Raw genomic sequence first — 47480 nt, forward strand, 5'->3', positions numbered from 1 at the left:
TCGACGGCGAGTTCCTGGTGGAGTCCTCCGCCGAATTGCTGCGCAAGGCGATGACGCCCAAGGTGCTGGGCGCGTGGTACCTGCACCAGCTCACGCGGGACATGCCGCTCGACTTCTTCGTGCTCTTCTCGTCCGTCGCCGGAACGCTGGGCGAGACGGGTACGGCGGCCTACTCCGCGGCGAACCACTTCCTGGACACGCTGGCCCATGTCCGCCGCAGCCAGGGCCTGCCCGGCATCAGCATCGGGTGGGGCCTGCTGGCGGACGTCGGCATCGGCGTGAAGGACGCGCGCATCGGAGCCCTGGTGCAGTCCGTGGGGCACCGCCCCATGCCGGTGAAGGAGTTGCTCGGGGTACTTGGCGAGGCGCTGCGGACGAAGCCCGCGCACCTGTTCGTCACCGACATCGACTGGGCGCGCTGGGCGGTGAGCCACCCGCTGATGAAGACGGTGCCGCGCCTGTCCCATGTCATCTCCCAGGACCTGGTGAACGGCAACGGCGACGGCGGCCAGAGCCTCAAGGACTCCCTGCGCGACGTGGAGGGCCCCGAGCGCGAGAAGCTGGTGCGCACGCGGTTCACGGACCAGCTCGCGGTGGTGCTCCGCACGAGCGCGGACCGCATCGACGCGAACACGCCGCTGGGTGACCTGGGCATGGACTCGCTGATGGCGTCCGAGCTGTCCATCCGGCTGGAGAAGGACACCGGAATGATGATTCCGATGATGATGCTGATGCGCCGCTCGACCATCCAGGACGTCGTGCAGCGCCTGCTGGAGATGCTCGCGCTCCCTTCGGCGGACCCGGCGGCGCAGGGCGCGTCCTCGGGTATCAAGCCCACGCAGCACTCCTTCGTCAGCGAGGACGGGCTGACGGTGTACGGACACCTGAGCCTGCCGCCCGGGCCGGGCCCGCACCCGGCGGTGGTCGTCCACACCCAGGACCCCGGCGGCGCGCTCAACGCCGAGGGCCACTACGTCCGGCTGGCCGAGCACGGCCCGCTGCTCGCCCGGGGCTACGCTGTCTTCACCGTGGACCAGCGCGGCGCGCCGGGGCACGGCGAGGAGTTCGCACGGATGACCGACCTGGGCGGCGCAGAGGTCCCCGACCTCACGGCCGCGGCCCGCTATTTGGGAACGCTGCCTTCCATCGACGCGAGCCGCCTCGCCGTCATGGGGACGAGCCGTGGCGCCTACTCGGCGCTGCTCGCCGTCTGCCAGGCGCCGGAGTTGTGGAAGGCCGCGCTGCTGTCCATGGGCTTCTACGAGCCGCTGTCGTTCATCCAGGCGGAGCGGCGCGCGCGCCCGGACACCTCGCCGCTGCTCCAGCACGGCCAGGCGTGGGACGCCATCGAGCTGCACTTCGCGGAGCGCGTGCGCCAGCCGTTGCAGCTGCTCGGCGGCGTGCGGGCGCCCCTGATGGTCATCCATGGGGATGCCGACCCGCTCCACCCGGTGGAGCATGCGCTCCAGCTCCAGCGGGTGGCGCGGGAGCAGGGCGTGCAGGCGGCGCTCGAGGTCATCCCCGGCATGGACCACGACGTCGAGCAGCGGCACGCGGTGTGGCCGAAGCTCTGGGCGCGGATGGCCGACTTCCTGGATGGCCACCTGGGCGTGACGCCCTCTGTGCCCGTCCCGGGGCGCGTGGCTCCGGAGCTCCAGGCGCGGGTGGGCTGAGGGATACCGGCGCGTGCGTAGGCTCCTGAACTCGCGAGGTGCGTTCCTGCTCGTCGCGGCCCTGCTCTGGCTGGGCCTCGACGCGGGCCGTTCCTGGAATGGCCACCGCGCCTACCGGGCGCCCGCGAGCATGTGGCACCACGCGAGTTCGGCGGACGTCGCCTGGCCCCCGGGCGTGGACGTGCCGTCCGACGCCCCGCTCGGGCGACGCGTCTTCGTGCAGCGCTGCGCTGTCTGTCATGGGCAGGATGGGCGCGGCGCGGGCCCGGCGGCTCCGTCCATGCGCCCACGGCCGCGCGATTTGACGACGGGTGAGCTGAAGGTCCGCTCCACTCCGGCCGGGACTCCGCCGTCCGATGAGGACCTGACCCGCACCATCCGCCACGGTCTTCGCAACAGCGCGATGCCGTACTTCTCGGACCTGCTGTCCGAGGAGGAGTTGCGCGCGGTAGTGGGCTACGTGAACGGGCTGTCGGGCTCGGACGCCGCGCCGCCGTCCGCGAAGGTCGACGTGCCCCTGGCGCCTGCCTTCACGCTGGAGACGGTGGCGCAGGGGCGGGCGGCGTACGCGCGGCTGCAGTGTGGCGTCTGTCACGGTGCGGAGGGCGGGCTGCGGCGGCGGTTCGAGGGCGTGGATGGTCAGGAGGTGATTGCCCCGGACCTGCGGCAGCCCTGGACGTTCCGGGGCGGCAGCGAGCCGGAGCAGGTGTGGCTGCGCCTCACCACGGGGATGCTCCCGGGCCCCATGCCTTCGTATGCGGATGCGTCCTCGCCGGAGGAGCGCTGGGCGCTGGTGGGCTACCTGCGCTCCATTGCCCTGCCTGCGCCATGGGAAGCGGGCGGGAAGCTCGCGGGGCTCGGACGCGAGCCGGACCTGCGGCTGCGGGGCGACTACCTGAGCCGTGCGCAGATCTGCCAGCTCTGCCACACCACGGCGAGCCCGGCCGGCGTCTACAACGCGGACGCGCTGCGGCTCGCGGGCGGCGTGCGGGTGGACGCGTATCCGCACAGCACCCAGGTGACGCGCAACCTCACCGAGGCTCGGAAGCGCTCCGAAGACGAGCTGATGGCCATCATCCGCGATGGCCGGATGCCGGACCGGCAGGTCAGCGTCTGGGCCATGACGTGGTCGCTGTTCCACGCGATGACGGACGATGACGCCCGGGCGCTCGCGCGGTACCTGCGCTCGCTGTCGCCCATCCCCCGGGAGATTCCGGACGTCGTCCACTACGGCGTTGTGGAGACGCTGCTCCGGAAGGTGCTCCTCGGGTTGCCGGAGGTGTTCCCCACGCGGCTGGTCTACAGCGATGGGGACTCTTCGGGCCTGGAGTCCGCCGCGCCGGTGGAGCGGGCGCTGTCGGTGGCGCAGTGGGTGGTGGGTGTATTGGCGCTGCTGCGCTTCCTGCTTCCGTTGCGCGGCGAGCGCCGGGATGCGCGGGCCTGGGCCCTGACGCTGGGGCTCGCGGGCGGGGCGGTGGGGCTCGTCTATGGGGGCTGGGTCGTCTACCAACTGCCGGCACTCGAAGGCGTTCCTCCCGAGCAGGTCGAGGCGGCCACGGTGGGCGGGCTGCCTCCGGTGGACCCCGGACGCGTCCGCACGCCGGAAGAGAAGGTGCTCGCCGAGCGGGGCCGCTACCTCTTCAACGTCGCCTCGTGCGTCATGTGCCACGGCCCGAGAGGGGACGGCGGTGCGATGATGTCGTGGCGGCCCTTCGGGACGCTCTACGCGCGGAACCTCACGAGCCACCCGGACCTCGGGCTGGCGAAGTGGACGGACGCGGAGATTGCCCGCGCCATCCGCAGTGGCATCTCCCGCGACGGCCGCGCGCTCCACTGGCAGGGCATGCCGTGGGACATGTTCTCCAACTTCGAGGAGGAGGATGTCCGGGCGCTCGTCACGTATCTGCGGATGCTGCCTCCGGTGGGCCTGAAGGTGAATGCTCCGGTGCCGCCCGCGCCCACCGATTGCGGCACCTACTCCCTGTTCCTGCTGCCCGTGAATCAGCCTCCCGGCTGTCACGACTGAGGCGGGAGGCGGGCACGGCCCGCACGGAAGGGATGAGCCCGGGCCACCTCCCCGGCCGCAGGTAGCAGCGGAAGGAACGTTCACTCCGCCAGCCGGCTGCCCCCCCGGCCGCAGGTAGCAGCGGAAGGAACGTTCATTCCGCCATCCGGCCGCCCCCAGCCGTGGGTAGCGGTGGAAGGAACGTTCATTCCGCCATCCGGTCACCCCCCGGCCGTGGGTAGTAGCGGAAGGAACGTTCCTTCCACTATCCAGTCGTCCTGGTGGGCGGACCGGGTGCACGGGCTTGTCGCGTCTTGGTGAGGCCGGGCGCGCTCGTCCTCGCCGGGGCTCCTCCGGTCGTGAGCGGAATCCGCCGGCTGCCTGCCTGGTGCCCAGGCGTCCCCTCCAATCGGAAGCCGGCAAGGTCCCACCCGGGCGGATTGACGCGGCCGCGCCATGGTGTAAATAGGATTCAGATGCTGAATCGAGATTCAAAAAGTAGAAAGCCGGCTCAGAATCTCCGCTCCCGGCTGAAGGAGGCCACCGCCGACGCCATCCTGGTGGCCGCGGCGGAGGTGTTCGCGGAGCAGGGGCTGGTGGCCGCGCGCATGGAGACCATCGCCGAGCGCGCGGGCGTGTCCGTGGGCACGCTCTACAACCACTTCGACGACCGGGCGGCGCTGCTGGACGCGCTGATGAAGCGCCGCCGCGAGGCGCTGCTGGAGCGGCTGGACGAGGCTCTCGCCGACTCGGATGGGCGCCCCTTCCGCGAGCAGCTCGCCACCTTCCTGGCCGCGCTGGCGGACCACGTGGCCGAGCACGGCGGCTTCCTGCGCGTCCTCATGCAGTCGGAGGAGCTGATGGACCGCAAGGCGCGCCAGGGCCAGTCTCGGGCGGAGCTGCACCGGCGGCTGGAGACGCTCATCGGCCGCGGCGTGCGCGCCGGCCAGGTGCGCCCCGAAGGCCAGTCGCTCTATCCCGCACTGCTGATGGGCATGCTGAGCGCCGTCTTCCATCGGGAACTCGGGGCCAGCCAGGGCGGTGAGGGAATGGAGAAGAACCTGGAGGAGCTGTCGCGCGTCTTCCTGAAGGGCGTGGAGGTCTGACGCCATGGCATCCACCATCGCCCTCAATCCACCACCGGCCGTCCCGGTCCCGCGCAAGGTGACGAACAAGTGGCTCGTCACGCTGTCGGTGACGTTCGGCACGCTGATGGGCGCCATCGACTCGTCCATCGTCAACGTGGCCATGCCGCAGCTGCGCGGCGCGGTGGGCGCCACGGTGCAGGAAATCACCTGGACGACGACGGGCTTCGTCATCGCCACGGTGATGGTGATGCCGCTGACGGGCTTCCTCGGACGCCTCTTCGGTCAGAAGCGCGTGTACCTGGGGTGCCTGCTGCTGTTCGTGGTGGGCTCGTTCCTGTGCGGCCTGGCGTGGAACCTGCCCTCGCTGGTCCTCTTCCGCTTCGTCCAGGGCCTGGGCGCTGGAGCGCTCCAGCCCACCGAGCAGGCCATCCTCCGGCAGACCTTCCCGCCCGAGGAGCAGGGCACGGCGATGGCGCTGTTCGCCATGGCCGTCATGGTGGGCCCGGCCATCGGCCCCACGCTGGGCGGCCTCATCGTCGACAACCTCCACTGGTCCTGGATCTTCTTCATCAACCTCCCGGTGGGCATCCTTGGCTTCTTCATGGTGGCGCGCTTCGTCCAGGAGGACGAGGAGCTGCGGACCTTCGCGCGGGCGGAGGCCGAGCGTCAGCGCAAGCACATGGACTGGGCCGGCATCATCCTGCTGTGCGTGGGGCTGGCCTCGCTCCAGTACCTCCTGGAGGAAGGGCAGAGCCATGACTGGTTCGAGTCCGGCGTCATCACCGCGTGCACCCTGGTGTCCTTCACCTGCCTGGCCGCCTTCGTCATCCGCGAGCTGACCGCGGAGGTGCCCGCCGTCAACCTGCGGCTGTTCAAGGACCCCGTGTTCGCCTCCGGCACGGTGTTCAACGCGCTGGTGTTCTCCATCCTCATGGCGAGCATGTTCCTGCTGCCGCTGTTCATGCAGGAGCTGCTGGGCTTCACCGCCACCCAGTCTGGCCTGGCGCTGATGCCGCGCACGCTGGTGATGATGGTGATGATGCCCATCGTCGGGCGCCTCTACCGGCGCATTCCGCCGCGGATGCTCATCCTGACGGGCGTGGTGCTCACCGGCCTGGGCGCGTTCCAGATGAGCCACTTCTCGCTGCAGACGGGGACGGGCAACATCATCGGCGCGATTGCCCTCCAGGGCGTGGGCTTCAGCCTGCTGTTCGTCCCGCTCTCCACCGTGGCGCTGTCGAAGGTGCCGCGCGAGCGGATGGCGGATGCCACCGGCCTCAACTCGCTGCTGCGGCAGGTGGGCGGCTCCATCGGCCTGGCCATCTTCGCGACGCTGCTGTCCCGCTTCACCGTGCACGCCACGGCTGCCGTCTCCGCGCACGTCACGCTGGACCGGCTGGAGGTGGCGACTCGGATGGCGGCCATGCAGAAGGGCCTGTCCGGCATGGGCATGGACGCGGTGAGCGCCCAGGCGCTGGGGCTCCGCATGATGGCCGGCACCGTCGCGCGGCAGGCGGCGGTGCTCGCCTTCGACAAGCTCTTCGTGCTGGCGGCGCTGCTCTTCGTGGTGGTGCTGCCCCTGGTTTTCCTGCTCAAGGCCCCCAAGGGTGGCCCGGCTTCCGGTGAGAAGCCGCACATCGACGTGGAGATATAGAAGATGTCGACTCCTTCCTCGGCTCCCCAGCTCGTCACTCCCGAGAGTCCGGCCAAGGCCCCTCAGGCCCCGCGCCGGAGCGGCAAGCGCGCCTACCTCATCCTCGCCGGCGTCGTGGCGGCGGTGCTGCTGCTCATCGGCGGGTTCAAGGTCCTCACCGTCGGCCAGGAGGCCACCGACGACGCGCAGGTGGAGGCGGATGTGGTGCCGCTGTCCGTGCGCGTCTCCGGCCCCGTGCTGCGCGTGGCGGTGGCGGACAACACGGTGGTGCACAAGGGCGACGTGCTCGTGGAGTTGGACGCGCGCGAGTACGCCGCCCAGGTGAAGCAGGCGGAGGCGGAGCTGGAGTCCGCGCGCGCCCAGGCGGACGCGGCGGACGCGCAGGTGGCGGTGACGACGGCGGGCGCCAAGGGCGGCTTCTCCACGGCGCGCGCCCAGATGTCCACCAGCGCCGCGGCGGCGGGCGGCGCCGAGGCCCAGGTGGCCGCGGCCCGGGCGGCCCTCAGTCGCGCGGAGGCCCAGGCGCGCAAGGCCGAGCTGGATTTGCAGCGCGCGAAGACGCTGCGCGAGCAGAACGTGGTGGCGCAGCAGTCGCTGGACGACGCCCAGGCGGGCTCCGACACCGCGAAGGCCGCGGTGGAAGGTGCGCGCGCGCAGCTCACCGCCGCCGAGGAGAGCCGCCGCATGGCCCAGGGCAAGGTGGCCGAGGCCCAGGGACAGCTCGACCAGAGCGCGCCCATCGACTCGAAGATTGCCGCGGCCCAGGCCAGCGCGGCGCTCGCTCACGCCCGGGTGAAGGCGACCGAGGCGACACTGGAGCAGGCGAAGCTGCGGCTGGACTACACCCGCGTCCTCGCGCCCTCGGACGGGCAGGTGTCGCGGCTGTCCGTCCATGAAGGCCAGTTCCTCGGCGCCGGGCAGCTGGTGGCGGAGCTGGTGCCCACGCAGACGTACGTGGTGGCCAACTTCAAGGAGACCCAGGTGGGCGACATGAAGCCGGGCCAGGTGGTGGAGGTGGAGGTGGACGCGTACTCCGGCAAGACGCTGGAAGGCCGCGTGGAGAGCCTGTCGGGTGGCACCGGCGCGCGCTTCTCGCTGCTGCCGCCGGACAACGCCTCGGGCAACTTCGTGAAGGTGGTGCAGCGCGTGCCCGTGCGCATCGCCTGGAGCCACCCGCCGGAAGGACTCACCCTGCGCGCGGGCCTGTCCGCCCACGTGACGGTGCACACGCGCAACTGAGTGGCGCGTTCCGCCGGTGTTGCAGAAGTGCAGGGCCCGGTCGGTTGGGCGCCGGAGCGCGATGCTCCGGCGCGGTGACGCGCGCTAGCGTCCGTCGGCATGCACACCCGACTGCTCGTCTTCGTCCTCGCCGCCGTGTGTCTCGTGGCCCCTCGTGCCCAGGCCCGGCCCTACCGCGCCATCATCACTCGCACCGCGGAGACCACCCAGAGCGGCAACCTGGAGCTGGGCCTGCGGTACCAGGGCTTCTTCGCGCTCGACTTCGAAGAGTCGCAGCCCTACCAGCAAATCTCGCCGAGCTTGCGCTTCGGCATCCTCGACAACCTGGAGGTCAACCTCTACCTGGAGCTGCTTGCGCTGGGCCTCCCGGGAGAGGACGAGTTCGAGCTCGCCTTCGGTGACATCCCCGTGGGGTTGCAGTGGTCCTTCCTGAAGACGCCGAAGGTGGCGCTGGGTGTCTACGGGCGCGTCACGCTGCCCACGGGCCCCAGTGAGGAGGACGGCATCATCCCCAGCCTGTCGGACGGCACGTGGGACTGGGAGGGCACCCTCATCGGCGAGTTCCGGGCGACGAAGGACCTGCGCTTCATGCTCAACGGCGGCTACTTCCACCAGGGCACGCGCGACAGGGGCACGCTGCCGGACTTCGACGTCCCGGACGCGGTGCAGGTGTCGCTGGCCGGCACGTACAACCTCGACAAGTTCACCATGCTGGGGCTGGAGGTGGTCAGCCGCATCTATTTCGAGGATGTGATTACGCCGGTGTGGCGCGACAACGCCACGCAGGTGGAAATCATCCCCGTGCTGCGTCACGAGGCCTTCCCCGGCCTGGTGCTGGAGGCCGTCGCGGGCGTGGCGGTGACGCCGGAGCTGAGCGAAATCTACCAGTTCCGCGTCCTGCTCGGCGGCACCTACGAGTTCGACCTCGCCTCGGGGCCGAAGCTGCCCACGAAGGAGGAGGACCTCCGCCGGCCCAAGGTGCCCTCGCGCCGACGCCGCTGAGCGGGGCCGGTCGTCCGAGAGCCATTGCTCGCCTGCCTGGACTCCTCCGAAGGGGCAGGCCCTGGAGTGCCCGGGAGTGGACCTACAGGAAACCCACGTCTTCGCTGTTGTCCCCCATGCCGTAGTGTTCATACAGGGTGGGGCGTCATGGGAAGGCCGGCCAATGAGTCAAAAACAACCAGAACGCGCACAGACCGATGGCAGCCTTCGCAGCGAGCGCGCCAGGACGGACTCGGAGCTGGACAAGAAGCGGGCCTCGATAGCCGAGGATTCGGACGAGGTCCTCGCTCGCGCTCATGCCCGCGCGGATGGCGTGCTCAAGGCTGCCCGCGCGAAGGCCGACACGGCGGGTGTTGGCTCGACTGCTGCGCTCAGGGGCGAGCGAAAAGAGGAGGACCGCGCCCTGGCCGAGGAGCGCACCTCCCAGGCTGCTCAACTGACCCGCGAGCGCGAGGAGCGGCGGAGAGCGCTCGCGGAGCTCCTCCGCTTCGAGCGTGACGAGACGGACAAGGACCTGCTGATAGAGCGCACGGGGGCCGACGCCGCATTGGTCACCCGCGATGACTTTCTCGGGATGGTCAGTCATGACCTCCGCTCGATGCTGGGAGGCATCGCCGTGAGTACCGCCCTCATGGTGAAGGAAGCGACGAACGACGCCGCTGGCAAGAAGGTCGTGCAGCGTGCCGAGGGCATCCAGCGATTCACGGCCCGCATGAACCGCCTCCTCGGCGATTTGCTGGACGTCGTCAGCATCGAGGCGGGTCAGCTCCAGGTGAGTCCCGTGCCCGACGACCTCACCCGGGTGATGCGCGAGTCGGTCGAGGCCTTCCAGCACGTGGCCTCCGCTCAAGGCATCTCGCTCTCGGTGGTCGACTCCCCCGGACCGCTCCTCGCGACTTTCGACCCCGAGCGCGTCCTCCAGGTCCTCGCGAACCTCCTGAGCAATGCCTTGAAGTTCACCCGCGAAGGCGGCCGGGTCGAGCTTCGCGCCGTGTCAGAGGGCGCGCTGTGCAGGGTCTCCGTCACCGATACCGGCTCGGGAATCCCGGACGACCAGCTGGAATCGATTTTCGAGCGGTTCCGCCAGGTGAGCCGGTTTGACCGCCGCGGGCACGGGCTCGGGTTGCACATCTCCAAATGCCTCGTCGAGGCACATGGCGGGCGCATCTGGGCGGAGAGCCGCCTCGGGAGTGGCAGCACATTCCATTTCACGCTGCCGCGCGCCGGGGAGTGATGTCACGGGGCGGCGGACCCGCGGTGTCAGGCGGTACCCCGCATTTCAGGGCTGTCCAGGATTTCGTTAGGGTGCTCTCCCTTTCGAAGTCCTGGAGGTCCCATGCACTTGCGTCGGTTCTCGTTCCTCGTCGTCCCCTCCGTTGCCGCGTGGCTCGGCTGTGCTGGCGGTGAGCCCGGCACGTCGCCGGAGTCTGATGAAGGCCTTCCCCAGGTGGTGGTGGTGGACCCCGGGCAGGCGGGAGATGGGACGTGGATGGGCGTGGAGCTCGCCGCGGGTTGTGACACGGATGGCGGCACGCCCAGCAACACGGTGCTGGTGACGAGCTCCACGCGCTACCACACGGCGGCGGGCGTGGCGACGCGGCCCAATGACATGTCGGCGAGCCCTCCCGAGGTGCTCGTCCCCAACGGGTTGACGTTCACCCGTATCACCGGCACGGCGGTGGACGGCGGCTACCAGTTCACTGGCGTGCCCTCCGGCGCGTACTACCTGAAGACGGGCACCAGCTACATCGTCACGGACGAGCGGCAGGTGGAGCTGGGTACCAACCGGTTGGGACGGGCGGACACCGTCTTCACCTCGCAGTACGTGACGCCGCTGCAGCTGAACCTGTCGGGGCTGGCGCCGTGGACGCCCTACAGGAGCTCCTTCTTGCCGGGCTCCAGCGTGGCGGTGGCATCCGGCCAGGTGGAGGTGTTCGGCGAGATGGAATTTCCAGGAGGGGTTGCCGCGGGCCAGACGAGCCTCGTGACCAACCAGGCCTCGCTGCCCAATTTCATGGGCAACTTTCCCGTCTTCAGCGCGAGCGCTGGAGACAAGCTGTACGTGAGCCAGCTCGGACAGCAGGACGCGGGCACGCTGCCGGACGGGGGCGCTCTGGCCTACGAAACGGTGGTGCGCGGCCTGGAGACGAGCGCCTTCAACTTCACGCCGAACGGCACCGCCGCCCTGCCCATCAGCGGGGTGATGCAGCCGGTGAGCATGACCGAGCTCCCCATCGAGTGGCGCCTGCCCGAGTACACCATCCGGGCCTCGGAGGTGCATCCGGCGGCCACGCTCGGCACGTCCACGTTCAGCATCGTTCCCGCCGCGCATGGCCTGACGAACGGGTGGATTGGCTATTCGGGCGAGCTGCTCAACCTCCTGCTGCCGCAGGGCGCCTCGTTCAACCTCACGCGCCGGCTGACGTATGGCAACCCGTTCCCGTCCACCTGGGGCGTGGTGGGGACCACGAGTTACTCGTTCCGGGTGGTGGGCACCGTCGCCGGCAGCCCCACCCAGTACACCGTCAGCGGTAGCATCGCCACGTCTGACCGGCTGGAGAACCTCGTGGCCGGTCCGCTGCTGCCGCGCGTGACGTCGCCCCGGTCGCTGAGCATCGACGGGATTGCGGCGAGCGTGCAACGCGAGGTGGGCACCGTCAGCCCCGTCATCTCCTGGCTGCCGCCGTCCATGGGCTCACCCTCGGCGTACCGGATGACCCTCTACCGGTTCCCGCCAGGGCAGACCAACGCGACCACGCATGCGCGCTTCTACCTGCCCGGCTCGGCCACGCAGGTGCGGCTGCCGGCCGGGACGCTGGCTCCGGCCTCCATCTACTACCTGCGCGTGACGGCGGTGGACGCGCCCAACTACGACGTCGAGCACGAGCCGTTCGTCTCCGCTGAGCGGCTGCCCTACGCCTCCGCGGACGCCCTCAGCTCCCTGTTCACGACGCCGTGAGAGGGGCTCGCGAGGCTCACCATGTACCCACGTCGGTGGACAGCGGCACGGAGGAGGGGAGCCCGGTGAGGCCCACCACCCAGGACTGGGGGAACGCGGACGCGGCGGCGTTGTACTGCGTGGCCAGCCCGTCATAGCGGCGCTTCTCCACCGCCACCCGGTTGTCCGCTCCGGAGAGCTGCGCGTCGCGCTCCGGGCCGGGGGTGGCGGTGGTGTACCGCTGCTCCACCTCCACGCGGCGCTCCAGCACGTTGCGCACCTGCGCGCGCTGGCGCGTCACTTCCTGGAGCGTGGTGTTCAGGCCGTTGCGCACGGACAGCCCGCTCAGCCCGGCCACGCCCGCGAGGCTCGCGGCGACGATGGCGCCCAGCCTCAGGCGTCGGCCCAGCCGTTCCCTCCGGGCCTTCGCCAAGGCCTCTTCCTCTCGCCGGGCCTGTTCCTGCTCCTGACGGCGTTGCGCCAGGGCCGCCATCGCCCGGTCGATGTACTGGCCGGGGATGTCCAGTTCCTCGCCGATGCGCTTGAGGTCGTCGGCGGTGAGCGTCTCCGGCGCGGCGTCCTTCTGCATCATCCGCGTTGCGGTGTGGATGAGGTCGTCCACGTCGTCGTAGGCGACCTGTCCCTGGGGCGGGCGGTTTCTGGGGGACTCGCTCATTGCGGCGACGATACGCCGGATGCGCGCGGGGCCGGAAACAGGGCGCTGCCCCTTCAGGGGAGCTTCATCCGCCGCTTCTGGTTCTCGACGGGACCGGGTCTCAGTAGAGCGGGACGTGGCCTCCGCGTGCCCTGCATCGGCCCGCGCCAGCTCGACTGCCCGGCTCGGTAACCGTGTTACCCTTCCCGCAGGAGGTGCCCGGGCACCTCCCGAGGGGAGACTCCTGGTCCGGAGGTCCGGGACAGGCTGTCACCTGGGGGGCAGGCAAGGGAACTCGTATGCTGGGGCAGGGGGCTCGCGCCGCTCGCCTCAGGTGTGTTGGAACGGGCTCCCAGAAAAACGCCGAGAGACGAGTGACCGCATGACGGACGACGTTGAGGTTTCGGACTCTCCAGATATCGCTGTCGTCGGAATGGCCGCCCGGCTGCCCGGCGCGCGGGACGTCGACACGTACTGGCGCCGCGTGCGCGACGGGGTGGCGTCCGTCACGTGGTTCACGGACGCCCAGCTGCTGGCCGCGGGGGTGGAGCCTGCGCTCCTGAAGGACCCGAACTACGTGAAGGCCGGCATGGTCTTCGAGGGGCTGGAGGACTTCGACGCGGGCTTCTTCGGCTTCAACCCGCGCGAGGCGTCCATCATGGACCCGCAGCACCGGCACTTCCTGGAGGTGTGCTGGGAAGCGCTGGAGCACTGTGGGCACCCGCCCGAGTCCTTCAAGGGCCCCATCGGCGTGTTCGGCGGCTCCGGCATGAACGCGTACATGCCGTACAACCTCTTCACCAACCCGCAGTTGATGGAGCAGGTGGGCCTGTTTCTCGTGCGGCACACGGGCAACGACAAGGACTTCCTCACCACCCGCGTCTCGTACTGCCTCGACTTGCGAGGCCCCAGCGTCAACGTGCAGACGGCGTGCTCCACCTCGCTGGTCGCCATCCACTCGGCGGTGCAGAGCCTGCTGTCGCGCGAGTGCGACCTGGCGCTCGCGGGGGGCGTCACGCTGGAGCTGCCGCACCACCGGGGTTACCTGTACCAGGAGGGGGAAATCCTCTCGCCGGACGGGCACTGCCGCGCGTTCGACCACCGCTCGCAGGGGACGCTCTTCGGCAGCGGCGTGGGCGTGGTGGCGCTGCGCCGGCTGGAGGACGCGCTGGCGGATGGGGACACCCTCTACGCGGTGGTGAAGGGCAGCGCGGTGAACAACGACGGCGCGCGCAAGGTGGGCTACCTCGCGCCGTCCGTGGATGGGCAGGCGGATGCCGTCGTGGAGGCGCTCAACGTCTCCGGCGTCAGCGCGGACAGCATCGACTACATCGAGTGCCACGGCACCGGCACGCCGGTGGGCGACCCGATTGAAATCACCGCGCTCACCCAGGCCTTCCGCACGCAGACGCAGAAGTGCGGGTTCTGCCGCATCGGCTCGGTGAAGACGAACATCGGCCACCTGGACACCGCGGCCGGCGTGGCGAGCTTCATCAAGGTCGTCCAGATGATGCGCCACCGGCAGCTCGCGCCGAGCCTCCACTTCGAGAAGCCCAATCCGCAAATCGACTTCGCGCGCACGCCGTTCGCGGTGAATGCCACGCTGCGCGAGTGGGCGGCGAAGGGCGGGCGGCCCCGGCGCGCCGCGGTGAACTCGCTGGGCGTGGGCGGCACCAACGCGCACGTCATCCTGGAGGAGGCTCCGGCGCAGTCGCTGACGTCCGCCGCGCGGCCCTTCGAGACGCTCTGGCTCTCCGCCCGCACGCCCGCCGCGCTCGAGCGCGCCTGCCGCAGGCTCGCGCAGCGCCTGGGTGAGCAGAACGCACCGAACCTGGGGGACACGTCCTTCACGCTGCTGGCCGGCCGCCGCCGCTTCGCGCACCGGCGCGCGGTGGTGGCGTCCTCGCGCGAGGAGGCCATCCGCCTGCTGGAGCAGCCCGAGCCGGCCCGCACCGCGCAGGCCCACACCGAGGCGGCGGGGCGCTCGGTGGTGTTCCTCTTCCCCGGTGGTGGGGCTCAGTACCCCGGCATGGCGAAGGGGCTCCACGAGCAGGAGCCCGTGTTCCGCCGCGCGCTGGAGGAGTGCCTCGCGCTGCTGGAGCAACACGAGTCGCTGAAGCTGCGTCCCCTGCTGTTCCCCGAGGCCGGCAAGGAGGCCGAGGCGCGCGAGCAATTGGAGCAGGCCACGTACGCGCTGCCCGCGCTCTTGTCCGTGGAGCTGGCGCTGGCCGCGCTGTGGAAGTCGCGTGGGGTGACGCCCGTGGCGTGCCTGGGCCACAGCATGGGCGAGTACGCCTGCGCGCAGCTCGCCGGGGTGCTCTCGGTGAAGGACGCGCTCGGCATCGTGGCGTGCCGGGGGCGGCTCTTCGACCAGCTTCCCGCGGGGGCGATGCTCAGCGTGGAGCTGCCCGAGGCGGAGCTGAAGCCGCTGCTCGGGCCCGGGCTCGATTTGGGCGCGCACAACGCGCCGGGCCTGTGCCTCGTCTCCGGTGAGGTGGCGGCCATCGACGCGCTGGAGGCGCGGTTGAAGGCGCGCGAGGTGGAGGCCCGGCGCCTGCACATCCGCTTGGCCGCGCACTCGCGCATGCTGGAGCCCATCCTCGCGCCCTTCCGCGAGTACCTGTCCAAGGTGCGCTTCTCCGCGCCGACGGTGCCGTGGGTCTCCAACGTCACCGGGACGTGGATTGCGCCCGAGGAGGCCACGTCCCCCGACTACTGGGTGCGCCACCTGCGCCAGCCGGTGCGCTTCGCGGAAGGGGCGGGCGTGCTCCTGGCGGACAAGGCGCGCGTGTACCTGGAGGTCGGCCCCGGGCAGACGTTGTTGTCGCTGCTGCGGGCGCAGGGCGAGAAGCCCCAGGCGGAGGGGCTCGTGCCGTCGCTGCGACACCCGAATGACGCCGTCGCGGACCTGGCCTTCTTCCAGCTCGCGCTCGGGCGCCTGTGGGCGGCGGGCGTGGACCTGGATGCGGCGGCGCTGTTCGCGGGACAGAAGCGGCGCCGCGTGGGCCTGCCCACCTATGCGTTCGAGCGCGAGCGCCACTGGGTGGAGCCGGGCGCGGGCTCCTTCATGGCCCGGCGCGAAGGTGAGCGCCCGCTGGTGCGCGAGGAGGACGTGTCGCGGTGGGGTTATGCGCCGCGCTTCCGCGAGCAGCCGGGCCCGAAGCCGGAGGCCCCAGCCGAGAAGGAGCGCTGGCTGCTGCTGGCGGACGCGGAACCCCTCGCGGAGGAGTTGTCTCGCGAGCTGGGGGCGCGGGGGGCGCTCGTGCAGCGTGTGTTCCCGGGCGAGGCGTTCGCTCGGAGGCCGGATGGCGCCTTCACCCTGCGGCCCGATGCGCGCGAGGACTGGGAGGCGCTCTGGGACGCGCTGGGCTCCGAGGGCCGTGTCCCTCCGAGGCTGGTGGACCTGCCGGCCGTGGACGCGGGAGCGGGAGGCTGGGCGCGCGCGGTGTCTCGCCACCTCTTCGCGCCGCTCGCGCTGATGCAGTCCCTCAGTGCCGAGTCGCTGCCCGCGGGGCTTCGCTACGTCCGGGTGATGCGCGGCGGCATGTCGGTGGACGGGCCCGCGCGGACGCCGGAGCAGGCACTCGCCTTCGGTCCCATCCTCGTGGCGCCGAAGGAGCTACCCGAGCTGTCCGCGCGCGCGGTGGACGTCGAGCCAGGCTCCGCCCCTGCGACGCAGGCCCGCGAGCTGGCGGACGAGCTGCTGCGTCCGGACGTGGATGTACCCGTGGCGCTGCGCGGAGGACGCCGGCTCGTGCAGGTGCTGGAGCGGGCCGCCTTGCAGGAGGCGCCGACGCCGCTGCGCGAGCAGGGTGTCTACCTCATCACCGGTGGACTGGGCGGCATCGGTCGGACGCTGGCGGAGCTGTTCGCGCGCAAGGTGAAGGCTCGGCTGGCGCTCGTGTCCCGGTCCGCGGCCAGTGCCTCAAACGCGGAGGTGAAGCGCACGCTGGAGGCGCTGGGCGCCGAGGTGCTGCTGCTCAAGGCGGACGTCTCGGATTCGGGCCAGCTCCAGGCAGCTCTCGCCGAGGTGAAGGCGCGCTTCGGGGCGCTGCACGGCGTGGTGCACGCGGCGGGCGGGCTGGAGGATGGGCCGCTGGAGTCGAAGACGCGGGACTCGGTGCTGCGGGTGCTGGCGCCCAAGGCGCTCGGGGCGCTCGCGCTGGAGGAGGCGCTGCGAGGCGCTCAGCTCGACTTCTTCGTCAGCTTCTCGTCGACCAGCGCGCACCTCGGTCCTCCGGGGCAGGTGGACTACGTCGCGGCCAACACGTTCCTGCTGGCCCAGGCGCCCCGACTGGAGGCGTCCGGCACGGCGAAGCGGGCGCTCGCGCTGGGGTGGGGCGTCTGGCAGGAGGTGGGCATGGCGGCGGCCCAGGTGGCGCCGCGGCTTCCTCCGGGCGAATCGGTGCCCCACCCGCTGTTGCAGCGACGCGTGGACGCGCCTTCGGGTCAGCATGTCTTCCGCGCCATCTACGACGCGAAGGCGCTCTGGGTGTTGGACGAGCACCGCATGCGCGGCGGCGGGCCGGTGCTTCCGGGCACGGGCTTCGTGGAGCTGGCGCGCGCGGCCTGGGAGACGGTGCGTCCGGGCACGCCGCTGGACGTGGACCACCTCGCCTTCGTCGCGCCGCTCGACGTGCCCGACGGTGAGGTGCGCGAGGTGGAGGTGGCGCTGGCACCCGAGGGTGAAGGCTTCACCTTCCGCGTGTCGAGCCGCGCGGCCGGAAACGCCTGGATGGAGCACGCCACCGCGCGCCTGGGCCCGGCGGTGAGCGGACCTCCCGCGCCGCTCGACGTCGGGGCGGTGCGCTCGCGCTGCACGGCTCGGCCGCTCACGTTTGGCGAGGGTGAGCAGGCGCTGCCCCAGGACGCGCTCATCGCCTTCGGTCCGCGCTGGAAGGTGCTGCGCAGCGCGGGCTTCGGTGCGTCCGAGGCCCTCGCGCGGCTGGAGCTACCGCATGCGCTTCTCGGAGACCTGGCGACGTACAGGCTGCCGCCCGGGTTGCTGGACATCGCCTCCGGCTTCGCCTTCTCGCTGCTGCCGGATGCGGGCCAGCCCGGAAAGCTGCACGTGCCCGTCTCCTACCGGCACCTGCGCGTGTGGGGCGCGTGGCCCGAGGTGGCGCTGAGCCACGTGCGCGTGCGCCAGGAAGCGGGGCGCGGGGCACTGCTCGACGTCACCCTCTGTGACTCGGACGGCCGTGTCTTCTGCACCATCGAGGGCTACCTCGTCGCCGCCGTCGAGGCGAAGCGGTTCGGCCGCTCGCCGCGCAAGCAGGGCTCGCTGCTGGAGACGTGGCTGCCGCTGGGCATCAAGCCCGAGGAAGGGCAGGAGGCCTTCCTGCGCGCACTGTCCCTCTCCGGCACGCAGGCGTTGTTCGTCAGCTCCATGGACCTGCACGGGCTGGCCGCGCGCCTGCGCCCGAAGCAGGAGGCGGAGAAGCCCGTGGCCTCCGTGGCTCCGCCGCAGGGCGCGGCCCCGGCCCAGGCGGCGGCGGACGCTCCGCGCGATGACGTGGAGCGCAAGCTGGCGGAGTTGTGGCAGCAGCTGCTCGGCGTGCAGAGGGTAGGGCTCAAGGACAACTTCTTCGACCTCGGTGGGCACTCGCTCATCGCGGTGCGCCTGTTCGCGCGCATCAAGAAGACGCTCGGCGCGGACCTGACGCTGGCCACGCTGTTCGAGGCACCCACGCTGGAGCAGTGCGCCGCGCTGGTGCGCGAGGCCGCGGGGATTCCCTTCACGCCGGACGCCGCTCCGGGCAACACGGCTCCCGCGGCCCCGACGCCCGCACTGAAAGGCTGGACGCCGCTCGTCGCCATCCAGAAGGGTGGCTCCGGCATTCCCTTCTTCTGCGTGCACGGCGCGGGCGGCAACGTCCTCAACTTCCGCGGCCTCGCCGGGGCGCTTGGTCGGGAGCAACCGTTCTACGGTCTCCAGGCGCGCGGCGTGGACGGCAAGCTGCCGCCCGCGGACAGCATCGAGGAGATGGCGAACATCTACCTGGAGGGCATCCGCCAGGTGCGCCCGCATGGGCCCTACATGCTCGGCGGCTACTCCGGCGGCGGCGTGGTCGCCTACGAGATGGTGCAGCGGCTGCGTGAGATGGGCGAGGAGGTGTCCCTCCTCGCGTTCCTGGACACCTTCCATCCCAGCACCCAGGAGCGGCGGCTGACCTTCGACGAGCGGCTGAATTCGCTGCGCGAGGAAGGCCCGGCGACCTACCTCAAGAACCGGCTGCGCAAGAAGGTGGAGCGCGACGGCAACCGGCTCATCAACACGCTGAAGCTGCGCTGGTACGAGCAGCGCGGGGAGTCGCTGCCCATCGAGCTGCGAGACCTCCAGCTCACCGAGCGCTTCCAGCTCCTGTCGAGCCGCTACGCCCCGCGTGCCTACAGCGGGCCGGTGACGCTGTTCCGCGCGCAGGAGGTGAACCCCATCTACTCGCACATGGGCGCGACGCTGGGCTGGGAGCCGCTGGTGCCGACGCTGCGCATCCGCGAGGTGCCGGGGGACCACGACAGCCTGGTGCGCGAGCCGAACGTTCACATCCTGGGGCGCCTGTTGCGCGCGGCGCTGGACGAGGCTCAGCAGGCGGGCCGGAAGTGAATCGCCGGGAGCTGACGGTGGCGGCGCTCGCGGCCGCCCTGGGGGGAGTCGTGCTGAAGTTCGGCTGGCTGGACAGGAAGGCGGAAGCACCTGGGCCCTTCCCCTATGACGGAGCACCCCTGGCCTCCGGCGCGGAGGCGCGGCTCACCGCCGGCGGGTGGAGGCTGAGCGATGTCGAGGGTCCCCCTCGGCAGCGCGCGCTGACGCGGGCGCCCGCGCCGGGCGAGACGCGCTGGGTGGTGTTCTTCGGCGGCAACGGCCCGGGCTATCTCGAGGAGGCGCGCTCCGTGCTGGAGGCGCTGGACGCCGGACGCGGGCTGGGGCTGGCCGCGGTGGCGCCGCCGGGCTTCGACGGCTCACCCGGGAGCCCGTCGCCCAAGTCGCTCCGTGCCGGGGCCGAGGCGGCGGTGCGCTGGCTCGTCGCCACGCACCGGCCGGGCCCGGGCGCCATCCACCTCGTGGGTTTCTCCATGGGGAGCAACGCGGCGCTCGCGGCGGCGCACGCGCTGGCGAAGGACGGGATGCCGGCGCGCGGCGTCGTCCTCCTCGCGCCCTTCACGTTGATGGACGTGACGGACAAGGGGCTGCGCGGCCTGCTGCGGACCCCGGACCGCTACGACAACCTGTCGCTCGCCGCCGCGGGTCTGCCTCCGGTCCGGGTGCTACACGGACTGGCGGACGCGGCACTGCCCGCCTCCCATGGCGAGGAGCTTGCTCGCAAGCTGGGGGCTTCCTTCCACGCGTTCCCCGGAGTGGGGCACGCGGAACTGCTGAAGGACTCCGCCGCCCTCGCCGAGGCCTCGAAATCCTTATGACCACGACCGTCGAGTCGCCCACCTGCTTCATCATCGGCGAGGGCACCCTCGTCGTCCCCTGCGCGGAGGCGCTCCAGGAGCGGGGCGTCCGGATTCTCGGGCTCGTCACCCGCGAGCCCTCCCTCCAGAAGTGGGCGGAGGCGCAGGGCCTCCAGCACGTGCCTCCCGGGGACGGGGTGCTGCCCTTCCTCTCCGCCACGCCCTTCGACTGGCTCTTCAGCATCGTCAACCTGAGCCTGGTGAAGGACGAGGTGCTGCGACTGCCCCGCCGCATGGCCATCAACTTCCATGACGGGCCGCTGCCCCGCTACGCGGGCCTCAACGTCACCTCGTGGGCGCTGCTGCACCGCGAGCCCCAGCACGGCGTCACGTGGCACGAGATGACCTCGGGCGCGGACAGGGGGCGCATCCTCAAGCAGCGCCTCTTCGACGTCGCCCCCAACGAGACGGCCTTCAGCCTCAACGCGCGCTGCTACACGCTGGGCATGGAGACGTTCGCCGAGCTGGCCGCGGAGCTCGTCGACGGTCGGATGGAGTTGTTCGACCAGGACTTCTCCCAGCGCAGCTACTTCGGCCATGCGCAGCGCCCGGAGGCGGGGGCCCTCGTGGCACTGGACGGCGACGTGGAAGATGCACGCGCGCTGGTGGCGGCACTGGACTACGGCGGCTATCCCAACCCGCTCGCCTTCGCGAAGCTGTGGCTGGGCAGCGCACCGGTGGCGCTCTCCGAGGCACGCGCGGTGGAGGAGGGCTCCGACGCGAGCCCGGGCACCATCGTCGCGATTGAAGATGACGCGCTGACGCTGGCGTTCGGCGGCGGTGACCTCACGCTGAAGGGGCCGAAGGGCCTGTGCGGCGCGCCGCTGTCGTGGGCGGAGCTGCTGGGCTCCCGCAACCTCGCGGTGGGCGATGCGCTGCCTCCGGCCCCGGAGGAGCTGCGCACCCGCCTGTCCGAGGTGGGGGCGCTGGCGGGCCGGGCGGAGGCGTTCTTCCTCGGACGGCTGGAGACGCTCGCGCCTCCGGACCTCCCCTTCCTGGGGGGAAGCTCGAAGGAGGAGGGCACGCACTCGCTGATGCTGGCCGCCAGCGACGTCGCCGCTGGTTGGGCCACGGACCTACCTCCCGAGGAGCGGCTGCTCTTCACCGCGGCGGCCTTCCTGTCGCGCCTGTCTCCGGAGCCGCGCTTCGACGTGGGCTTCAGCGATGCCGGTACGCGTGCCCGCGTGCGCGACGTGGAGGGCTTCTTCGCCTCGCAGCTCCCGCTCCGCCTCGAGCTGCCCATGAAGGACGCGCCCGACACCGCCGTCGCGGCCTTCCGCAAGGCGCTGACGCAGCTGCGCGAGAAGGGCGTCATGTCACGTGACTTGCTCGGCCGCTCGCCGCAGCTCTCCGGCCTGCCGCGCCACCTGGGCGAGGTGGCGTACCCTGTCGCGCTGTGCCTCTCCTCGCCGGGGGAGTTGAGCCACGCCGTACCCGGCGCCGCGCTGACCGTCGCCGTGGACTCAGATGGGGCGCAGGCCCACTTCCTCTTCGACGCCTCCCGGGTGGACCCGAGCCGCGTCTCCGAGCTGTCGCGCCAGCTCACCGCGTTCCTCGCGTCACTTCACGAGTCTTCGAGCCGGCCCCTGGGTGAGCACGACCTGCTGGGCGCGGAGGAGCGCGCGCTGCTCGCGAAGTGGAACGACACCCGGCGCGAGCTACCGGAGGACGCCACCCTTCACGGTCTCTTCAAGGCGCAGGCGCGGCGCACGCCGGACGCCACCGCCCTCGTCTGTCGTGGCGCCACGCTGACCTACCGCGAGCTGGATGAGCGCAGCGACGTGCTCGCGCGCCACCTGCGCGGCGAGGGCGTGGGCCGGGACGTGCGCGTCGGCATCTTCATGGATCGCTCGCTGGAGATGATGGTGGGCGTGCTTGCCACGCACAAGGCGGGCGGCTGCTACGTCCCGCTGGACCCAGCGTATCCGGCCGAGCGCCTCGCCTTCATGGTGGAGGACTCGGGCTGCCACCTGGTGCTGACGCAGGAGCGGCTGCTCTCGCGAGTGCCCCGGGCCGCGCGGCAGGTGCTCGCGGTGGACGAGGCATGGGAGCGCATCGCCACCTCCGAGGATGCGCAGACTCCTCCTGCCGGGCCCGACAGCCTCGCCTACGTCATCTACACCTCCGGCAGCACGGGCAGGCCCAAGGGGGTGATGATCGAGCACCGCAACTTCGTGAACTTCGGCCTCGGCATGGACGAGCGCCTGGGCACGGAGCGCGGCACGTGGCTCGCCGTCACCAGCCTCAACTTCGACATCTCCGTGCTGGAGCTGCTCTGGACGCTCACCCGGGGCTTCACGGTGGTCATCCACGCGGAGCGGCACGGCGGCGCGCAGGCGGGGAAGCACGCCGCGCGGGCCATGGACTTCAGCCTCTTCTACTTCTCCAGCGACGAGGGCGAGCGTCCCGAGGGGCGCTATGACCTGCTGCTGGAGAGCGCGCGCTTCGCGGACACGCACGGCTTCCGCGCGGTGTGGACGCCGGAGCGGCACTTCCACGCCTTCGGTGGCCTGTTCCCCAACCCGGCGGTGACATCGGCGGCGCTGGCGGCGGTGACGCGCAACGTGCAACTCCGCGCGGGCAGCCTCGTGTCGCCGCTGCACCCCACGCTGCGCATCGCCGAGGACTGGGCCGTGGTGGACAACATCTCCCACGGCCGGGTGGGCATCTCCTTCGCTGCGGGCTGGCAGCCCAATGACTTCGCGCTGCGGCCGGAGAGCTTCGCGGACCGCAAGCGCATCATGTTCCAGCAGATTGAAGACGTGCGCAGGCTGTGGCGCGGCGAGACGCTGGAGGCGAAGAGCGGCACGGGCGGCACGGTGAAGCTGCGCACGCTGCCGCGCCCCGTGCAGAAGGAACTGCCCATCTGGGTCACCACCGCTGGCAACCCGGAGACGTTCGAGGAGGCCGCGCGCGCGGGCTGCCACGTGCTGACGCACCTGCTCGGCCAGACTCCGGAGGAGGTGGCACAGAAGATTGCCCTCTACCGCGAGACGTGGCGCAAGGCCGGCCACCCGGGCCAGGGCACCGTGACGCTGATGCTGCACACCTTCGTCGGCGAGTCGGAAGCCACGGTGAAGGAGGTGGTGCGCGGCCCGATGAAGGCCTACCTCAAGTCCTCGGTGAGCCTCATCAAGGAGGCGGCCTGGAGCTTCCCGGCGTTCAAGGCACAGACGACGCTGTCCAATGGCAACTTCGGCACGGACAACCTCTCCCCCGAGGAGATGGACGCGCTGCTCGACTTCTCCTTCGAGCGCTACTTCCAGACGTCGAGCCTCTTCGGCGGCGTGGACGCCTGCGTCGCCTTCGTCGACAAGCTGAAGGGCATGGACGTGGACGAGGTGGCCTGCCTCGTCGACTTCGGCGTGCCGACGGACCTGGTGCTGAAGCACCTGCCGCTGCTGGCCCAGGTGCTCCAGCGCGCCAACGCCAGTGTGGGCGAGAAGCCGGTGGAGGGCGAGGAGGTGGACGGCTCCGTGCCCGCGCTGCTGGAGCGCCACCCGGTGACGCACCTCCAGTGCACGCCTTCACAGGCGAGCATGCTGCTGGCCGAGGAGCGCGCCCACGCGGGCCTGAAGCGGCTGAAGAAGATGATGGTGGGCGGCGAGGCCTTCCCCGTCCCGCTCGCGCGGCAGCTCTCCGAAGCCGTGTCCGGCGACGTGCTCAACATGTACGGGCCCACGGAGACGACCATCTGGTCCTCCACGTACGCGGTGAAGCACGTGGGGGAGGGGGTACCCATCGGCACGCCCATCGCCAACACGCAGCTCTACGTGCTGGACGCGCGGCAGCGCCCGCTGCCCATTGGCGCGGTGGGCGAGCTGTACATCGGCGGCGCAGGCGTGGTGCGCGGCTACCACCAGCGGCCGGAGCTGGACCGCGAGCGCTTCGTGGCGGATCCGTTCTCCTCGCGGCCGGGCGCGCGGATGTACCGCACGGGAGATGCGGCGCGCTGGCGGCAGGACGGGGTGGTGGAGTTCATCGGCCGCCTGGACCACCAGGTGAAGGTGCGCGGCTTCCGCATCGAGCTGGGCGAAATCGAGGCCCGGCTCGGTGAGCACCCCGCGGTGCGCGAGACGGTGGTGGTGGTGCGCGAGGACACGCCGGGCGACAAGCGACTGGTGGCCTACCTCATCGCGAAGCCGGGCGAGCCTCCGGCCGCGGACGCGCTGCGCGACTTCCTGTGCGCGCGGCTGCCGGACTACATGGTGCCGCAGGCCTTCGTCACGCTGAGCGCCTTCCCGCAGACGCCGAACAAGAAGGTGGACCGCAAGGCCCTGCCGGCTCCGGAGCAGGCGCAGGCGCGGAGTGCCTTCACCCGGCCGGAGAGCGAGACGGAGACGATGCTCGCCAGCATCTGGCAGGAGGTGCTCAAGCTCGACAAGGTGGGCGTGGAGGACAAGTTCGCTGACCTGGGAGGGCACTCGCTGCTGATGGTGCAGGTGCTGGAGAAGCTCAAGTCGAAGGTGGAGCGGCCGCTGACGCTGGTGGACCTGTTCCGCTACCCGACGATTCGGGCGCTCTCCACCTTCCTCTCCGGCGACAGCGGGGAGGGCGAGGCCCTCAAGGAAGTGGCCGCGCGCGGTGAGGCCCGAGCGGCGGCCCGCCGGACCATGCAGCAGCGACGTCGCAGGTAGCACGTCCACCAGGAGCCATGCCCGGTGCCCGTTGCATCCGGGCGCCCGGCGCGGGCAAGGTTGTGGGGATGGACCGACACCTCGCCCGGACCAACCCGCGCCTTTATGCCGCCCGCTGGATGTCGGCGGACGAAGAGGGGCACAGCGCCCTGCTGCGCTCGCTGCCACCCGATGAGCTCGCGCTCCACGTGGAGGCGCTGCTCGCGGCGCTGTTCCAGCCGCCGCGCGTGGTGGGCGAGGGCTGCCTCACGCTCGACATCCGCGTGGAGGGGCTGGATGGAGTGGGTATCTCCGCCAGCTATCGGGAGGAGGACGGCGAGCGCAAGCGCTACCAGGTCCTGGAAGCCGGAGGGATGCGCCCGGCCGAGGCGCGCGCGGTGCTCGACGCGCTCTGGGCAGCCAACACGCGACTCGGTGGGCTGCCCGCGCGCACGAGCATCAACAGCGTCCATCTCGCGGGGCTGTGGGGAGACGACGACCCCGTCAAGCAGGACGACCCGATTGCCTTCGAGCTGCTGCTCGCTGAGCGGCTGCTGGGAGTGCTGGAGGCGCTCTTCACCGGGCTGCCCCTGCGACGCGCGGAGCTGCAGGGCTGGGAGGCCACCTATGCCTGGTGCCTCACGAGGCCCGACGGGCTCGTCGTCACCGACTACAGCCAGCCCGATCCGGGCTATGCGAGCCTCCACTTGTTCTGGGGCACACCGGACGGCGGAGAGGCAGAGGCCTTCTACAGCAGCGCGCTGAAGAATGAGTCTCGCGAGGCGCTCGTGGCCTGGAGCGAGAAGACGGTCCGCGCGCGGGGCTGCCCGCTGTGGCAGCGGTGGCAGAACCCCTCGTCGCCGTCGCTGCTGGAGCTGCCGCCCGAAGAGCTGCTGCTGTCATGAGCGCGGTGCGTTCCCTCGCGGGCATGGGACTCACACCGGGGTTGCGAGGACGGGGACGCACGGCCAGAGTGCCGGCCCCATGAGCAAGTCCTCCGCCGAATTCGACGTCATCGTGTGGGGCGCCACCGGCTTCACCGGACGCCTCGTCGCCGAGTACCTCGCCAAGACCCAGGACTCCCACCGTGCGCGGTGGGCCCTGGCGGGACGCGACCTCAAGAAGCTGGAGGAGGTGCGCTCTGGCCTCGTCTCGCTGGTGCCCTCGTGCGCGGAGCTGCCGCTGCTGGTGGCGGACGCGAAGGACCCGGCGTCGCTGGATGCGCTGGTGACGCGCACGCGCGTGGTGTGCACCACCGTGGGGCCGTACGCGAAGTACGGCAACGAGTTGGTGGCGGCCTGCACCCGTGCCGGCACGGACTACTGCGACCTGACGGGCGAGGTGCAGTGGATGCGGCGGATGATTGACGACCACCACGAGCAGGCCCGGGCGAGCGGCGCGCGCATCGTCCACACGTGCGGCTTCGACTCGATTCCGTCGGATCTGGGCACGCTGATGATGCAGGAGCACATGCGCGAGAAGCACGGCGGGCACCTGTGCTCGGTGCGCCTCTACATGGGGCCGATGCGCGCGGGCGCCAGCGGCGGCACGGTGGCGAGCCTCATGCAAGCGATGGAGGAGGTGGCCGTGGACCGCTCGGTGCGGCGCGTGCTCGTCAACCCCCATGCGCTGGACCCGGACCCGCGCCAGCCGCGCAACCCGGCCGAGCGCGACCTGACCACGGTGCGCTACAGCCAGGAGGCGGGGCAGTGGACGGGGCCCTTCGTCATGGCCTCGGTGAACACGCGCGTGGTGCGGCGCAGCCATGCGCTGCTCGGCTTTCCGTGGGGGCGCGACTTCCTCTACACCGAGGTGGCGGGCTACGGCGCCGGCGTGAAGGGGCTGACGCGGGCCACGAGCATGACGGCGGGCCTGGGCGGCTTCTTCGTCGCCCTCCAGGTCAAGCCGCTGCGCAAGCTGCTGGAGTCGAAGGTGCTGCCCGCGCCGGGGCAGGGGCCCTCCGCCGAGGAGCGCGAGCGGGGCTTCTTCGTGGCGCAGCTGCTGGGCGAGGGGAAGTCGCCGCGCACCGGGCGCGAGGTGAAGCTGAAGGGCAAGGTGGCGGCGAAGGGAGATCCGGGCTACGCGGCCACCGCGCGCATGCTCTCCGAGGCCGCGCTGAGCCTCGCCTTCGATGCGAACCCGACGCAGGGCGGCGTGCTCACCCCGGCCTCGTGCATGGGCATGCGGCTGGTGGAGCGGCTGCGCAAGGCGGGCATGACGTTTGAGGTGCAGGAACTGGCCGCGTGAGCAGGCCGGGCCGAGCGCTCCAGGGGCGGCGAGGCCGGTAGCTCGCTCGCCGGGCCCGTCTCGGTGGCCCGGGACCGGGGGGCCCTGGCAGTACCCAGGTGGTGAGGGGCTATGCTGGGGCCATCATGATTTGCCCAGCCTGTGCGCGGCTCCGCGCCGATGAAGCCGGCGACGCGTGCCCGGAGTGTGGTGCCGCGCTCGTCCCCGCTACGGAGCCTCACCTCGAAGCGCTCGTGCAGACGACGGTGCGGCGCCACATCGCAAGCTGGCGCTCCGATGGGCTCGTCGATGGCGTGACGGCCGGCCGGCTGGAGGCCTCACTCTTGAAGCCGCCGGAGCACGTCCGGCCCGAGCCGGTGCCCCCCGCCACCCGCGTGGAGGCCTGGGCGGATGATGTCGCGGACTCGCTGCGCCGCGCGGCGGGGTGGCGCCCGGGCTGGGGCGCGGCGCTGGCGCACAACCTGGAGGAGGCCGCGAAGGCGGAGCGCGAGCTCAAGGCCCGCAAGCGCGCGGCGGTCCGGAGTGGCCACGCCTCACACGGCGACTCCAGCGAGGACGACCTCGGCTCGGCGCTGGGCTCGGGACAGGCGCTCTTCGCGCACGGGCATACCGGCGGGTTGGGCGGCGGGCTGGAGGCGGTGGTGGCGCTGGATGACGGCGGGCCCTCGGGCACGCCGCGCCTCCACGAGTACATCTGGTGGTTCCTCGGCGCGGTGCTGGTGCTCGGCGGCTCCCTGATGGGCGTGCGCGAGGCGTGGCGGGCGCTGGGCGGCGTGCCCCGGCAGCTCCTCGTCACGGGCGCGCTCTTCGGCTACCACGCGGCCTTCATCGGCCTGGGCGTGTTCCTCTCGCGGCGCTCGCTGTCGGCGGGGCGCGTGCTGGCGGGCATCGGCCTGGCGCTGCTGCCGGTGGTGTTCGTCGCGCTGTCCGCGCTGGTGGCGCTGTCGCCGCTCGTGGGCGTGCCCGTCGCGCTCGGCGTCGCGGGCATCGGGCTCGTTCCGCTGGGGGCGGCGGGGCGGCTGTTGCATGGGGCGTCGGCGGCCTCGCTCGCGGTGGCGCTGTGGCCCTCGCTGCTGGCCGGGCTGCCGCTGATGGGCTTCGAGGAGGAGCCCTGGTTGCGCGCGCTCTGTGCTTCGGCGGGCGTCGTGGCACTGGGAGCGACGGCGTGGCGCGCGCGGGCGGCGAAGCCAGGGAGGGACTCGCTCGCCAGCGCGGGGGCGGCGCTCTACGGGGCGCTCTGCCTGGCCCTCTTCTGCGTGGCCAGCGCGCCCGGAGGCTTCGACGCGCTGGAGCCGGGCAGTGCCCTGTTCGCGGGCATGACGCTGTGGGCGGTGGCGCTCGCCACGGTGGTGGCGGTGGCGGCGACTTCCGACGCCGTGCGGGACGCGTTCCCCCGTGCGGGCCCGGTGGTGGAGACGCTGGCGCACGCGGTGGTGGCCAGTGGCGCGCTCGCGGGGGCTCTCGGTGCGTTCTCCGTGTCGTCGGTGGGAGACCTCCAGGTGGACCTGGCCTCGGCGCTCGCGCCCGCGCTGGCCGCCGGGGTCTTCTTCCTGCTGGAGCCCCGGCGCCGGGCGCTGGTGCACCCGTTCGTCATGGCCGCGATGTTGACGGGCGCGCTGCTCGCGCGCACGCAGGCGCCCTGGGACTCGGCGTGGTGGGCCTTCGGTGTCGCCGCGGTGTCCTCGGCGCTGCTGCCCCTGGCGCGGGTGACGGCGTCCCACGGGACGCGCATCCGCCTGCTGACATGGGGCATCGTCGGCTCGCTGTTGTCGATGCCCGTCGTCATGGGCGCGGCATGGGGCTGGAGCTCGGGAGGCCTGTGGCCGCAGGTCCTGACGGGAGTGTTCATCGCGGTGGCGGCCCATGGCGCGGGAGGCTGGCGCTGGCGGGGGCTGCACTACCTGGGCGGCGTGGCCGCGCTGTTCGGTGCGCTCACGTACGTCTCGGGCACGCCGTGGCTCGCCGCGAGCGCGACGAACCTGGCCGTCCTTTCGCTGGCGGGAGCGCTCTACGGCCTCGCGGGGCTCATGCATGGCTCGTGGGCGCATCCCGACGGTCATGCCAATGCGCTGCGGCCGCTGGATGACGTGTCTCTGGCGATGACGTCGCTCGGCCTGGCGCTGGCCATCGGCGTCTCGCCGGTGCTGCCCGAGGTGCTGGCTCCGTTCATGGAGCGCTGGGATGGCCGGCTGACCTGTGCGCCCACGGCGCTGGCGTCGGCGTTGCTGCTGCTGCGCGCGCGGAGGGACGGCAGTCGGCTGGTCGCCTTCCTCGCGGCGTCGGGGCTGTCGCTCACCGTGGCGCAGTTCCTGGGCACCGTCTCCGTGCCTGGCACCGCGTGGGCCGCCCTCGTCTCCGCGTCCGTGGGGCTCGGCTTCGCGGCCTTCGCGGCGCTGCGCCGCCCCGTTCCGGCGGCTCCCCTGGATGGGACGCCTCCGCCCCGAATCAAGGGCCGCAAGCTGCTGGGCTTCCTCCCGCTGCCGTTCGGCGCGCGGGGGCTGCAGTTGTTCACGGACGGGTTCGCCGCCGCCGTGTTCGTGCAGGTGGTGGCCACCACATTGGCGCTCTTCAACTGGCTCCCCACGCCTGTCGACGTGGAGCGGCCACAGGTGCTGCTCGCGGGTGGGTTGCTCACGCTCGTCGCGCTGGTGGCCTTCGTCTCGCGCGGCTTCGTGACGTGGCGCCTGCGCGGCTCGGTCTTCACGCTGGCGGCGGGCGGAGGCTTCATCGCGCTCACGGCCGTCATCAACCGCGCTGGCCGGCCGCTTGCTCCTGACGTGTCCGCGTGGCGCCTGCCGCTCATCGGCATCGCGCTGTGGGGGCTCGCGCTGGCGACGCGGCGCTTCGGGCCCGCGCTCGGGCGGCTGCTGGAGAACCCGTCACACGGCCGGGACTACCACGCCGTGCCCCACCTGGGCGTGGCCGCGCTGGTGCTGGTCCTCGTCAAGAGCGCCGTCGCCGTCGGCATGCCGGACCCCTCGCGCGCGCTCGGTGTGGTGCCGCCGTTGCTGCTGCTGGGCGCGGCGCTGCTGTCGCTGCTCCTGGCGTTCTCCTTCCGCTCGGTGTCCATCGCGCAGCTGGGGTTCCTGCTGGGAGTGCCCGGCGCCGCGCTGCTGGCCGCGCGGCAGGACCTGCTCGGCCCGTCCCTGGTCGCGCTGCTGCCTCCCGACGGGCAGTGGGTGCACGCGGTGGCGGCGCTCGCGTCCGCCGGGGCGCTGGACTGGCTCCAGCCCGAGGCGTGGCTCGCACCGGGGGACACCCTCTTCCTGCTCTGGCAGCGCGCGTTCGCGGGTGTCGCCGCCGCCGGGCTCGTGTACGCCGCGGCGGTCTTCGGGGTGCGGCACGAGCCCTTGCGGAAGGCGCTGCGCGGGTGGGCCGTCATCGCCGTCGCGCTTGTCTGCGCCGCCGCGTTCTTCCAGCCAGGGCTGACGGCGGCCGGGCTCGCCTTCGCCACGGGCGCGGTGCTCTTCGCCGGTGGGGCGCGCACGCAGGGACGTGGTGTTCTCGGGGTCGGCATCTTCCTGCTCGTGCACGCCGCGGCGCACCTCGTGCCCGTTCTGGAGGCGTGGCCGGGTCCCGTGCTCGCGCTGGTGGGGCTGGCGGTGGTGGTGCTCGCCCCCTGGGTGTCGAGACGGCGGGGCGTGGACCCGAGCCTGACGCGAGTGCGCGCGCACCAGGTCGCGCTGGGCTACCTCGTGTTCTCGATGGTGTACGCGCTGGCAGTGACGGGCGAGACGTCGCCCGTGCTGGCCGTGCCCACCCTGCTGTGGAGGATGTTGCTGGGAGGGCTGGACGGCTCGTGGATGGTCTCCTTCGCGGTGCCCGTCACGCTGGCCCTCTTCGCCACCGCGCTGCTCGTGGCGGCGTTCCAGTGGAAGGGGTCCTTCGCCGGGTTCGTCGCCTGGGTGGGGTCCGCCGTGGCGGGCAGCGCCGTCGTCTCCGGGGTCATGGCCACCCTCGTCATCCTCGCGCGCTTCGGCGAGGGGCTGGTGGGGTACGGGACGCTCTTCACGACGTACGGCGCGGGGCTGGCCCTGGCCATCTCGGGGAGTGCACTCGCGCTGCACCTGGCCCGGTGGGTGACGCAGCGGAGCCGGGAGGACGTGTCGGACGGCCTGGGATGGGGGCGCGACGGGTGGCTGGTGGTGGGCGGCGGACTGCTCGCCCTCGTCGCCACGAATGGCCGCGCCTCCGAGGACGTGCTGCTGCTGGCCGTCGCCGCCATCGGCCTGTCGGTCCTCGTGTCGCTGCATGCCGCGTGGCGCGAGCACACGGGCCGGCACGTGTACTTCGTGCAGGTGGCGGTGGTGGGCGTCTACGCGCTGGTGCGCAGCCTGTACGCGCCCGGTCTGCGTCCCGAGCACGACGCGCTCTTCGCGCTGGCGCTGGGCTTCGTGCTGGTGGGAGTGACGGTGCTCGCGCGGCGGGCGGGTGTGCGCCCGGTGGAGGCGGCGACGCGGCGCTTCGCGGCGCTGCTGCCCATTGGCGTGGCGCTGGTGCTGCCCGGGGACGCGACGCAGGAGGCGGCGCTGCTCGCGGGCGGCTCGGGCCTGCTGTACGCGGCGCTGGGTGCGGTGGAGCGCAGCCGGATGTTCGGCGCCTTCGCGGCGGCGGCCTGCAACCTGGCGCTGCTCATCGCGGCGCTCGCGTATGGGCTGGAGGGGCTGGAGGTGTACCTGGCGCCGCTCGGGTTGATGCTGTTGATGCTGAGCCAGTTGTTCACGTCGAGCCTGCCGCAGGCGGCCCGCAACGCGGTGCGCGTCGTGGGTGGGTTGCTGCTGTACGTGCCCGCGGCGGCGAAGCTGGCAATGCGGGTGGGCGAGTCGGCGGACGGGACGTATGCGCTCGTCTTCGGCGGCGTCTGCCTGCTCGGCGTGGCGGTGGGGATGGTGTTGCAGATTCGCGCCTACCTCGCGCTGGGCACGCTCTTCCTCACGCTGGATGTGGCGGCCAACCTGCTCGACGCCGGCTTGAGGGACCACCGCATCGGCTTCCTGGTGATGACGCTCACCGGGCTCACCATCGTCAGCGCGCGGGTGCTGGCCACCCTGAAGCGTCAGGAGTGGGAATTGGTGGTGAGGCGCGTGCGCGTGCAGCTCCGGGGCTGGGATTGAGTTGACGCCTCGCGGCGCCCGTCCTCCAGGGCCGTGAGTCCCCGAGGTCGTCAGGCATCGATGGGACCGGCGTCCATGCCGGCCACGACCCCGCCCTTCGCGTGGGTCCTGCCCGCCGGTGCCCATGCGACGTCCGACCGAAGAGCACATCTCCGACCTCAAGCGCATCCTGCTGCGGCTGAGTCTGCTCGACGGGTATCTGGTGTGGTGCGTGGAAGGACCGCGGCTCACGTGGCTCCAGAACGTGCACGACCCGCTCGTGCTGCTCGACGAAATCCAACGGCACGGACGTCCCACGGTGGCGGGGCTCGAGCGCGCCGCACGGATGGCCCGCCCGCCGTATGCGGTCGACGTCCGTTGGCTCGGCGCCGCGCAGCGGGACCTCAAGGCGCTCGGGCGGCATCCCTCCGCGCTCAGGCTCATCGCCGAGGCGCCTCGCGTCTTCCGGCGTCATGGCCACGTGGACGCGGCGTGGGTCGATGCGCGGCAGCGCGCGCTGGACGAGCTCTCACGGCGGTTCGCGGCCGGGCCCACGGAGGGGACGGCGAGCTTGCACGCCCTGGTCGAAGCCGTTCACGGGCCCGGTACCGCCAGGGCCCTGGAGCGAAGCGAGACCCGGAGCAGCCAGCATGGCCGCTTGCGCAGGGCCGAGGGGCGACGGCGCATCGCCGCGCTCGTGGCGCGCCTCTCCCTGGACCCACGCTTCGCGCGACACGACGCATGCGAGATTCCTGAAGAGGTCCTCGACGGCTTTGCCAGGGAGGTGCTCCATGCCGACCGCGCGAGAGGCCGTCCCTTCGAGCGGCGCCTGAGGCGGACCGTGCAGGCGATGATGGCGTGGCCCGCGCCGTCTCCTGACACGGCGCAGGACACGTCTTCGGAACCGCTACCCCCGGCTCTCGCGGATGCGGTGCGGGCGGCGGGGGAGGAAGCCCTCGCCGCGCAGCGCTCCTCCACGGACGACAAGCCCCTGGAGCGGCTGGGGCGCGCGCTCGGAGTCCTCGGGCTGATGTTCCGCCCGGAGGAGGAAACCCTCCTCACTCCCTCTGACGTCGCGCTCGTGCTGCTGAGCACGGAGAATCTCCGTGAGAGCCTCGCGGGGCAGCGGCTCGCTGTGTCGCAGGTGCTGGAGTTGCTGCGCCTCCACAGGAGCCGGGGTGACAACTCGAGCGACCTTTTGGCCCCGCTCGGAGCGCTCGTGGCGCGGGGACTCGAGCTCTCCCTCGTGTCCGAGCTGGTCCGGGGCAAGCTCACGACCGGTCTCATCGAACTGATGAACGACGTGGAGGCGGCGCGCCTCTGGGGGCGGTGGGCGCTGCGACTCGCACCCGTGCTGAAGAAGCCGGGGCGGGAGCTGGCGCTGATGGCGTCCACCTTCCGAGGCATCGCCCGGAACCGCAAGGTGGGGCTCGCGCTCCTCGGTCGGTGCCTGCTCACCCAACAGTCCACGACGAATCCACAGCTTCTCCTCACGTGGCTCGACGCGACGCTCGGCCTGGTGCGCTCCGCGCCGGAGCAGGCGCGCACCCTCCATGCGGACCTGATGGGCACCGCGCCCGGACTCGGACGCAGCCTCTTCCCGGAGTTCGCCGCCTGGCTCGGAGATGATGCCCTGCTGGACCGTTACTGCTACCTGCGGCGGCTCGCGGGCGAACCGCCGGGATTGCCGCGGGCGCTGCTCCGCGACTTCGCCCGTGGCACGAAGCGCCAGCGCGAGCGCAAGCACCTGTCGTCGCGAGAGGACCTCACGGAGGCCCAGCGGCGCCGGCTGGAGCGCCTGGCGCAGCGGCCCCATGGGGAGGGTGCGCCGTCCTCGCCGGAGTGGACGCTGCGGCGCCTGCGGGAGCGAGTGGAGGGGATACTGGCTCGCGCCTTCGAGGTCCGCCTCGACGCCGCGCTCGACGCCGTGCTGCGCGCCGGCTGGGGTATCTGCCTGCCCACGCTGACGCCCGAGTGGCGCGATGCGGTGCGCCTCCATCTTTCGACGGACAAGAATGAGGAGCTGCTCGGCAAGCTGCTGCGCCACGCGGCGGCTCATCCGAGACAGCCTCTCGTTCGCGCCATGCCCGCCAACACGGCGTGGCTCAAACGCGCGGCGAGGCGGATGGACGTGGAAGCCTGGCTCGCTCCCCGCGCCGCCGAGGTGCGCCTGCAAGGCCGCCGGTACGTGCTCGCCGTGGAGCAGGATCCGCTCCAGGTGCTGCGGATGGGCGTTCCGTTCAACACGTGCCTGTCCATCGAGCAGGGTGGGGCGGGGGGCGCCGCGACCGTGCTCAACGCCCTGGACGCGAACAAGCACGTCCTCTACCTGCGCGATGAGGCAGGGCACATCGTCGCGCGCAAGCTCGTCGCCGTCTCCCGGGACTGGAAGCTCCTCGGCTACCGGCTCTATGTCGCGCTGGAGCGCGAGCTCCGGCCGGACGTCGAGCGCGCCTTCCACGCCTTCTGCGAGGAGCTGGCCGCCTGCTCGCGGCTGCCCCTGGCGGCCTCCGGTGAGCCGGAGACCCTCCATTCCGGCTACTGGTACGACGACGGCACCGTTCCCTTCCAGGTCTCGGACGCGGTCGGCCCGGCCGAGGGGGCCGTGGCGGCGTACTGTCGGCACCTGGGGAGGCCCGTCGTTCCGGCCGACGTGCTCCAGTACGAGGCCGAGGTGTGGTTCGCCCGCCAGCGCGAGGACGTCGGGGCGACGCTCACCGCCCTGGGACGCAACCTCGGCGGGGCGGTGGAGCTGGAGGCCGCGTACTGGCTCGTCGAGCTCCTGGGCGAGGTGGAGTGTCTCCAGCTCTCGAAGTTCCATCCGACCCTGGGGTTCGCGCTCCTCCACCGCGCCTTCACGCCGGACGCCGAGGGAATGCTCGCGGTGCTGGGCCGCTTTCCGCGGGTGAACGATTCGCACTGGGAAGCGGCGAAGATGCTCCTCGACCTCGCGAGCCCTTCCGGGGCGGCGGCGCGGATGCTGGTGGACGTGGCGCGGCGCGAATCGGGGCGCTCGGCTCGCTTCAGCAATCACGGCATCGAACATGGAACGATGGACGTGCTGCCGCCCCTGCTGGCGAAGCTGGACGTGGCCACGGGGCTCGAGCTGTGCGAGCGGGTCGCCCCACTCTGGGAACAGGTCGCCAAGAACGGGGTTTACGACTGCGGGGGCTGTCGCGACCGGGCCTGGAGCCGCGTGCTCGCGTCCTGCGTGCGTGCCTATGAGCGGCGGCCGGAGCCCGCCGTGGTGGTTCGCTGCCTCGCGGACCCTCACCGGCATGTCGCCGCGCAGCGGGTGGCGCTGCATCTGGCCGCACGCTTCCCGTTTCCCCGGCGCCTGGGGCTCCCCGCCCCGGCACCCCGGGGGCTCACCTGGCTCGAAGGCGCACCCATCGGCTGTCCACCGGCCCTTCGAGCGCTGCGGAAGCGCCGTGCGAGGAGTCGTGAGCTCGCCGCCCTTCCGGACATGCTCGCCGCGCTGTGGAGGCAGTCCGGGCCGGGCGTGTCGCTCCCTCCCGGTGCGCCGCCGGTGCCCACCGTCGAACCCCACGAGGCGCTCGCCGACCTGCGACTCCCCACGCCGCTGCGCGATGCGCTCCACGGGCTCGACGTGGGCACCCGCCCCGGAGTCCCGGTGGACGGGGACGGGGAGGCGCTGGAGCCGTGCATCGACGTGCTGGCCCGGGGGGACATGCCTCTGGAGTGCTGGGTGGCGGTGCTGGAGCAACTGCTGGACCGGGGGGCCCCGGACGCGCTGGTCGCACGGGCCACGAAGGCCGCCTTCCCCGAGGCGAGGTCAGTCCTGCCGGATGACACGGAGGCGCTCATGGTCCGGCTCGCCGGGCTGCCCCGGACGCGCCGCGCCGTCGTGACGTTCCTGTCCCAGCTCGACCCCATTGCCTGGCCGGGCTGTCACGCGCGCCTCCAGCTCGAGGCGCGGGCACGCGGGAGGGACGCTGGCGCATTCCTGGACCAGGTCTGCGCGGGCTGGGTCCGACGTTTCCGGAGCACGGAGTCCCTCTACTTCACGCCCTGGCTTTCCGCCGGATTGGTTGACGGACTGGAGCGGGCGGCCCTCGCCCAGGGGCCGCTCATCTCCCTGTGGCTCTTCGCTGCGCTCCCCGCGCATGGGCTGGCGTCGAGGTTTTTGGACCGCATGCTCGCCGCACTTCCGAGGAAGGCACTCCAGGAGGAACTGGCCGTCAGCCCCCGTCCCGAGAGCGACCTGGAGCCGAGGCGCGAATGGCTGGAGGCCGCGCTGGGCGCGTCCGCGTGTGGCTCTGTGATTGGGATTGCGCTGACGCCCCGCGGCGGCGGGAGTATCGCGGATGCCTCTGACATTCTCGTGCGGTGAGAACACGTAGGTGCATTGACCATGCAATTGCAGATGTGAGACATAGGGCGCGCCTTGGGGACGGATTGTCTTTTTCCGTCTTCATCAGGGGGAGGCCTGTCCATGCACGTTGGGGTCGTCAGGGCCGCGCTGCGCGCGAGCCGTTTCTGTTTCGCGGTGCTGGCGCTGTTGTTGTCGACGGGGGCGCACGCGGGCCCCGGGCTGGACTGGCTGGTTGCGCAGCAGGATGTGGACGGTAGCTATGGCTCGAGCGTGGACTCGCTCGCCGTGCGCCCGCAGGCCACGTCCGAGGTGCTGCGCGCGCAGCTCGCGTTGGACCAGGAGTTGTCGCTGAGCTTCGAGCCGGCGCTCACGTGGCTCAACGCGCACCCCGAGGTGAACACCGAGTTCCTCGCGCGCAAGGTCACCGTCAACGCGCTGGCGGGGCGCATGGCGACGGTGTTCGCCACCCGGCTCCTCACGCACCAGAACGCGGACGGCGGCTTCGGCCACCGGCCGGGGTTCGACTCGAGCGTCACGGACACCGTGCTCGCGGTGGAAGCGCTGGGGGCGGCCAACTACGGCTCCATGCCGCAGGTGGGCCGGGCGGTGGCGTTCCTCCTGGCGCGCCAGCAGGGCAACGGCGGCTGGGCGGAAGGGGCGAATGACGCCTCGGTGTCGCTGAGCGCGGCGAGCCTGCGCGCCCTGTGGCCGTACCGCTCGACGTGGCAGGGCGTGGCGGCGGCGCTCACCCGCGCGCAGGGCTTCCTCGTCTCGCGCACCGAGGCGGACGCGCTCTGGGGCGAGGACTTCGTGAGCGCCCAGGTGCTCCTGGCCCTGGTGCCCGCGGCCACGGACTTGTCCGGGCTGACCGCCAGCGCCACGGCCCTGCAGGCCCGCCAGCTCCCCGACGACAGCTGGTCCCGCGACACGTACACCACCGCCCTGGTGCTCCAGGCGCTGCGCGCGTACGAGGCGCGGAGCAGCGGCGGGACGCCCGCGCCCACCGGCTCCGTCTCCGGCTACGTGGTGCGCGCGAACAGCACCGAGCCCATCGGTGGCGCCACCGTCAGCGTGAACGAGTCGGCCGACCTCGCGGTGCTCACCAACTCGGAAGGGTACTTCGTCATCCCCGGCCTGCCCGCCGGTGGCTACACGCTCACCGCCAGCCGGGCTGGCTTCACGTCGGCCAGCGTGGCCGTGGGCGTCCAGGCGAACCAGGTCACCCTCGCGGGCCGGCTCGTGCTGGACGTGGCCGCGCAGACGGGCCTCGTGCGGGGACGGGTGCTGGACTCGACCACGGCGCAGGCGCTCGGCGCCGTCCAGGTGAGCCTGGAGGGCACCGCGCAGCGCTCGGTGCTCACCAACAGCGCGGGTGACTTCGACTTTGGCGCGCTGGCGCCGGGCCTCTACGCCATCCGCTTCCAGAAGACCGGGTACCGCACCCTCTCCGGCACCGTGACGGTGACGGCGGGAGAGACGGTGTCCACGCAGCTCGGCATGACGCCGGAGAGCACGCCCGTCGATGACTCGGACGGCCTCGTGTCGGGCCGCGTGGTGGATGGGAAGACGGGGCAGCCGCTCGCCGGCGCCGTCATCGCGCTGGGCTCCGGCCTGAGCGCCACCACAGCCGCGGACGGCACCTTCAGCATCGCCGCCGTGCCGCGCGGCAGCTACTCGGGCACGGTGGGCGCCGCTGGCTACCAGGGGCTGAACTTCAGCCTGATGTTCGGACCGGGTTGCATCGGCGACATGGGCACGCTGACGCTGTTCCCCGAGGCCTCCACGCCGTCGCCCACCCAGCTCACGCTGCGCGGCACGGTGTCCGACGGCGTGAATGGCGCGCCCGTGAGCAACGCCGCCGTCCAACTGGTGGAGACGGGGGCGAGCGCCACCACCGCCGCGGACGGGCGCTTCGTGCTGTCCGGCATCACCCTCAAGGACTTCAGCCTCGCGGTGAGCGCCCCGGGCTACGCGCCGGCCAGCTACACGATGAAGGTGGGCGCGTTCGGCGAGGCCGTGGTGGAGCTCAAGCTCTCCCCGCCCGGCAGCAGCGCCACCACGAGCAACCTCTCCGGCCTGGTGACGGACGCCGACACGGGGACGCCCCTGGCCGGCGCCCAGGTCTCCGTCGAGGGCACGCAGCTGTCCATCACCACCGGCGCGGACGGCAGCTACACCCTGGCGGGCATCGAGTCGCTGGAGTTCACGGTGAAGGTGTCCGCGGTGGGCTATGGCGCGCAGGCGCACGGCATCAAGCTGGCCTCGCATGGCAGCTATGTCTTGAGTCCGGCGCTGGTGCCGGTGGCGGGGGACAGCTTCCAGATTGTCGCCCTGGACGCCACGCAGCCGGAGGCGGGCGCGGACGGCACGGTGTCCTTCACCGCCCGCATCGCCAGCCTGCTGGACGCGCAGAAGTCCGCGCTGGTGCTGGGCGAAATCCAGGACGCCACGGGCACGGGCGTGGCGGTGGTCCGTCCCTTCATCGAGGGCACCACCACCCCGGGCAGCGAGTTCTCGTTCGCCGCGGACGAGGTGAAGACGCTCACCATCCCCTGGAACACGGCGCAGTTCTCCCCAGGCGTGTACCGGTTGGTGCTGCGCGTGGTGGAGCCGGGCACCGTCAGCCGGGCCCTGCCCACGGGCGAAGTCCTGGCGGAGAACAGCGCCGCCGCGCGCGTGAAGGCCACGCAGGCCATCAGCGGCGCGATGAGCATCAACCCGCCGCTCACCCAGGCGGGCCTGCCCACGCCGGTGTCCTTCACGGTGCTGGTGCGCAACGCGGGCAACGTGCCGCTGGCGGCGGGCGCCTATGCGCTCACCGTCGTGCACCCGGACTCGGGCGAGACGCTGTTCACCGCGCAGGCGAACGCAAGCGCCCTCGAGGTGGGGGAGCTGGCCACGGTGTTCCTGGGCACGTGGACGCCGCTGCAGGCCGGCAACCTCCAGGTGCGCGTGCGGCCGGTGACGGCGGGCGTGGCCGGTGAGGTGACGGACCGCCTGTACGTGGGCGACAAGGCGACGGGCAGCTTCACGGTGAGCCGCACCGTGGTGCCGGAGGGCACGCAGACGGTGCGCGGCAAGGTCGCCATGCAGGGCGTGGACACCGCCCAGGGCGGCAGCACGGACCCGCTGTTTGCCTTCGTGAAGGAGTCTGTCCGCCGCGGTGGCGCCTTCACGGCGCCGGAGGCGGTGAGCTGGCACCAGGTGAACCGGTGCCTGGGCTGCCACATCCAGACGCAGAGTCTGCTCGGCCTCTCCAGCTCCTTCGACAAGGCGCCGGTGGACCGCAAGGCCACGACGTACCTCTACAACAGCATCTCCAGCAGCCAGTGGTCGGACGGCGCGCTGCGCATCTCCCACCCGGAGTTCCAGCGCACGCAGACCACCCTGGGCCTGTGGTCGCTCACCGCCTGGCCGGACATCGCCGGCACCTTCCGCACCAAGCTGAACGCGGCGAAGTACCTCCAGGCGCGGCGGTACACCAGCGGTGACCAGACGTGGTGGTCCCCGGACTACGCCACGGGCTGGTGGAACACGGACGTGAGCCACACCGCGCTCACGGTGAAGGGCTTCGCCAACGTCCTCAAGGACGCCACGCGGCCCGAAATCGCCGACGTGAAGGACTACTCGCTCGTCACGGTGGGCGCGGCGGGCAGCATGAACAGCTCGGAGGACCTGGCGGCCGCGCCGGACGGCACCCTCTACGTGCTGCGGAACTTCGGGGCCATCGACCGGCTGGACCGCGCCACGGCCCAGGCGACTCGCGTCGTGTCGAACCTGCCCCAGCCGACGTACGGCCTGGCCGTCGCCGCGGATGGCACCTTCTTCGTCGCCCGTCCCTCCAACCCCACCGTCGTCATCGTCCGCCCGGACGGGACGCGGCAGGACGTGAATGCCGGGGGCTACCTCATCGACGGCGCGCTGGGGCCGGACGGCTGGTTCTACTCGGCGGACTACTACGGCCACCGCGTGCTGCGCGTGTCCCCCACGGGGCAGGTGGAGACGTTCGTCAGCGGGGGGCTGCTCTACTACCCGTACGGCGTGGCGTTCGACGCGGACGGCAACCTGCTGGTGTCCAACCAGTGGGCCTACAACATCGTCAAGGTGGCGCCGGACCGCACCGTGTCCATGTTCGCGGACGGCCTCGCGTACCCGCCGCACCGGATGACGCGCGCGGCGGACGGCAGCCTGTACGTGCTGGTGTCGCAGTCCTACTCGGAGGGCCTGCTCCGGGTGCGCCCGGATGGCAGCACCGAGCGCGTCTTCGAGGGCGGCTACCTGCGCGCCGTCGCGGCGGCGGGGGACCAGGTGTTCGCCACCTACGCGTGGGACAACACGCTGAAGGAGGTGAAGGGCGTGCCGCTGGACACCTCCGCGCTGGCGAGCCTGCGCGCGGAGCTTCCCCGCGCGGTGCGCTACCTGCTCGCGAGCCACCAGGACAACAACAGCGACAACACCGTGCAGGCGCTGCGGCTGATGGGTCTGGCCGAGGCCCGGCCCTACGTGGACGACAGCGTGCTCAAGGCCCGCATCGACACGGCCCTCACCTACGTGGCGAATGTCCTGCGCGCCCGCCAGCTCGCCGACGGCGGCTGGGGCCGCTACGTGGGCTATGGCAGTGACCCGCTGATTACCGCCATGGTGGGCATCGCGCTCGAGTACACGGAGCCGTCGCCCACGGACCCGCAGATTCGCAAGGCCATCCAGTACCTGCTGGCCATGCAGCGCGCGGACGGCTCCTGGGACAACTACAACAACGGTCTGGGCACCCGGCTGGCGTCCACCAGCTTCGTCATGGTCTTCATGCCCAAGGCGCTGGAGCGGCTGGGCGGCATCGACGTGGACCTGCGCGTGGACCTGCCGGGCAACGTGACGCTGTCCAACCCGACGCTCGCGCCCACCACGGTGCAGCCGGGCCCGAGCGGCGTGACGGCCTACACCTGGCGGTTGCTGGGCGTGACGGGCTCGGGCCGTGAGGTGGAGTTCGACCTGGCGCTGCATGACCTGGCGCTGGACGAGCAGCGCTCGGTGGCGACGCGCGCCTCCCTGGAGTTCGACAACTCGTTCCTGGAGGAGAAGGTCCAGGTGCCGCTGGAGGTGCCCGTGGTGCGGGCCGCCAGTGGCATGACGCTGGCGGTGGCGACGGATGCGCTCACGTACCCGGCGGCCGCGCCGGTCGCCATCCAGAGCACGGTGACGAACACCGGGCCCACGCCCGCCACGGGCCAGGTGGTGCTGGCCATCCACGCGGTCGGGAGCACGGAGCCGCTGGTGGAGCTGCCGCCGCTGCCGGTGGACACGCTGTCGCCGGGCGCCTCGCGCACGCTGCCGGCGGGCTGGAACACCGGCTCCACCCTGGCCGGGGAGTACGAGGTACGGGCCCGGTTGCTGGACGCCTTCGGACGGGTGCTCGCCCGGGGCGTGGCGCCGCTGCGCATCAGCGCGCCTTCGGCCACCGCCACCACGGCCGTCACCACGGACAAGGCGGTGTATGGCGCCTGGGACCCGGTGCGCATCACCGGCCGCGTGGGCAACGCCGCGTCCAACGCGCTGCTCGCGCCCTCGAAGGCGGAGCTGACGGTGCGCACGCCGGGTGGCGCCACGCTGCTCACCTCCACGCGCGACGTGCGCCAGCTCATGCCCGGCGCGCTGGTGGACCTGCCGTTCCCGCTCTCCCTGGCCGACGCGGCCAGTGGCACGTACTCCGTCACGCTGGTGCTGCGCGACGCGCTGTCGCGAGCCGTCCTGAGCACGAGCACCACCGGCTTCCAGGTGGAGCGCCGCGTGCTGGCGAGCCTGTCGGGCACGGTGAGCGTGGCCTCGCCAGAGGTGTACGTGGGCGAGTCCAACACCTGCACGGACACGGCGCGGAGCGCCTCGGGCGAGGGTGTGCCCGGCGTCACGCTGGTGCGCCAGCTGGTGGACCTGGCCTCCGGCGCGGTGGTGAGCGAGGTGCGGGAGACAGTGGACCTGACGGCCGGGGTGCCGAACGTCCGCGCGCGGAGCATCTCCACGCTGGGGCTGGCGGTGGGTGACTACGCCTGCGTGCTGCACGGAGAGCTGGCCGGACAGTCGCGCTCCCTGGGCTTCGCGAGCTTCCGCGTCACGGTGCCGCCCATCAAGTTCAGCGCGCAGCTCACGCGGGGCGGCAGGGGCCGGCTGCTCGTGCTGCTGGACGCGCCCGTCGAGGGCAGCGGCCATGACAATGACCCGAACGGCCCCACCGGCGCGCCGGGCCTCATCGCCCAGAAGGCGTTCCTGAAGGAGCTGCTCGACCAGGCCGGCTGGTCCTACGACATCGTCGAGTGGGAGAAGACCTTCAGCAAGCAGCTGCGCACCGGTGGCTACGGCGCCTTCGCGCTGTTCACCGAGTTCTTCAAGCTGGACCCGCTCATCCAGAAGGAGCTGCGCGAGGCCTCGTTCCGCGGAGAGGGTCTGCTGGTGGCGGGGGACTACGACTCGCGCCACAAGACGGTGCACGACGCGCTGGGCGTGCGGTACGTCAGCAAGGTCAGCGGGGCCGCGCGCGTGGTGTTCGACGCCCCCGGCTTCCCGCTGCTGAGCGGTGAGCTGGCGGTGCTCACCGGCGAGAAGCCGCTGCTCATCGAGCGTCGCGGCGCACAGAGCCTGGCCACCTTCGCCCTGGCGAGCACATCTCCCACGCCTTCTGCTCCGCTGGATGCCGTCACGCTGAATGCCTACGGCATGGGCGAGGCTGCCTTCGCCGGCATGGACCTGCTGGCCATCGCCACGCGCGACGGCCAATCGAGCCTCGCGGCGAACGTCCTCCGCGCGCTCCTCGAGCGCGTGCACCCGATGCCGCCGCCCACCGGCTCGCGGGCCGTCATCCCGCTGCAGCTGGACGTGCAGAACCAGGGCATGGCCGCGCCCATCAGCGTGACGGTGGCCCTGCCGGCGGGCGTGGAGGTGGTGGATGCGGGCACGGCGCAGGTCGTGGACGGGACGCTCACCTGGGCCTTCCCGCTCGAGGCCGGCGCGGCGAAGCAGGTCCGCTTCTGGGTGCGGCTGCCGGACGCGCCGGGGCAGGTCCACTTCTCCGCCGTGGTGCGAGGCGGCTCGGCGGGTCAGGTGTCGGTGCCGGCCGCGCTCCAGGTGGACGTCACGGCCGCGGAGTCTCCCGCCAGCATCAAGGCGAAGCTCCTCGCGCTGGCGAGCGCGGGTCACCCGTCCGCCTCCGCGCTGAAGACGGCCGCCACCTACGCGGGCCGGGCCGCCGCGGAGACGTGGCCCCAGCTGGCCTTCCAGGAGGCCCTCAAGGCGGCGGACGCGCTGCTGGGCATCACCGACCCGGCCGTCGTCGAGCTGCGCGCCGCGCTCGGTGTCTGGCTGCGGGAGACGACGCAGGACGTGCCGTTCCCGTAGCCGCACCGCGGTGTTGGGGCAGGTGGTTGGAGCCACGGACGCAAACTCATTTGGATTGTGATGCCCCCACTGGGGGGCATGAAGGGTCGGTATCGTCATGAAGGGACCTCTTGAAGCAGCGCCGTATCGTCCCAGTGGAAGGATGCAGGGCCTCTCGGTGGTGGTGAGCGTGGCGATGGTCTGTCTGTCCCTGCGGCCCCTGGCCGCGGCGGCGCAGCCGGCCATGCGCCTGGCGGCGGCGCGGGCACAGCGCGTGACTCACGGCGCGGTGCCCTCCACCCCGGGCATGTCATTCCCGTCCACTGGCACGGGGGCCAACCGGTGCGAGGTGTCGGCGCTGAAGCGGCCGCCTCCCACGGCGGATGAGCTGCACACCGAGCGGCTCGTCGCGCTGGCGGAGAGCGCGAGGCAGGCGCGGCCCTCGGGGCGCGGCACGCGCACGGCGGCGCAGGACGTGAAGGTGCTGCGCACGAAGCTGGAGGGCGCCGTGGCCGCGGGGGCCACCGTCGAGGCCTCCTTCAAGGCCGCGGAGCAGGAGCTGAAGGCCCAGAAGCTGCCGCCCGTGGTGCTGGAGCGGCACCGCGCGGCGCTGGCGCAGGCCCGGGCCCGCGAGGCGCAACTGCGTCAGCTCTCGGCGCGGCTGGCCCGCGCGGACGACGCGAACCAGCCCGCGGAGCGCACCGCCGCGGTGGAGCAGGTCGCCGCCTTCTTCGAGAAGAATCCGCAGGGCCGCGCGCACGCGCGGACCGACCTGGGCCGGCTTCCCTTCCGTGCGCCCGACGCCACGGTGCGCGAGCCGGCCCTCACGCCCGACGCCTTCCCCTTCGCGCTGGCGGAGCCTGCGCGCCGCGGGGTGGACGCCCGGAGCGCGGCGGCCGCGCTGGCCGTGCCGGTGCCCCCGGAGGCGCTGGCGGCGACGGAGGACGTGCAGCTCACGCTGCCCATCCGGGAGCTCGCGGCGACCCTGCACGACAACCCCGTGGAGATCTACAACTGGGTGCGCAACAACATCCAGTGGCTGCCCACCTACGGCTCCATGCAGGGCAGTGATTTGACGCTGCTCAATCGGCGGGGCAACGCCTTTGACACGTCGAGCCTGCTCATCGCGCTGTACCGGGCCGCCGGCATTCCCGCCCGCTACGTCTACGGCACCATCGAGGTACCGGCCAACCAGGTGATGAACTGGGTGGGCGGCGCCACGCGCCCGGAGGCGGCGCAGCAGTTGATGGGGCAGGGCGGCATCCCCAACGTCGCGCTCGCTCAGGGGGGCGTCATCCGGAGCATCCGGATGGAGCACGTGTGGGTGGAGGCGCTGGTGGACTTCGAGCCGTCGCGTGGCGCCATCAACAAGACGCCAGACACGTGGGTGGCGCTGGACGCCTCCTTCAAGCAGTACACCTTCACGGCGCCGGTGGACGTGCGGACCGAGATGCCCGTGGACGTGGACACGCTGGGGGCGCAGCTCGCGGCGTCGGCGGTGGTGGACCCGGTGACGGGCTCCGTCACGAGCCTGGACCCGGCGGCGCTCAGCCAGTGGGGCGAGAAGCTCCAGGCGGACCTCGAGTTCCGCTACGGCACCGAGCGCAAGGTGTCCGAGTTTACCGGCGGCCGTACCATCATCCCGGAGACGGGCAGCGTACTCGCGGCGTCGCTCCCGAACCGGGTCGTGGCGCGCACCACCAGCTTCACGCGGCTGCCGGACGCCCTGCGGCACCAGGTGCGCCTCACGCTGTACGCGTCCGAGCTGGACCGCGTCCTGGGCGACTCGTCGCTCACGTGGACGGTGGACCTGCCCACGCTGGCGGGCAAGCGGCTGGGCGTGACGTACGCGCCGGCCACGGCCGCGGACGCGGCGACGCTGGCGAGCTACCGCGCCTCTCCCGGAGACAGCCTGCCGCTGTACCAGATTCACGTGCGGCCGGTGGTGCAGCTGGACGGCGTGGACCAGGCGCAGGGCCCCAGCGGCACCATGGGGCAGTCGCAGACGTGGGAGGCGCAGTTCCTCGCGCCGGGCGACCTGGGCGGCGCGCCGGAGGAGTTCGAGGTGACGGCGGGCGATGAGATGGTGTTCGGCATCGACACCCAGGGCGTGACGCAGGAGATGATTCACCGGCGCTTCGTCCAGACGCCCTCGGAGACGTCAGCGGAGAACCTGCACACCGTGGCGCTGTACTACTGGGCCCAGTACGACGCGCTGAACGAGGTGGTGGGGGCGACGCGCAACGCGCTGGTGATGCGCATGCCGTCCATCGGCCTGTTCTCCGTGCCGCTGCGCGTGGGGTACATGTTCGGCATTCCCAGGACTGGCTCGTACAGCTCGCGGCAGATGGATGTGGCGCGCTCGCTGCTCGCGGTGGTGGACCGGGCGAATGGGGACACGGCGGAGGTCTACCGGCTCACGGGCACCTTCGGCTCGATGCTGGAGGGGAGGACGTTCGACGCGCTCTTCAAGCGGGAGCCGGGCTCGGGCGTGTCGGCGGTGCAGCTGCTGCGCGAGGCCAACACGCAGGGCATCCCCGTCTACCGCATCACGATGGCGAACTACGACGCCATCGCCCCGCGGCTGAACCTGCCGGCGGAGGTCGAGGCGGAAATCTTCGACGCCGTCCTCGCGGGCAAGCACGTCCTGGTGTCCGAGCGTCCGCCCACCCATGGCAACTGGCAGGGCGTGGGCTACATCATCGAGGACCAGGACACGGGCGCGGCGGCGTACCTCATCTCGGGCGGGCTGAATGGCGGCTCGGACGACCCCTGCGACCCGGACAAGAAGAAGGAGCCGGTCCGGGTGCCGGTGCTGGAGTACGTCCTGCTCGCGGTCCTCATCATCGCGGCGCTCATCGCGCTCTGGTACCTGGCGGCGCTCGTCATCGCGGCGGGCGCGGCGCTGCAGCCGGCCATGGCGGCGTTGATTGCCCTGCTCGGACTGGGGGTGGCAGGTCCGGCCTACGCGGGACCGTCTCCGTCGTTCCCCGGCAACGGGATGCCGATTCCAGGCGACTGCACGTATGCGCAGCAGATTGCCCTGCAGGCCGCGGTGAACCTGGCCTGTCACCCCGAGACGACCTGCAAACCCTTCCCGGTCCGGGGCGCGCCCTGCGCCCAGTTGCTCCAGATTCGCGAGCGGAATATCGAGTGTGGTCTGGCGAGGTCCGCCATCAACAACACCTGCTTCCGGGGAGGCAACAAGGTGCACTACGACAAGGAGCTCGAGGCCTACAGCCGCGTGTTCATGTGTGAGTGCCGCATGGCCACCAACGGGTGTGGCCTGTAATGGTGACGCTGGAGCCCGGCCTCGCGGCGTCCGCGCTGACGGCGCTCCAGCGTGCCTTCCCGGACCGGCCCTTCCCGAAGGGGAGGGCGGTGGTCCGGGAGGGTCAGTGGCATGACGGGGCGGGCAAGGCGCACCGTTACGAAGACCCGGAGGCCGCGGAGGTTGCCCGCTTCTTCGCGGGTGTGCCGTGGAAGCGCTTCTCCGGTGCGGAGCTGCTGGGGTGGAACATGGCGGCGGTGGCGCTGCGGCACCTGACGCCGGAGGCGCTCGCGTACTACCTGCCCGCGTACCTCACCGCGTTCCTCACCGAGACGTTGGACCCGGTGTCCTTCGCGACGCTGGAGTCCGCGGTGTCCGTGCTCACCGCGCCCGAGCCCTCCAGCGAGCCACCGCCGGGCGGGCGGAGCGATGCGCAGTGGCAGGCCATGGAGGGGGAGCGCACTGGAGAGTTCCAGGCCTTCACCCGGGCGCTGGATGCCGCACAGCGCTCGGCGGTCAGGGCCTTCCTGGAGGCCGTCGAGTCGGTGTTCGAGGAGCCGGGCATGGACAACCCGGTGCGGACCTCGCTGGACCGGTACTGGGCGAGCTGACCTGAACGGGCCGCACCGGAGTTCTTACCGGGCCGGGAATCCTACGGAGGTGCGACATGCCTCCAAGTACCTGGAAATGCTTGGCTTCTGTCACGCGAAGCCTTCGGCACGCGCCCTGCTATGGAGTGGTGCCGCAGGACGGGGCGGTACGGGGCAGGGCGGGGCGGTAGGGGCGGCGGGTTGGGCGGGGCGGTACGGGGCAGCACGGGCGGCGGGCAGGGCGGGCGGT

Annotated in this window: 19 protein-coding genes and 3 pseudogenes (1 of these 22 cut by a window edge); 21 read left to right on the forward strand and 1 reads right to left on the reverse strand. The window is 71.8% G+C overall.

Annotation, left to right across the window (positions count from 1 at the left end; genetic code table 11):
* The 8 genes from G4D86_RS37245 to G4D86_RS37280 all read left to right on the forward strand — a co-directional run.
* Positions 1–1673 carry the final stretch of a type I polyketide synthase gene (locus tag G4D86_RS37245; protein WP_163998986.1) on the forward strand. The gene continues 5638 nt to the left of window position 1, outside the view, so only the last 1673 of its 7311 coding nucleotides appear in the window; the start codon falls outside the window, past its left edge; its stop codon occupies positions 1671–1673.
* A 13-nt stretch (positions 1674–1686) separates the two neighbouring features.
* Positions 1687–3699 (forward strand): cytochrome c, encoded by a 2013-nt coding sequence (locus tag G4D86_RS37250; RefSeq protein WP_163998988.1) that lies wholly within the window; start codon positions 1687–1689, stop codon positions 3697–3699.
* Between the two features lie 455 nt (positions 3700–4154).
* A complete protein-coding gene (locus G4D86_RS37255; protein WP_163998990.1) occupies positions 4155–4784 on the forward strand; it encodes a TetR/AcrR family transcriptional regulator in 630 nt (209 codons plus the stop codon).
* 4 nt (positions 4785–4788) lie between these two features.
* Positions 4789–6420 (forward strand): DHA2 family efflux MFS transporter permease subunit, encoded by a 1632-nt coding sequence (locus G4D86_RS37260; RefSeq protein WP_163998992.1) that lies wholly within the window; start codon positions 4789–4791, stop codon positions 6418–6420.
* A 3-nt stretch (positions 6421–6423) separates the two neighbouring features.
* Positions 6424–7659, forward strand: coding sequence for an HlyD family secretion protein (locus G4D86_RS37265; protein WP_163998994.1), 1236 nt, complete (start codon positions 6424–6426; stop codon positions 7657–7659).
* Positions 7660–7758: 99 nt separating this feature from the next.
* The gene (locus G4D86_RS37270) at positions 7759–8661 is read left to right on the forward strand and encodes a transporter (RefSeq protein WP_163998996.1); all 903 of its coding nucleotides are present in this window, start codon (positions 7759–7761) and stop codon (positions 8659–8661) included.
* Between the two features lie 76 nt (positions 8662–8737).
* Positions 8738–9895, forward strand: a complete 1158-nt coding sequence (locus G4D86_RS37275) for a sensor histidine kinase (RefSeq protein ID WP_163998998.1) — start codon at positions 8738–8740, stop codon at positions 9893–9895.
* Positions 9896–9997: 102 nt separating this feature from the next.
* Positions 9998–11620 carry a hypothetical protein gene (locus G4D86_RS37280; RefSeq protein WP_163999000.1) on the forward strand — a complete coding sequence of 541 codons (1623 nt, stop codon included), beginning with the start codon at positions 9998–10000 and terminating at the stop codon, positions 11618–11620.
* A gap of 16 nt (positions 11621–11636) precedes the next feature.
* Here the strand turns inward: G4D86_RS37280 and G4D86_RS37285 are convergent, their stop codons facing one another.
* Positions 11637–12275, reverse strand: coding sequence for a LemA family protein (locus tag G4D86_RS37285; protein ID WP_163999002.1), 639 nt, complete (start codon positions 12273–12275; stop codon positions 11637–11639).
* Between the two features lie 361 nt (positions 12276–12636).
* On the opposite strand from G4D86_RS37285, the gene G4D86_RS37290 reads away from it, so the two are divergent.
* The 13 genes and pseudogenes from G4D86_RS37290 (at position 12637) to G4D86_RS37335 (ending at position 47251) form a co-directional block, all read left to right on the forward strand.
* Positions 12637–18861 carry a type I polyketide synthase gene (locus tag G4D86_RS37290; protein ID WP_163999004.1) on the forward strand — a complete coding sequence of 2075 codons (6225 nt, stop codon included), beginning with the start codon at positions 12637–12639 and terminating at the stop codon, positions 18859–18861.
* Positions 18858–19676, forward strand: coding sequence for an alpha/beta hydrolase family protein (locus tag G4D86_RS37295; protein WP_163999005.1), 819 nt, complete (start codon positions 18858–18860; stop codon positions 19674–19676). The genes G4D86_RS37290 and G4D86_RS37295 overlap by 4 nt, the downstream gene beginning before the upstream one ends.
* A pseudogene (locus tag G4D86_RS54540) lies at positions 19673–20161 on the forward strand (formyltransferase family protein); the annotation flags it as partial. The gene G4D86_RS37295 and the pseudogene G4D86_RS54540, both read left to right, overlap by 4 nt.
* Positions 20162–20206: 45 nt before the next feature.
* Positions 20207–21973 (forward strand): annotated as a pseudogene (locus tag G4D86_RS54545) (AMP-binding protein); the annotation flags it as partial.
* Between the two features lie 120 nt (positions 21974–22093).
* Positions 22094–23965, forward strand: a pseudogene (locus G4D86_RS54550) (MupA/Atu3671 family FMN-dependent luciferase-like monooxygenase); the annotation flags it as partial.
* Positions 23966–24058: 93 nt separating this feature from the next.
* Positions 24059–24352, forward strand: a complete 294-nt coding sequence (locus G4D86_RS54555) for a phosphopantetheine-binding protein (RefSeq protein WP_476705416.1) — start codon at positions 24059–24061, stop codon at positions 24350–24352.
* 68 nt (positions 24353–24420) lie between these two features.
* Positions 24421–25236, forward strand: a complete 816-nt coding sequence (locus tag G4D86_RS37305; RefSeq protein ID WP_163999009.1) for a hypothetical protein — start codon at positions 24421–24423, stop codon at positions 25234–25236.
* A 79-nt stretch (positions 25237–25315) separates the two neighbouring features.
* Complete coding sequence (locus G4D86_RS37310) at positions 25316–26578, forward strand: saccharopine dehydrogenase family protein (RefSeq protein ID WP_163999010.1); 1263 nt, start codon at positions 25316–25318, stop codon at positions 26576–26578.
* A 125-nt stretch (positions 26579–26703) separates the two neighbouring features.
* On the forward strand, positions 26704–31692 hold the full coding sequence (locus G4D86_RS37315; protein WP_163999012.1) for a hypothetical protein: 4989 nt from the start codon (positions 26704–26706) through the stop codon (positions 31690–31692).
* Between the two features lie 124 nt (positions 31693–31816).
* Entirely contained in the window at positions 31817–36025 is a 4209-nt protein-coding gene (locus G4D86_RS37320; RefSeq protein WP_163999014.1) for a hypothetical protein, read from the forward strand.
* Between the two features lie 102 nt (positions 36026–36127).
* Positions 36128–43390 (forward strand): carboxypeptidase regulatory-like domain-containing protein, encoded by a 7263-nt coding sequence (locus G4D86_RS37325; RefSeq protein WP_163999016.1) that lies wholly within the window; start codon positions 36128–36130, stop codon positions 43388–43390.
* 97 nt (positions 43391–43487) lie between these two features.
* A complete protein-coding gene (locus G4D86_RS37330; protein WP_163999018.1) occupies positions 43488–46661 on the forward strand; it encodes a transglutaminase-like domain-containing protein in 3174 nt (1057 codons plus the stop codon).
* Complete coding sequence (locus tag G4D86_RS37335) at positions 46661–47251, forward strand: DUF6714 family protein (RefSeq protein WP_163999020.1); 591 nt, start codon at positions 46661–46663, stop codon at positions 47249–47251. Before G4D86_RS37330 ends, G4D86_RS37335 begins: the two co-directional genes overlap by 1 nt.
* Positions 47252–47480: the final 229 nt, after the last annotated feature.

The organism is Pyxidicoccus caerfyrddinensis, from assembly GCF_010894405.1.
Lineage (GTDB): Bacteria > Myxococcota > Myxococcia > Myxococcales > Myxococcaceae > Myxococcus > Myxococcus caerfyrddinensis.

Bases quoted from the DNA above. Each gene is read 5' to 3' on its own strand.
- G4D86_RS37255 (WP_163998990.1), top strand. From the start codon at position 4,155: ATGCTGAATCGAGATTCAAAAAGTAGAAAGCCGGCTCAGAATCTCCGC.
- G4D86_RS37260 (WP_163998992.1), top strand. From the start codon at position 4,789: ATGGCATCCACCATCGCCCTCAATCCACCACCGGCCGTCCCGGTCCCG.
- G4D86_RS37265 (WP_163998994.1), top strand. From the start codon at position 6,424: ATGTCGACTCCTTCCTCGGCTCCCCAGCTCGTCACTCCCGAGAGTCCG.
- G4D86_RS37270 (WP_163998996.1), top strand. From the start codon at position 7,759: ATGCACACCCGACTGCTCGTCTTCGTCCTCGCCGCCGTGTGTCTCGTG.
- G4D86_RS37280 (WP_163999000.1), top strand. From the start codon at position 9,998: ATGCACTTGCGTCGGTTCTCGTTCCTCGTCGTCCCCTCCGTTGCCGCG.
- G4D86_RS37285 (WP_163999002.1), bottom strand. From the start codon at position 12,275: ATGAGCGAGTCCCCCAGAAACCGCCCGCCCCAGGGACAGGTCGCCTAC.
- G4D86_RS37290 (WP_163999004.1), top strand. From the start codon at position 12,637: ATGACGGACGACGTTGAGGTTTCGGACTCTCCAGATATCGCTGTCGTC.
- G4D86_RS54555 (WP_476705416.1), top strand. From the start codon at position 24,059: ATGCTCGCCAGCATCTGGCAGGAGGTGCTCAAGCTCGACAAGGTGGGC.
- G4D86_RS37305 (WP_163999009.1), top strand. From the start codon at position 24,421: ATGGACCGACACCTCGCCCGGACCAACCCGCGCCTTTATGCCGCCCGC.
- G4D86_RS37310 (WP_163999010.1), top strand. From the start codon at position 25,316: ATGAGCAAGTCCTCCGCCGAATTCGACGTCATCGTGTGGGGCGCCACC.
- G4D86_RS37315 (WP_163999012.1), top strand. From the start codon at position 26,704: ATGATTTGCCCAGCCTGTGCGCGGCTCCGCGCCGATGAAGCCGGCGAC.
- G4D86_RS37320 (WP_163999014.1), top strand. From the start codon at position 31,817: ATGCGACGTCCGACCGAAGAGCACATCTCCGACCTCAAGCGCATCCTG.
- G4D86_RS37325 (WP_163999016.1), top strand. From the start codon at position 36,128: ATGCACGTTGGGGTCGTCAGGGCCGCGCTGCGCGCGAGCCGTTTCTGT.
- G4D86_RS37330 (WP_163999018.1), top strand. From the start codon at position 43,488: ATGAAGGGACCTCTTGAAGCAGCGCCGTATCGTCCCAGTGGAAGGATG.
- G4D86_RS37335 (WP_163999020.1), top strand. From the start codon at position 46,661: ATGGTGACGCTGGAGCCCGGCCTCGCGGCGTCCGCGCTGACGGCGCTC.